The 54,612-nt window shown below is 68.6% G+C and carries 56 protein-coding genes (1 of these 56 only partly in view); 24 read left to right on the forward strand and 32 right to left on the reverse strand.

Going from position 1 to position 54,612, the window contains the following annotated elements:
- Complete coding sequence (locus ACLKOY_RS14680) at positions 1-951, reverse strand: manganese catalase family protein (RefSeq protein WP_436454315.1); 951 nt, start codon at positions 949-951, stop codon at positions 1-3.
- Between the two features lie 269 nt (positions 952-1,220).
- Between ACLKOY_RS14680 and ACLKOY_RS14685 the strand changes: the two genes are divergently transcribed.
- Both ACLKOY_RS14685 and ACLKOY_RS14690 read left to right on the forward strand, forming a co-directional pair.
- On the forward strand, positions 1,221-2,324 hold the full coding sequence (locus ACLKOY_RS14685) for a fatty acid desaturase family protein (protein WP_436454379.1): 1,104 nt from the start codon (positions 1,221-1,223) through the stop codon (positions 2,322-2,324).
- Between the two features lie 83 nt (positions 2,325-2,407).
- Positions 2,408-3,592, forward strand: a complete 1,185-nt coding sequence (locus ACLKOY_RS14690) for an alcohol dehydrogenase catalytic domain-containing protein (RefSeq protein WP_436454316.1) — start codon at positions 2,408-2,410, stop codon at positions 3,590-3,592.
- Between the two features lie 74 nt (positions 3,593-3,666).
- Here the strand turns inward: ACLKOY_RS14690 and ACLKOY_RS14695 are convergent, their stop codons facing one another.
- Positions 3,667-4,104 carry an SRPBCC family protein gene (locus tag ACLKOY_RS14695; RefSeq protein WP_436454317.1) on the reverse strand — a complete coding sequence of 146 codons (438 nt, stop codon included), beginning with the start codon at positions 4,102-4,104 and terminating at the stop codon, positions 3,667-3,669.
- A gap of 158 nt (positions 4,105-4,262) precedes the next feature.
- Between ACLKOY_RS14695 and ACLKOY_RS14700 the strand changes: the two genes are divergently transcribed.
- Both ACLKOY_RS14700 and ACLKOY_RS14705 read left to right on the forward strand, forming a co-directional pair.
- Positions 4,263-5,606, forward strand: a complete 1,344-nt coding sequence (locus ACLKOY_RS14700) for a cytochrome P450 (RefSeq protein ID WP_436454318.1) — start codon at positions 4,263-4,265, stop codon at positions 5,604-5,606.
- A gap of 55 nt (positions 5,607-5,661) precedes the next feature.
- Entirely contained in the window at positions 5,662-6,945 is a 1,284-nt protein-coding gene (locus tag ACLKOY_RS14705) for a hypothetical protein (protein ID WP_436454319.1), read from the forward strand.
- A gap of 350 nt (positions 6,946-7,295) precedes the next feature.
- Here the strand turns inward: ACLKOY_RS14705 and ACLKOY_RS14710 are convergent, their stop codons facing one another.
- The 7 genes from ACLKOY_RS14710 to ACLKOY_RS14740 all read right to left on the reverse strand — a co-directional run bounded on the left by ACLKOY_RS14710 (position 7,296) and on the right by ACLKOY_RS14740 (position 12,968).
- Positions 7,296-7,859 carry a hypothetical protein gene (locus ACLKOY_RS14710; RefSeq protein WP_436454320.1) on the reverse strand — a complete coding sequence of 188 codons (564 nt, stop codon included), beginning with the start codon at positions 7,857-7,859 and terminating at the stop codon, positions 7,296-7,298.
- The gene (locus ACLKOY_RS14715) at positions 7,856-8,566 is read right to left on the reverse strand and encodes a hypothetical protein (RefSeq protein WP_436454321.1); all 711 of its coding nucleotides are present in this window, start codon (positions 8,564-8,566) and stop codon (positions 7,856-7,858) included. The genes ACLKOY_RS14710 and ACLKOY_RS14715 overlap by 4 nt, the downstream gene beginning before the upstream one ends.
- A gap of 39 nt (positions 8,567-8,605) precedes the next feature.
- On the reverse strand, positions 8,606-9,385 hold the full coding sequence (locus ACLKOY_RS14720) for an endo alpha-1,4 polygalactosaminidase (protein WP_436454322.1): 780 nt from the start codon (positions 9,383-9,385) through the stop codon (positions 8,606-8,608).
- A 32-nt stretch (positions 9,386-9,417) separates the two neighbouring features.
- Positions 9,418-10,113 carry a DUF899 domain-containing protein gene (locus ACLKOY_RS14725; RefSeq protein ID WP_436454323.1) on the reverse strand — a complete coding sequence of 232 codons (696 nt, stop codon included), beginning with the start codon at positions 10,111-10,113 and terminating at the stop codon, positions 9,418-9,420.
- A 61-nt stretch (positions 10,114-10,174) separates the two neighbouring features.
- Positions 10,175-11,581: an MFS transporter gene (locus ACLKOY_RS14730; protein ID WP_436454324.1), complete on the reverse strand. Its 1,407-nt coding sequence runs from the start codon at positions 11,579-11,581 to the stop codon at positions 10,175-10,177.
- Positions 11,582-11,619: 38 nt separating this feature from the next.
- Positions 11,620-12,690: a carboxylate-amine ligase gene (locus ACLKOY_RS14735; RefSeq protein WP_436454325.1), complete on the reverse strand. Its 1,071-nt coding sequence runs from the start codon at positions 12,688-12,690 to the stop codon at positions 11,620-11,622.
- A gap of 11 nt (positions 12,691-12,701) precedes the next feature.
- Entirely contained in the window at positions 12,702-12,968 is a 267-nt protein-coding gene (locus ACLKOY_RS14740; RefSeq protein WP_140038018.1) for a DUF7218 family protein, read from the reverse strand.
- Between the two features lie 124 nt (positions 12,969-13,092).
- Here ACLKOY_RS14740 and ACLKOY_RS14745 point away from each other — a divergent pair, with 124 nt between their 5' ends.
- Complete coding sequence (locus ACLKOY_RS14745) at positions 13,093-13,257, forward strand: hypothetical protein (protein ID WP_164481676.1); 165 nt, start codon at positions 13,093-13,095, stop codon at positions 13,255-13,257.
- A gap of 45 nt (positions 13,258-13,302) precedes the next feature.
- Here ACLKOY_RS14745 and ACLKOY_RS14750 read toward each other — a convergent pair whose 3' ends face one another.
- Entirely contained in the window at positions 13,303-13,509 is a 207-nt protein-coding gene (locus ACLKOY_RS14750; protein WP_436454326.1) for a CsbD family protein, read from the reverse strand.
- Positions 13,510-13,713: 204 nt separating this feature from the next.
- On the opposite strand from ACLKOY_RS14750, the gene ACLKOY_RS14755 reads away from it, so the two are divergent.
- Positions 13,714-14,115, forward strand: a complete 402-nt coding sequence (locus ACLKOY_RS14755; RefSeq protein ID WP_436454327.1) for a hypothetical protein — start codon at positions 13,714-13,716, stop codon at positions 14,113-14,115.
- A gap of 61 nt (positions 14,116-14,176) precedes the next feature.
- Here ACLKOY_RS14755 and ACLKOY_RS14760 read toward each other — a convergent pair whose 3' ends face one another.
- Positions 14,177-14,524, reverse strand: a complete 348-nt coding sequence (locus tag ACLKOY_RS14760; protein WP_436454328.1) for a hypothetical protein — start codon at positions 14,522-14,524, stop codon at positions 14,177-14,179.
- Positions 14,525-14,838: 314 nt separating this feature from the next.
- On the opposite strand from ACLKOY_RS14760, the gene ACLKOY_RS14765 reads away from it, so the two are divergent.
- Positions 14,839-15,324, forward strand: a complete 486-nt coding sequence (locus ACLKOY_RS14765; protein WP_436454329.1) for an FBP domain-containing protein — start codon at positions 14,839-14,841, stop codon at positions 15,322-15,324.
- Positions 15,325-15,327: 3 nt separating this feature from the next.
- Here ACLKOY_RS14765 and ACLKOY_RS14770 read toward each other — a convergent pair whose 3' ends face one another.
- Genes ACLKOY_RS14770 through ACLKOY_RS14785 form a run of 4 tightly spaced genes read right to left on the reverse strand, consistent with a single transcriptional unit; the run spans position 15,328 to position 20,857 of the window.
- A complete protein-coding gene (locus ACLKOY_RS14770; protein WP_436454330.1) occupies positions 15,328-17,631 on the reverse strand; it encodes a beta-glucosidase family protein in 2,304 nt (767 codons plus the stop codon).
- Between the two features lie 49 nt (positions 17,632-17,680).
- Positions 17,681-18,562, reverse strand: coding sequence for a carbohydrate ABC transporter permease (locus ACLKOY_RS14775; protein WP_140038013.1), 882 nt, complete (start codon positions 18,560-18,562; stop codon positions 17,681-17,683).
- Positions 18,559-19,584: a carbohydrate ABC transporter permease gene (locus ACLKOY_RS14780; RefSeq protein ID WP_436454331.1), complete on the reverse strand. Its 1,026-nt coding sequence runs from the start codon at positions 19,582-19,584 to the stop codon at positions 18,559-18,561. Before ACLKOY_RS14780 ends, ACLKOY_RS14775 begins: the two co-directional genes overlap by 4 nt.
- Positions 19,565-20,857 carry an extracellular solute-binding protein gene (locus ACLKOY_RS14785; protein ID WP_363574451.1) on the reverse strand — a complete coding sequence of 431 codons (1,293 nt, stop codon included), beginning with the start codon at positions 20,855-20,857 and terminating at the stop codon, positions 19,565-19,567. Before ACLKOY_RS14785 ends, ACLKOY_RS14780 begins: the two co-directional genes overlap by 20 nt.
- A 163-nt stretch (positions 20,858-21,020) precedes the next feature.
- On the opposite strand from ACLKOY_RS14785, the gene ACLKOY_RS14790 reads away from it, so the two are divergent.
- The gene (locus ACLKOY_RS14790) at positions 21,021-22,019 is read left to right on the forward strand and encodes a LacI family DNA-binding transcriptional regulator (protein ID WP_363574453.1); all 999 of its coding nucleotides are present in this window, start codon (positions 21,021-21,023) and stop codon (positions 22,017-22,019) included.
- Here the strand turns inward: ACLKOY_RS14790 and ACLKOY_RS14795 are convergent.
- Genes ACLKOY_RS14795 through ACLKOY_RS14825 form a run of 7 tightly spaced genes read right to left on the reverse strand, consistent with a single transcriptional unit; the run spans position 21,997 to position 29,139 of the window.
- Positions 21,997-22,842, reverse strand: coding sequence for a PaaX family transcriptional regulator (locus ACLKOY_RS14795; protein ID WP_436454332.1), 846 nt, complete (start codon positions 22,840-22,842; stop codon positions 21,997-21,999). The two genes, ACLKOY_RS14790 and ACLKOY_RS14795, sit on opposite strands and share 23 nt — an antisense overlap.
- The gene (locus tag ACLKOY_RS14800) at positions 22,832-24,085 is read right to left on the reverse strand and encodes a kynureninase (RefSeq protein WP_436454333.1); all 1,254 of its coding nucleotides are present in this window, start codon (positions 24,083-24,085) and stop codon (positions 22,832-22,834) included. Before ACLKOY_RS14800 ends, ACLKOY_RS14795 begins: the two co-directional genes overlap by 11 nt.
- 1 nt (position 24,086) lies before the next feature.
- Entirely contained in the window at positions 24,087-25,214 is a 1,128-nt protein-coding gene (locus ACLKOY_RS14805; protein ID WP_436454334.1) for an amidohydrolase family protein, read from the reverse strand.
- Positions 25,214-26,068 carry a tryptophan 2,3-dioxygenase gene (locus tag ACLKOY_RS14810; RefSeq protein ID WP_436454335.1) on the reverse strand — a complete coding sequence of 285 codons (855 nt, stop codon included), beginning with the start codon at positions 26,066-26,068 and terminating at the stop codon, positions 25,214-25,216. The genes ACLKOY_RS14805 and ACLKOY_RS14810 overlap by 1 nt, the downstream gene beginning before the upstream one ends.
- 54 nt (positions 26,069-26,122) lie before the next feature.
- Complete coding sequence (locus ACLKOY_RS14815; protein WP_436454336.1) at positions 26,123-26,356, reverse strand: hypothetical protein; 234 nt, start codon at positions 26,354-26,356, stop codon at positions 26,123-26,125.
- A gap of 30 nt (positions 26,357-26,386) precedes the next feature.
- Positions 26,387-28,102 (reverse strand): amidase, encoded by a 1,716-nt coding sequence (locus ACLKOY_RS14820; protein WP_436454337.1) that lies wholly within the window; start codon positions 28,100-28,102, stop codon positions 26,387-26,389.
- A complete protein-coding gene (locus tag ACLKOY_RS14825; protein WP_436454338.1) occupies positions 28,099-29,139 on the reverse strand; it encodes an agmatine deiminase family protein in 1,041 nt (346 codons plus the stop codon). Before ACLKOY_RS14825 ends, ACLKOY_RS14820 begins: the two co-directional genes overlap by 4 nt.
- Before the next feature lie 92 nt (positions 29,140-29,231).
- On the opposite strand from ACLKOY_RS14825, the gene ACLKOY_RS14830 reads away from it, so the two are divergent.
- Both ACLKOY_RS14830 and ACLKOY_RS14835 read left to right on the forward strand, forming a co-directional pair.
- Positions 29,232-29,888, forward strand: a complete 657-nt coding sequence (locus ACLKOY_RS14830) for a TetR/AcrR family transcriptional regulator (protein ID WP_436454339.1) — start codon at positions 29,232-29,234, stop codon at positions 29,886-29,888.
- A gap of 9 nt (positions 29,889-29,897) precedes the next feature.
- Positions 29,898-31,271, forward strand: a complete 1,374-nt coding sequence (locus tag ACLKOY_RS14835) for a pyridoxal phosphate-dependent decarboxylase family protein (protein WP_436454340.1) — start codon at positions 29,898-29,900, stop codon at positions 31,269-31,271.
- 28 nt (positions 31,272-31,299) lie between these two features.
- Here ACLKOY_RS14835 and ACLKOY_RS14840 read toward each other — a convergent pair whose 3' ends face one another.
- Both ACLKOY_RS14840 and ACLKOY_RS14845 read right to left on the reverse strand, forming a co-directional pair.
- Positions 31,300-32,355, reverse strand: coding sequence for an alpha/beta hydrolase (locus ACLKOY_RS14840; protein ID WP_436454341.1), 1,056 nt, complete (start codon positions 32,353-32,355; stop codon positions 31,300-31,302).
- 122 nt (positions 32,356-32,477) lie between these two features.
- Entirely contained in the window at positions 32,478-33,005 is a 528-nt protein-coding gene (locus tag ACLKOY_RS14845) for a TetR/AcrR family transcriptional regulator (protein ID WP_436454342.1), read from the reverse strand.
- A 79-nt stretch (positions 33,006-33,084) separates the two neighbouring features.
- Here ACLKOY_RS14845 and ACLKOY_RS14850 point away from each other — a divergent pair, with 79 nt between their 5' ends.
- Positions 33,085-33,795 (forward strand): MBL fold metallo-hydrolase, encoded by a 711-nt coding sequence (locus tag ACLKOY_RS14850; RefSeq protein ID WP_436454343.1) that lies wholly within the window; start codon positions 33,085-33,087, stop codon positions 33,793-33,795.
- On the opposite strand, the gene ACLKOY_RS14855 is transcribed toward ACLKOY_RS14850, so the two are convergent.
- The 3 genes from ACLKOY_RS14855 to ACLKOY_RS14865 are packed head-to-tail and all read right to left on the reverse strand — an operon-like array spanning position 33,792 to position 37,116.
- On the reverse strand, positions 33,792-34,343 hold the full coding sequence (locus ACLKOY_RS14855; protein ID WP_436454344.1) for a cysteine hydrolase family protein: 552 nt from the start codon (positions 34,341-34,343) through the stop codon (positions 33,792-33,794). The two genes, ACLKOY_RS14850 and ACLKOY_RS14855, sit on opposite strands and share 4 nt — an antisense overlap.
- On the reverse strand, positions 34,340-35,785 hold the full coding sequence (locus tag ACLKOY_RS14860) for a purine-cytosine permease family protein (protein ID WP_436454345.1): 1,446 nt from the start codon (positions 35,783-35,785) through the stop codon (positions 34,340-34,342). The genes ACLKOY_RS14855 and ACLKOY_RS14860 overlap by 4 nt, the downstream gene beginning before the upstream one ends.
- 47 nt (positions 35,786-35,832) lie before the next feature.
- A complete protein-coding gene (locus ACLKOY_RS14865; protein ID WP_436454346.1) occupies positions 35,833-37,116 on the reverse strand; it encodes a M18 family aminopeptidase in 1,284 nt (427 codons plus the stop codon).
- Between the two features lie 263 nt (positions 37,117-37,379).
- Between ACLKOY_RS14865 and ACLKOY_RS14870 the strand changes: the two genes are divergently transcribed.
- The 4 genes from ACLKOY_RS14870 (at position 37,380) to ACLKOY_RS14885 (ending at position 40,919) form a co-directional block, all read left to right on the forward strand.
- Entirely contained in the window at positions 37,380-38,243 is an 864-nt protein-coding gene (locus ACLKOY_RS14870) for an EamA family transporter (RefSeq protein ID WP_436454347.1), read from the forward strand.
- A gap of 25 nt (positions 38,244-38,268) precedes the next feature.
- Positions 38,269-38,442 (forward strand): hypothetical protein, encoded by a 174-nt coding sequence (locus ACLKOY_RS14875; protein WP_436454348.1) that lies wholly within the window; start codon positions 38,269-38,271, stop codon positions 38,440-38,442.
- A gap of 82 nt (positions 38,443-38,524) precedes the next feature.
- Positions 38,525-38,914 carry a GNAT family N-acetyltransferase gene (locus ACLKOY_RS14880; RefSeq protein WP_436454349.1) on the forward strand — a complete coding sequence of 130 codons (390 nt, stop codon included), beginning with the start codon at positions 38,525-38,527 and terminating at the stop codon, positions 38,912-38,914.
- Between the two features lie 337 nt (positions 38,915-39,251).
- A complete protein-coding gene (locus tag ACLKOY_RS14885) occupies positions 39,252-40,919 on the forward strand; it encodes a DUF222 domain-containing protein (RefSeq protein ID WP_436454350.1) in 1,668 nt (555 codons plus the stop codon).
- 142 nt (positions 40,920-41,061) lie between these two features.
- Here ACLKOY_RS14885 and ACLKOY_RS14890 read toward each other — a convergent pair whose 3' ends face one another.
- Positions 41,062-41,715 carry a response regulator gene (locus ACLKOY_RS14890; RefSeq protein WP_258184287.1) on the reverse strand — a complete coding sequence of 218 codons (654 nt, stop codon included), beginning with the start codon at positions 41,713-41,715 and terminating at the stop codon, positions 41,062-41,064.
- A 226-nt stretch (positions 41,716-41,941) separates the two neighbouring features.
- Here ACLKOY_RS14890 and ACLKOY_RS14895 point away from each other — a divergent pair, with 226 nt between their 5' ends.
- Positions 41,942-43,084: a sensor histidine kinase gene (locus ACLKOY_RS14895; protein ID WP_436454351.1), complete on the forward strand. Its 1,143-nt coding sequence runs from the start codon at positions 41,942-41,944 to the stop codon at positions 43,082-43,084.
- A gap of 334 nt (positions 43,085-43,418) precedes the next feature.
- Here ACLKOY_RS14895 and ACLKOY_RS14900 read toward each other — a convergent pair whose 3' ends face one another.
- Positions 43,419-44,162, reverse strand: a complete 744-nt coding sequence (locus tag ACLKOY_RS14900; protein ID WP_436454352.1) for a GntR family transcriptional regulator — start codon at positions 44,160-44,162, stop codon at positions 43,419-43,421.
- A 170-nt stretch (positions 44,163-44,332) separates the two neighbouring features.
- On the opposite strand from ACLKOY_RS14900, the gene ACLKOY_RS14905 reads away from it, so the two are divergent.
- From ACLKOY_RS14905 to ACLKOY_RS14930, 6 genes are all read left to right on the forward strand, one after another.
- Positions 44,333-45,262 carry a phosphate/phosphite/phosphonate ABC transporter substrate-binding protein gene (locus ACLKOY_RS14905; protein ID WP_436454353.1) on the forward strand — a complete coding sequence of 310 codons (930 nt, stop codon included), beginning with the start codon at positions 44,333-44,335 and terminating at the stop codon, positions 45,260-45,262.
- Between the two features lie 208 nt (positions 45,263-45,470).
- Positions 45,471-46,316, forward strand: a complete 846-nt coding sequence (gene phnC / locus ACLKOY_RS14910; protein WP_436454354.1) for a phosphonate ABC transporter ATP-binding protein — start codon at positions 45,471-45,473, stop codon at positions 46,314-46,316.
- A complete protein-coding gene (phnE, locus tag ACLKOY_RS14915) occupies positions 46,313-48,049 on the forward strand; it encodes a phosphonate ABC transporter, permease protein PhnE (protein WP_436454355.1) in 1,737 nt (578 codons plus the stop codon). Before phnC ends, phnE begins: the two co-directional genes overlap by 4 nt.
- Positions 48,046-49,194: a TIGR03364 family FAD-dependent oxidoreductase gene (locus ACLKOY_RS14920; protein ID WP_436454356.1), complete on the forward strand. Its 1,149-nt coding sequence runs from the start codon at positions 48,046-48,048 to the stop codon at positions 49,192-49,194. Before phnE ends, ACLKOY_RS14920 begins: the two co-directional genes overlap by 4 nt.
- Positions 49,191-49,916: an HAD family hydrolase gene (locus ACLKOY_RS14925; protein WP_436454357.1), complete on the forward strand. Its 726-nt coding sequence runs from the start codon at positions 49,191-49,193 to the stop codon at positions 49,914-49,916. The genes ACLKOY_RS14920 and ACLKOY_RS14925 overlap by 4 nt, the downstream gene beginning before the upstream one ends.
- Before the next feature lie 9 nt (positions 49,917-49,925).
- Positions 49,926-51,014 (forward strand): alcohol dehydrogenase catalytic domain-containing protein, encoded by a 1,089-nt coding sequence (locus tag ACLKOY_RS14930; RefSeq protein WP_436454358.1) that lies wholly within the window; start codon positions 49,926-49,928, stop codon positions 51,012-51,014.
- Positions 51,015-51,084: 70 nt separating this feature from the next.
- On the opposite strand, the gene ACLKOY_RS14935 is transcribed toward ACLKOY_RS14930, so the two are convergent.
- A complete protein-coding gene (locus ACLKOY_RS14935) occupies positions 51,085-51,615 on the reverse strand; it encodes a CinA family protein (protein WP_436454359.1) in 531 nt (176 codons plus the stop codon).
- Complete coding sequence (locus ACLKOY_RS14940; protein WP_436454360.1) at positions 51,612-52,133, reverse strand: FHA domain-containing protein; 522 nt, start codon at positions 52,131-52,133, stop codon at positions 51,612-51,614. The genes ACLKOY_RS14935 and ACLKOY_RS14940 overlap by 4 nt, the downstream gene beginning before the upstream one ends.
- A gap of 243 nt (positions 52,134-52,376) precedes the next feature.
- Between ACLKOY_RS14940 and ACLKOY_RS14945 the strand changes: the two genes are divergently transcribed.
- The gene (locus ACLKOY_RS14945) at positions 52,377-53,261 is read left to right on the forward strand and encodes an SDR family oxidoreductase (RefSeq protein ID WP_436454361.1); all 885 of its coding nucleotides are present in this window, start codon (positions 52,377-52,379) and stop codon (positions 53,259-53,261) included.
- A gap of 44 nt (positions 53,262-53,305) precedes the next feature.
- Complete coding sequence (locus ACLKOY_RS14950) at positions 53,306-54,277, forward strand: EamA family transporter (RefSeq protein ID WP_436454362.1); 972 nt, start codon at positions 53,306-53,308, stop codon at positions 54,275-54,277.
- Positions 54,278-54,289: 12 nt separating this feature from the next.
- On the opposite strand, the gene ACLKOY_RS14955 is transcribed toward ACLKOY_RS14950, so the two are convergent.
- Positions 54,290-54,612: the end of a YidC/Oxa1 family membrane protein insertase gene (locus ACLKOY_RS14955; protein WP_436454363.1), read on the reverse strand. It continues 439 nt past the right edge of the window; 323 of the gene's 762 nt are visible here — the last part of the coding sequence; the start codon falls outside the window, past its right edge; its stop codon occupies positions 54,290-54,292.

Raw genomic sequence — 54,612 nt, forward strand, 5'->3', positions numbered from 1 at the left:
TCAGGACATGCGGCCGAAGGTGGCGTCGATGTCCGCCATCTCCATCGCGGCGGTCGCCTCGATCAGCGCCCGTAGCTCCTTGTCGGCACCCGGCGAGAACTCCTCGAGCCGCTCGGGAGAGATCGTCATCGGCACGCCGACGGGCGCCTGCTCGCTGGCATCCAGGGTGGTTCCGTCGTTCGACGGCGAGGCGCCCTGGAAGATCTTGCCCGCTTCGGACTGCGCGGTCAGATCGAACGAGTAGTTCTTGCTCTGCAAGCCGAGGTCGAGCAGCTTCTTTACCTCGGGGAACTGCTCGGCGTTGGTCTGGGGAATGGGCAGCGACGTGCGCCAGTTCACGCCGAGAGTCTCGAGTGCTTTCGCATACGCGTTCTCATGCGCCTGGTCGCGGACGATCAGGTACGAGATCGTGCTGCGGGCGGTCTTGTTGTCGGTCATCTCGTACAGCCGGCACTTCTGCAGGCGGCCCGTCGACTCGAGCATCAGGTTGTAGAGCAGATCGAGCACGAGGTTGCCCGAGTTGTAGACGTAGCTTCCCGACCACGGGTTGCCGACAGCATCGACGGGAAGAGCGCCCTGAGCTCCGACCAGGTAGTGGTGGATGTTGCTCGTGTCGAGTGCGATGTTCAGTGGCGTCGCGCCGCCCGCGCCGGGCTTGTCGACCGGATCGGTCGGTTTTCCCTGGTACTGCGGCGATCCGTCGAGCAGGCGCGAGATCGTCGTGCCGATCAGTTCGACGTGGCTGATCTCCTCGGTGCCGATGCCCTGGATCAGGTCCTTGTACGGCTTGCCGTCTGGCCCTCTGAAGTTGATGCTCTGGAAGAGGTACTGCATCATCGTGCGCATCTCGCCGAACTGTCCGCCGAGGCCCTCCTGCAGGGCGTTCGCGGCGGCGGGATCCGGCTCGTCCTGAGCGATCTCGTTGATGAACTCCTGAACGTGGAAATACATGTCGGCCTCCGTCGGTCGTCGCTGGGGTGTCGGGCCACTGTGCGCCTCCGGGGACGGATCGCCCCCTCCCTCGACGTGGCGACGCGATGGACGTACCATGCGGGTCGACAGGTCGCGACCGGTCCGACACCTGCACCGCGGAATTGTCAAGGCCCGCGGTGCGCGGACGCGACCGGCGTACCGTCAGCAGCAGAGCCCACAGGACGTGACGGTGGGCCGTAGCGGAGCTGTTCGTGTCGACAGCGGATGACTTCGGAGAAGAGGTCGTCATGGACGCCACCGGTCAGACCATCCGCACTCGTCCACGCGACACCGCGCGCGGCGGATCGAGCACCTTCACCGAGCTGGCGCAGCAGATCCGCGAACGTGGACTGCTGCGCCGTCGGTACGGCTACTACTGGACCAAGCTCATCGCCGCCCCGCTGGTCGTCGCGGTCAGCCTCGCGGCCTTCGTCTGGATCGGCGACACCTGGTGGCAGCTGTTCACCGCCGCCGCGCTCGCGATCGTCTTCACGCAGATCGCGTTCCTCGGCCATGACGCGGCGCATCGGCAGATCTTCGTGTCTGGGCGGTGGAACGACTGGACCAGCATCGTGCTGGGCGATCTGCTCGTGGGCATGAGCTACGGCTGGTGGCAGCACAAGCACACGCGCCATCATGCGAACCCGAACAAGCTCGGGGCCGACCCCGACATCGAGCTGCCGGTCATCGCCCTCACGCCCGAGACGGCCGCACGGCGGCACAGCGCGGCGGTCACCTGGCTGCAGGCGCACCAGGGGCTGCTGTTCTTCCCGATCCTGCTCCTCGAAGGTCTGTCGCTGCACGCATCCAGCGTGCGACGAGTGGTCACGCGGGGTCGACTCGAACGGCGATGGGCCGAGATCGTCTTCCTCAGCATCCGGATGATCGGATTCGTCACGCTGGTGTTCATCGTGCTGTCGCCCGGCATCGCGTTCGTGTTCCTCGCAGTGCAGCTGGGCCTGTTCGGGTTCTACATGGGGATCGCCTTCGCACCGAACCACAAGGGCATGCCGGTGGTTCCGAAGGACCTGAACCTGGACTTCCTCCGCCGTCAGGTGCTGATGAGCCGCAATGTGCGGGGGAGTCGCGTGATCGACGTCGTGATGGGCGGCCTGAACTACCAGGTCGAGCATCATCTGTTCCCGTCGATGCCCCGGCCGCACCTGCGCCGGGCAGCGCCGCTCGTCGCCGCCTACTGCGCGGCCCACGACGTGAAGTACACCCAGGTCGGGCTGTTCACGTCGTACTCGATCGTCGTGCGCTACATCAACAAGGTCGGACTCGGGGAGCGCGACGTGTTCTCCTGCCCGCTCGCCGACCAGCGCGACCATCTGATCGCGTCATCTCGCTGACGAACGCCGCGCTGTCAACCCTCTGTCGCATCGCCTCCGCACGACGGAGGGTGGCAGTCCGCATCCGATGAGGAGGACGCATCATGAAGGCACTCACCTGGCAAGGCACCCGCAACGTGACGGTCGAGGAGGTGCCCGATCCGGTCATCGAGCACGCGACGGATGCGATCATCCGGATCACCTCTTCGGCGATCTGCGGATCTGATCTGCACCTGTACGAACTGCTCGGCCCGTTCCTCGACAAGGGCGACATCCTCGGTCACGAGCCGATGGGCGTCGTCGTCGAGGTGGGCGGCGCCGTGCGTGATCTGGCTGTCGGCGATCGCGTCGTCGTGCCGTTCAACATCTCGTGCGGCCACTGCTTCTTCTGTCTGCGGGGCCTGCAGTCCCAGTGCGAGACGACGCAGGTGAAGGAGTACGGCAGCGGCGCCTCGCTGTTCGGCTACACGAAGCTCTACGGGCAGGTGCCCGGCGGTCAGGCCGAATACCTTCGGGTTCCGCTGGCCGACTACAACCACATCAAGGTCGCCTCCGACCTCCCTGACGAGCGGTACCTCTTCCTCAGCGACATCCTGCCGACCGCCTGGCAGGGCGTCGAGTACGCGAACGTGCCCGACGGCGGAACGCTCGCCGTCATGGGGCTCGGCCCGGTCGGCCAGTTCGTCGCCCGCGTCGGCGCGCACCGCGGTTATCGCGTGCTCGCGGTGGATCCCGTCGCCGAGCGACGCGAGATGGCCGCCCGACACGGGGCTGAGGTCTTCGACCTGACAGACGACGTCGTCGCAGAGCTGCGAGACCTCACGGACGGACGAGGGGCGGATGCCGTCGTCGACGCGGTCGGCATGGAGGCTCATGGCAACCCCGGGATCAAGCTCGTGCAGCGCGCCGTCGGCCTGCTGCCCGACCCCGCCGCCAGGCAGGTCTTCGACAAGGCCGGCATCGATCGCCTCGCCGCTCTGTATGCGTCGATCGACGTCGTGCGCCGCGGCGGCACGGTGTCTCTCAGCGGCGTCTATGCGGGTGATGCCGACATCATGCCCATGAAGACGCTGTTCGACAAGCAGATCAGCATCCGCATGGGTCAGTGCAACGTCAAGCGCTGGATCGACGACCTGATGCCGCTGGTCGAAGACCTCAGCGACCCGCTGGGTGTGATGGATCTGACGACCCACACCGCACCGCTCGAAGACGCCCCGGGGCTCTACGAGACCTTCCAGCGCAAGGACGACGGCTGCATCAAGGTCGTGCTCCAGCCCTCGCGCGTCTGACGGTGACCGCCGGCTGTGCAGCCCGTACTGCGCAGCCGGCTCACGTGTCTGTCAGCCCCGCTCAGGCTCCGGACTCAGCCGGCCTTTCCCTCGGCGAGGTAGCCCAGGCGGTGCAGCGTCTCGGAGTTGCGCCAGCGCAGCAGGGGAGCGGTGATGACACCGGGCAGCAGAGTCGCCGGGCCCTTCACCGGCTCCTCGTCGATCCGCACGATCGAGCCGTCGCCGTGCGAACGCACACGCAGCGTGACGCGGGCCTCGCCGATCGGCCAGCCCTTCGCACGCATCACCATACGGTGCGGCGGATCCCACTCCTCCACCACCGTGGTGTCGTCGAGCAGAGCGGGCCAGACACCCACCGAGTGGTGCAGCTCGGCGCCCGGCTGCGGCCACGTGTCATCGACGTCGCGCATGCGCGAGGCGCCGACGACCCACGCCGGGTAGAGCCAGGCGTCGGCCAGCACCCGGAACACGTCATCGGGGCGGCAGTCCATCGTGCGCACGTTCTTGGCCATGTCGGCTCCTTCTGTGGCGGTTGCCTTCATGCTCCTCCCTCCGCGGCGATCCACCGAGGGGGTTGACGGGCCGGGTACGGCGCCGATCGGCCGTAGCACAGACCCCGCATCGGCGCCTCCCCCTGGAACAGCGCGAGGGTCTCTGCGAACGTCGGGTCATGGCACTCATCGATCTTCCCGTCCGCGCCGCACGCAGACTCGGCGCTCTGGCGCACGACGACGCACCCACCCTGCTCACCCGCGGTTACGGCTTCGGCCCACGGATCTGGCGCCGGGTGCGACCGGGAGCCAGATCGGCGCCGATGCGTCTGCTGGGTGACGACACCGTGTTCGTGCGCGGCGTCGAGGGCGTCGAGCTGTTCTACGACGAGACCCGCATCGCGCGCTCCGGGGCCATGCCGGCCCTCGTGCAGGAGAGCCTGTTCGGTCACGGTTCCGTGCACAGCCTCGATGGCGACGCGCACAAGCACCGCAAGGCCACATTCATCGACGTCGCCTACGACGACGAGCAGGTCGAGCGGCTGACGCCGTGGCTCGAGCGCGAGTGGCAGAACGAGCGACAGGCGTGGCTCGACGGCGGCACACGCAGCGCCTACGACGCGGCCGTCGGCGCGCTGGGCCGCGCGATCATGGGGTGGGCGGGTGTGCCGGGCACACCCGCAGCCAAGACGCGGTGGGCAGCGCGTCTCGCGCAGATCGTCGACGGATCCGGGTCGCCGTACTCGCCGGAGTACGTGGCCGCTCTGGCGAACCGGTGGTGGTCGGACCGGCACTCCGCGCGGCTCATCGAAGCTGTGCGGCACGGAGCGCTCAGCGCCGAACCGGGCACCGCACTCGAGCAGTGGGCCCACCACCGCGATCAGGAGGGCGAGCTGCTGCCCGCCCGCGTCGCGGGCGTCGAGCTGCAGAACAGCACCCGCCCGATGATCGCGGTCGCGCGCTTCGTCGCGTTCGCCGCGAAGGCGCTCACCGAGCACCCGGAGTGGCGTGAGCGCATCGCCGCCGAGGCCGTCGAACGGGGATCACTCGTCGGCGGACCGCTGTCGATCATGTTCGCTCAGGAGATCCGACGGACGTCCCCGTTCGTGCCGATGCTCCCCGGGTGGGCGATCGCCGACGTCGAGCTCGACGGGCAGAAGGTGGATGCCGGCGGACGCGTCGTGCTCGACATCCTCGGCACCGACACCGACGAGCGCTTCTGGGCGCGTCCCGAGCGGTTCGACCCGGAGCGCTTCCGCGATGTCGGCGCAGACTACGAGGCGCTCGCCGCGTTCATCCCGCATGGCGGAGCAGACGTCGCGACCGGTCATCGGTGCCCCGGCGAGAAGCTCGCGATCGCGGGCCTCGCCGCAGCGATCACGGTGCTCAGCGATCCCGATCTGCGAATCCTCGACGAGGGCCTCGACGTCAACCGGCGTCGGCTCCCCACCAAGCCCCGCTCCGGTGGCAAGGTGCGGTCGGCGTCGGCACCCGCGTCGGGTGGGTGCCCCTTCCACCGGTAGTAGACGGCGCCGGGTCGGGGGTCGGCTCGGAGTGCAGACCGATACGGTAGGGCACATGTCACAGGCCCTCCGCACGTTCGGGCGCATCATCGCGCGGCACTGGCCTGCGCTCATGGCCTGGTATCTCGGGGGCGAGGCTCTGCACCGCGTGCTCATCGAGTTCGCCGGATTCGTCGGCGGGCACACCACGCTCGGGGGCTTGCTGCTGCTGCCGCTGGCGGTCGCCGCTCGCCTCGTCTCGTACGTCGCGATGTATCTCACGGTGCGGCCATCGCTGCCGCACAGCCGGAGGGAGGATGCCGGGGGCATCCGCGAGTTCGGCTCGGCCACCCTCGCGGCGATCCTGCCGTTCTTCGCGTTCTACACCGCGTGGGGTCTGCTCGACGCCGACCAGATCGAGTTCTTCCAGATCGCATTCGCCGTCGCGCTGTCCGAATCCGGGAACGATGCCACGCAGATCGGCGACCGCGGTGGAGTGATCTCGATCGGCGTGCTGCCCGTGACGGTGCTCGTGATCGCCCTCGCCGCTCGTGTGCTCCTCACCCGCTTCGCCGCCCGGTTGCCGCGCTGGACCATCATCCTCGCCACCTATGCCGAGGTGCTGTGGACCTTCATGCTCTTCACGCTCGTCGCGCGCTGGTGGACGAGCGTGCTCGACTGGTTCGCCGATCGCCAGGCGGTCGGCTGGCTGCGGGGCTTCGGCGACTGGTTCGCCGTGAACCTCGAGCCCATCGCCGCGGTCTGGGAGGGAACGACCTGGCTCGTCGGCATCCTCGTCGCCGCGCTCATCGTCCCCGCCGCCTGGATCACGGTCGCCGGCGTGATCTACGGCACGACCTTCGACTCGACGCCGGCGTTCTCGCGCTTCGGTGGGGGAGCGGCCCGAGGCGCCGTGATGAGTGTCGCGCGCACGCTCGTGATGCGACTCGAGGGTCTCTGGGCGGCCGTCACGGTGATCTGGCGGGGCGGGCCGCTGCTCTTCGGCGCGTACGCCCTGGCCTACGCGGCGTGGGCACTCGCAGAGCAGGCGGGAACCCGCGGGGTGCTGCTGCTCGTCGGCGGCCATGAACGGTGGTTCTGGGCCGGGGTCTTCCCGCTCATCACCGTCGCGATCGCGGCAGTGGCCGAGCCGCTGAGGGTGGCTATCGTCGCGACGGCGTACGACGGCGTCATCGGTCGCCCGCGCTCCGGCCTCGACACCCGCCCCTCAGGGGTCGATGCGGAACCGGGCGAGGTCGTTGTCGCTCCCCTCGATGTCGAGCAGGAAGGGGCCGTCGGCGTCGTCGGGAAGCAGGAAGGTCAGCAGGATGCGGTACGACCCCGGCTCGGCGACGCATGAGCTCTCGCCCTCGTCGTAGGACACGTCGAGGTCGTCGCGAGAGCTGAGCCAGGTCCGAGCCGAATCGATCTCGGTGAGCGTGGTCTGCCCGCACCGGTCGGCGGCGGACCCACCGGTCGACGCCAGCCGGACGCTGAGCGTCTGGGAGCCCTCCGGTGTCTCGAACTCATCCCACTCGGTGGGGCCGAGCGTGAGCGTCTGCCCCGCGATGTCGACCGTCTCCTCGGCCTCTATCACGCGATCGGTGGGCCGGATGCTGGGCAGGATGTCGAGCCACACCGTGGCACCGAGCATGGCCACGGCGGCGACCGCCAGAGCGATCAGCGCCCGCCGCTGCCTCCTCCACCACTTCACGGCGCGCTCAGTTCAGGGTCGTCGAGCTCGACGCTCGGCGTGCGGGGGAGATCATGGAGTTCGATCTTGATCGCGATCCGATCGTCGAGCTCGGGAGTGAGATAAGCGGAGGTGAGCCGCAGCTCTGCCTGACCGGACGTGACATCGGGCGGCAGCTCGAAGGCCAACATGCCGACCGTGTCGATACCGGCCCGCAGCGACTGCGTCCGCAACGACCCGCCCGGTCGTTCGCTCGCCTGGAACACGCGGTCGCCGACGGCCAGCGTCGCCAGATTTATGGCGGCGTCGACCTCGGTGCGTGCGGCCGACGCGATGACCGTCACGACGAGCCAGTTGCCGTCCGCGCTCCAGTCAGAGTCCGCACCCGGCACGACGACCTCATCAGCGAAGGTCGCATCGGTCGCCGCGGCGATCAGGGTGCGTGACTCGACGGAATCGCCGAAGGATCCGCTCATCTCGATCGGTCCGATCACGTCTTCGTCATTGGGGGTGACGGCGGTCACGGCACCGGCGGCGATCACCAGCGCGGCACCCAGCAACCAGGGGGTCCTGCGTCTCACGGTGCCTCCTGGGCGGTGACCGTGATGCGCGCGCTGAGTGCGGCAGGGTGCCAGGTGATGGCGCGTGACGTGATGAAGACCCTTCCGCGCGTCACCTCCACCTCGTGGACGTCGAGCGACACCACGCCATCGGAGTACGCATCAGCGGGTACGGTCCAGGCGAAGGTCACCTGGCTGGGAACGCCCGGCTGCAGGATCACCTGCCCCGATGAGCCGTCGGCGCGCCACACGTCGACAGAGTCGGTGGGAGTGACGCCCTTCAGCTCGAGGAGCGGGTCGTCGGTGTTGACGAGTCCTGCACTGACGCGGTCTGCGCCGGTGCCGTCACCGACCGCGATCGGCGCATCCGAGAGATTCTCCATTCGCGTGCTCATCACGAGGAACTTCTCGCCCGGCTCTGCCTCGAGCCCCTCCGACTCGATCTCGGTGGTGAACTCGGCGTCGTGCACGGTGATCGCATACATCGAGGTGCGCGCCTCATCGTCGGGGCCGAGCTCGGTCGGCGACGCCTCGGCGCGCGAGAGCCCGCCCACCGCCGCGACGACGATGACCAGGGCGACCAGTGCGGCAGCCGCCACCCAGATCCAGCGGGGGAGCGCTGCGACGGCGAGCGTCCACCGCGAGACGGCGGAGCGGACGATGTTGACGGCGGGCCGGGCGGCGGGCGCACCGGAAGGCGCGCCGTCGTGATCCCCCGTCTTGCTCACGAGGTCAGCCTAGCGAGGGCGCGTACCCGGACGGGAGAGTCAGCGGTCGCAGGTCTCGAACACGTACCCGTCGTCCGCTGGCGTGACCAGATCGCGGTCCCGCAGCACCATCGAGGCGGGGGCCTCGTCGTCGGCACACATCTCGGCGAACGGCCGCGGCAGCTCATCGGAGTACTCGATGTCGATCACGGCGTCGCCGTAGACATCGGTGAAGGCTCCGCACTCCTGATAGACCGAGCACTCCTCGACCACGGCGAAGTCGAACCCGGCGCGCTCGCGCAGCAGGGGTGCATCCTCGGCGGTGTTCTTCTGCCCGGCGGCGAGTCCGGAGTCGTGCGCGACATCGACGAGCAGCGCCGCCAGGGCGAGGTTGTCATCGAGGCTCAGCGCGCCGTCAGAGCGGGTGTACGAGTCGAGGTTGTCGAACTCCACCGCTTCGAATCCCGACTCGGCGCACCCCTCGATCCACGGGCCGATGATCTCGGCGATGCGCTCGCGGCGGTCGTCGGTCGAGGTGTCGAGCAGAGCCTCGTCGGGCCAGTCGGGGTCGAACACGGGCTCGCCGTCGCTCTGCAGCACAAGCTCTTCGGACCAGGTGTCGAGCTCGCCCGGCTGGGTCTGGAATCCGTTCACGTAGCAGATCGAGTACAGCCCCTCGGCGGGCTCATCCGAGCGGTCACGCCCCACGATGCCGACACCATCGGCGGGTGAGTAGGCTCCGCCGAGCTGGTAATCAGGGGTCTCACCTGCGGGTGGGGGCGAGAACGACGCAGGTGGGTCGGAGATGGTCGTGACGCAACCCGAGAGAGCGAGGATCAATGCGGTGGCGGTGAAGACCGCGGCTCCCCGCCTCAGCTGCCGGCCCCGTACAGTGCGGCGATCTCTTTCGAACCCATCCCCTGATCGTACGTGCCGTGCTGGGGCCAGCCGGCCGGGGAGTCCTCCCACTCCTCCTGCCGGCCGTAGGGGAGGAGGTCGACGAGCCCCTGCAGCTGACTCATGCGCTCGGTGCCGCGGCCGTTCGTGTGCCAGGTGCGATACACGGTGTCGCCGTCGCGGAGGAACACGTTCACGCCGAAGCCCTCGTTCGGACCGGCATCCATGTCGGCGCCGAACGTGCTGTCGGCGCTCGAATACCACGTCATGCGATTCCCGACCCGGTCGCGATAGGCCAGCGCCTCATGGATCGGGCCGTTCGTCACGATCACGAAGCGGGCGTCGTAGTACCGCTCGAGGAAGTCGAGCCGCGTGAACTGAGAGGTGAAGCCGGTGCACCCGGGGCACTGCCACTCGTTGCCGTCGGTCCACATGTGGTTGTAGACGATGAGCTGTCGATGCTCGCCGAAGATCTCCGGCAGCCGCACCGGCCCGTCGGCCCCGACGAGCGTATAGTCGGGCAGCTCGACCATCGGCATCCGTCGTCGCTGTGCCGCGATCGCATCGAGCTCTCGCGTCGCCGCCTTCTCTCGCACGCGCAGCGCATCGAGCTCGCGGCGCCACGTGTCGGCGTCGACGACGGGCGGAAGGGGCGTCTGGGTCGTGCTCACGGTGGACCTCCGGATGCTCGGGAAGACGGTGCACCCAGTGTGCGCGCGCCCACCGACATCGTCAACCGATCGGCGAGGGGGCGTCGTCCGCCGCCGGCGTCTCGACCTCTTCGGCCGGATTGCGACGGATGCCGATCCACGATACGACCCCGCCGAGCACGAGCAGCGCGGCCGTGACCCAGGCCGCGTTGTGGAAGCCTGCGAGGTCGAGCGTGCCGCCGATGATGGTCGACAGCATCGCGACGACGAGGAGTCCGGCGACGCGAGAGACCGCATTGTTCACCGCAGAGGCGATGCCCGAGCGCGACTCGTCGATGGCGCCGAGGATCGCCGAGGTGAGCGGCGCCACGGTGAGGGACAGCCCCAGGCCCAGCACGATCATGGCCGGGAGCACCTGCCACCAGTAGTCGAAGTCCTCGCTGACGATGAGCAGCATGAGTGCGCCGACCGCCATGATGAGCGGGCCGACCGTCATGAAGATGCGCGGCCCGAATCGACCGGCCCACGAACCCGCGCGCGAGCTGAGCAGGATCATCAGGATCGTCATCGGCAGACTCGCGAGCCCCGCCGCCGTGGCACTCAGACCGGCGCCCTGCTGCAGATACACGCCTACGACGAAGCCGTTCAGTGACAGCGCGGCGTAGACGAAGAGCGTCGCGAGGTTGCCCCACGCGAAGTCCCGCACCCGGAACAGCGACAGAGGCATCAGGGGAGAGGACGACCGCTGCTGCCGCACGAGGAACCACGCGAACAGGGCCGCGCCGATGATGCCGGGCATCCAGATCGCGGGGGACTGCCACCCGAGGTTGGGCTGCTCGATCAGCGCGAACACGACCGCGCCGAGACCGATCGCGCACAGGGCTCCGCTGAGCCAGTCGACGCGGACTCTGCTCGGGTGCTCCTGCAGTTTCAGGCGGGAGAGCAGCACGAGGGTGACGGCGATCGGCACGACGTTGATGAGGAAGACGAATCGCCACGACAGGAAGTCGACGAAGAGTCCGCCGAGCAGCGGGCCGACCAGCTGCGCGGCGGTGGTGAACGCCGTCCAGATGCCGATCGCCCGTGACTGCACGTCGGCGCGCATGGTCGCCGTGATCAGCGCGAGCGAGCTCGGCACGAGCAGGGCACCCGCAGCGCCCTGCGCCGCTCGAGCGATGATCAGGATGAGGGGATCAGGTGCGGCGGCGACCGCGACGGATGCCACGCCGAAGGCGATGAGGCCGATGCGCATCACGAGCACCCGGCCGTAGGCGTCCGACAGCGAACCTGCGAGCAGGATCAGCGCGCTGAGGGTGATGAGGTACGCATCGACCACCCACTGCTGTGTGGTGATGCCGCCCCCGAGTTCATCGCTGATCGCAGGAAGCGCGACCGTCACGACGGTGCCGTCGAGGAAGGTCACGAAGGACGCGAGGACGGCGACGGAGATCACGAGCCGCTGCAGCGGCGCGAAGCGAGAGGATGCCACAGGCTGACACTACTGCCGCCCGGGGACATGAGGGGCGGTCAAGAGACGGCGGTGCTCGCGCGGTAGAGGTCGCGCAGACCCGCGCTGCCCCGCTCTGCGTAGGCCGCGCGCTGTCGCTGCGCACCCGTTCCGTCAGTTCTCGCACGTGTGATCCCGTCGATCACGAAGTCCTCGTCGCCGAGGTCGGCGAGAGCGGGGCGGAGCCTCTCGACCAGACCGTCGATGACGCTCCAGGCCGGTGCGACGTCGCCGGAGGAGGGGTCGATGAGGCGAGCACCTGGTCCGAACCGCGCCGCAGTCCAGAGCGAGGCATCGATCGCGTCCAGTCCCACGTCGGCGGTGTCGTCGAGCGCATCGCTCACCAGCAGCGCACGCGTCAGGGCGACCGCGAGCAGCGTGTCGTCGACCGACAGCTGCGCATCGAACACGCGCACCTCGACGGTGGGGAATCGCTCCGAGAGTCTCGCGGTCCAAGAAAGAGAGCTCGCGCTCGTGATGGCACCCAGTTGCACCAGTTCGGCGATGCGCGTGCGGTAGTCGTCGAAGTCACGGAAGTGCGGGGGGCTCCACGATGACGGCAGGCGGCGGATCAGGACGCTGCGCCAGCTGTCGAACCCGCTGTCGCGGCCGTGTGTGAACGGCGCGTTGCCCGTGATGGCGAGCAGTGCGGGGAGCCAGGCGCGCGTGCGATTGAGCACACGCACGCGCTCCTCCTCGTCGGGGACCTCGACGTGGATGTGGAGGCCGTTCACCTCGTGCTCACGGGTGATCTCGGCGAGTTGACCGGCCACGGCGTCGTAGTGGGCGGAGCGCGAGACGGCGAAGCGGTTCGGAGATATGAAGGGCGTCCCGGTCCCCGCGAACATGGCGTACTGCGCGCTCGCGTGCGATCCGAGAAGACCGCGCGTGCGACGAAGCTGCACCTCGGCATCCGCTCTCGTCAGGCACGGTTGCGTCGCCGTCTCGATCTGACAGGTCAGATACTCCGGAGTGACACCGGCACTCGCCTCGCTCAGGATCCGCTCTCGCGTCTCGGCGCTCATGGCCGCGGGCACGAGCGTCTGCTCATCGAGCAGGACGAACTCCTCCTCGACGCCGAACCGGGTCATGTACGCGAGCCCTAGTGGTCGCGCAGTGCCGAGATGAGCTCGGCCTTGCGCTTGCGGCTGTAACCGGTGAGGCCGATCTCCTTGGCGCGGGCGCGCAGTTCCTCGACGGTCCACTCCTCGTAGTCGCCGTGTTCGCCGCCTCGGCGCCCGACAGCGCTTCGGCCGTCGCGGGCGGCGGCGTTGGAGATGCGGGCGGCTTTCTCTTTCGAGGCGCCGTCGTCGCGGAGCTCTTCGTAGAGCTCCGGATCCTTCAACGAGTTGTTCCTGCGTCCTGGCATGACAGATGGTCCTTTCGCACGACGGGAAGCTCCGAGTCAAGCCCCTCAGGGCATGGGATGAAGCGGTCTAGGTTGGGTGACCGTAGATGGGTGCCTCCCCCGCGCCCCGAGAAGGGAAAGACCGATGAACATCCTGCTGATCATCATCATCGTCGTCGCCATCATTCTGGCGATCACCGGCGGGCTCGTGCAGTCCCTGCAGTTCCTCCTGTGGGTCGGCCTGGTACTGCTGGCCATCGCGGTCATCGCCTGGTTGATCCGAGCGATCTCCGGCAACCGCACCCGCTGATCCGCGCAGTGAGGCCCGCTCAGGCGGGCCTCACTACGTTCGCGATCAGTCCCTGGAGCTGTCGCGCAGGTTGTCGCCGACGTTCTTGGCGGCGTCCTTCACGTTCTCGCCGGCCTGCTTGGCCGAAGCCTTCGCCTGATCGCCGCGGCCCTCGGCCTCGAGCTTCTCGTTGTCGGTCGCCTTTCCGACACCTTCCTTGATCTTGCCGCCGGCCTTCTCAGCCGCGTTCTTGACGTCGTCTGCTCCACTCATGGTGCATGTCCTTTCATCCGTCGATCAATGGATGTCCACCGTCGCACGGGCCGAGAATCCTGCACACGGGATTGACAACGACGGACACTCGTGACAGCGTCTGCCGGCCATCGACGCAGACGCCGCAGACGACTAACCTGGCCCCAGGCGGGTGGTCCTGCCCGCTCTCACCTCGGCTGCGGTCGACGAAGGAAGCGGTGGAACATGGACTCGATGATGATGGGCGCCATGCGCTCGAACATGATGTCGATGCCCGACATGGCGACGATGGACATGTCTGTCCTGCAGGCCTGCATGGATGCGTGTTCGGCCTGCGAGCAGGCATGCACGGTGTGCTCGACCCAGATGATGGACTGCTCGCCGGCGTGCATGAACTGCGCCGACATGTGCAACACGATGATGCGGTCGATGATGCGGATGCAGGGCATGACCCCCGCGTCGATGATGGCCATGCTCGACGCCTGCATCGCCATGTGCCAGACGTGCATGGACGAGTGCATGCAGCACGCCGACCACAGCGAGGTCTGCAAGATGTGCGCTCAGGCCTGCAAGGACTGCATGGACGCGTGCATGGCCGTCAAGGACATGATGATGGCGACCGCCTGAGCGGCGCGGGTCACCCCGGTCGTCGAGCGAGGACGGCGAAGCCGCCCGAGACGAAACGCGCTCAGCCGACTGCGACGTTGAACTGCGTGCGGCCGACGGCCAGCACGCCGTAGCGCACGTGCACCGCGATCGGCGTGCCCACAGGAGCCTCGAGCGCCGCACCCGAGGCGTTCCACAGAGCGTGTGACGTTCCGTCGAGTGTGCGCACGAGCAGGTCTCCGGACGCGGCGTCGGCATGCTCGACGATCGCGTCGGCCCACTCGGCGGACGTCGCCGAGGCGATGCGCGCCTGGATCAGGTGCAGCGCGTGACCCGCCGCGAACGAGGAGCAGGCGAATCCGTGCCGGCACATGCACGCAGAACGCTCACGCACCGAGAGGGGCGAAAGGTGGTTCAGCGGCGTGGACACGGTGGTCTCCTTCGTGAGTGGACGTTCCGGCAAGAGTAGGTCGGCGTCGCGAGAGACGGAACCCGCGCCGACACGGTGTGAAACAAACGGGCGTAGACTCGCCGGGTGCTGTTGTCGAAGAGTGCTCTCCGGATCCCGGATAGAGCGCAGTGGGGAGCCGTGGGCGCGTTCAGCGCCACGGACAGAGGCTGACGATCGGCCGGAGGCGGAACATCCCGCCCCCGGAGCCGCGTCGTACCCGGCATCCACTCCGATGCCTTCTCCCACTCTCTTCCTCCGCCGCCGTCCGCGGCTCACACGAAAGCACCTCTCTCATGCGTCCCATCGACGAGCGCACCCTGCGCGCCTCCTTCATCAACGCCTCCCGCAAGGAGGTCTCCGACCTCACACTGCCCGCCGGCTTCGCCGACCTCGACTTCGAGAAGCTCGACTACCTCGGCTGGGTCGACCCCAAGCTGCCTCGCCGCTCGTACGTCGTCGCGTGGGTCGATGACGTCGTCACCGGAGTGTTCCTTCAGCGCGCCGAGCAGCGCGTGATCTCGCGAGCCCAGTGCTCGTGGTGCGAGGACGTCACCCTGCGCCACGACGTGCAGCTCTACGTCGCACGCAAGGCCGGTCCTGCCGGTCGCAAGGGCGACAGCATCGGCAACCTCGTCTGCGCAGAATTCGGATGCTCGCAGAACGTGCGGATGCTGCCGCCGCTGGCCTACGACGGCTACGACCGCGAACTCGCGCGCGAGCTGCGCATCGTCAAGCTGCAGGAGCACGTGAGCGCGTTCATCGCGGCGGTGCGGAGCTGACCCTCACACGATCTCGAGTCGCGCCACCGTCTCCTCGTCGTCGCAGGCGCCCCCGACCCACAGGCGGATGGCGCCGGGCTCGACCCGCTTGACGCCGTCGAGCCCCGTGAAGGCGAGCCGGTCGATCGGCACGTCGAACCCGACGAGCGCGTCTGCACCGGGCGCGAGCGTGACCCGCCGGAAGTCCAGCAGCTGGGCGAGCGGGCGGGTCACGCTCCCGACCTCGTCGTGCGCATACAGCTGCACGACATCCGTCGCCGCGACCGCGCCGGTGTTGCGCACCCGCACCGTCGCCCGGAAGGTCTCGCCCGCGGCGACCGACTCGGGAACCGTGAGTGCGTCGTGCGCGAAGGTCGTGTAGCTGAGGCCGAAGCCGAAGGGCCGCACCGGAGTCGAATCGGCACTCGTGACATCCGTGCGTCCGCCGAGCACGGGGTGCAGATACGAGTACGGCTGTGCCCCGGCCGACCGCGGCAGCGACACCGGCAGACGCCCGGACGGTGCGACGCGCCCGCTCAGCAGTCGCGCGAGAGCGGGACCGCCCTCCTCGCCGGGGAAGAACGTCTGCAGCACCGCTGCGGGGATCCCCGCAGACACTGCGTTCGCGGAGGCCGACGCGTCGACCGCTCCGAGCCCGGTCATGGTCCCTGCGGCACCTGCGCGAGCCGGCAGCGCCCAGTCGAGCACGTAGGGACGCCCGGTCATCGCGATCAGGATCACCGGAGTGCCGGTCGCGACGACAGCCTCGACCAGCTCTCGCTGGACGCCGGGGAGTTCGAGGTCGTCGACGTCGTTGCCTTCGCCGACCGTGCCTCGTCCGAAGAGGCCGGCGCGGTCGCCCACGACGACGATCGCGACATCGGCCGCAGTGGCGGCTTCGACCGCGGCGGGGATGCCGGAGCGGTCGGAGCCGTCGACCTCGCACCCGATCGTCGAGGTGATCTCGGCTGCAGGGAACTCGTGGCGCAGTGATGCGGTGACCGTCGGCAGATCGATGCCCGCGGGGGTGTCGGGGTGATGGGCGAGCACGTGGTTGACGAACGAGTAGCAGCCCATCAGCGCCTCGGCGCTGTCGGCGTTGGGACCGATCACCGCGATCCGCGAGGTCGTCGTCGGTGCGAGGGGGAGTGCGCCGTCGTTGCTCAGCAGCACGATCGACTCCTCGGCGAGGCGCCGAGCGAGCGTTCGGTGCTCGGCCGGGTCCAGGTCGACGGCGGTCGGCGGGGTGCTGAAGTCGGCATCCAGCAGTCCGAGCTCCTCCTTCTGCGCGAGCACTCGGCCCACCGCCCTGTCGAGGATCTCGGCGGGGAGTCGACCGTCGCGCACCTGCTCGGCGAGGGTGACGAAGGCATCGGGCGAGGGCAGCTCGACGTCGATTCCTGCGGTGAGCGCGAGCCGAGCGGCGTCGGCCGAGTCAGCGGCGGCCCGGTGCATGCTGTGCAGGAAGTCGACCGCGAAGTAGTCCGACACGACAACGCCGTCGAACCCCCAGCGATCGCGCAGGATGCCGGTGAGATAGCGCACATCGGCGGTGACGGGCACGCCGTCGATGTCGACGTAGGAGTTCATGACGCTGCGTGCACCGCCCTCGTGGATCGCCATCTCGAACGGCGGGAGCAGCACGTCCTCGATCTCACGCAGGCCTGCACTCACGGGCGCGTGGTTGCGTCCGGCCTTCGAGGCGGAGTATCCGATGAAGTGCTTCAGGGTCGCATGCACGCCCTCTGACTGCAGGCCGCGTACATACGCGGTGCCCACCCGGCCGACGACCAGGGGGTCTTCGGCGATGCACTCGTCGACCCGACCCCAGCGGGGGTCGCGGATGACGTCGAGCACCGGCGCCAGGCCCTGGTGGATGCCGAGCGACCGCATCGACGAGCCGATCGCCAGCCCGACCTCCTCGACGAGCTCGGGGTCGAAGGCCGCCCCCCACGCCAGGGGCGTCGGGAAGGTGGCCGCCTTCCATGCGGCGAGACCCGTCAGGCACTCCTCATGCACGAGCGCCGGAATGCCCAGTCGCGTCTGCTGCTGAAGTCGGCGCTGCTCGGTCCACAGCCAGGCCGCCCGCTCGACGGGGTCGACGGGTCGGGTGCCGTACACGCGGGTGAGGTGGCCGATGCCGTGCACGGAGGCGTCCTCGTAGCGCGTCGAGCTCTTCTTCTCGCCCGACATCGGGGCGACCACCTCGATGCCCTGGTCGACCCAGAAGCCGACGAGCTGCGCCTGCTTCTCTTCCAGGGTCATGCGGGCGAGGAGCGCCTCGACGCGGGGGGAGTGCGGCGCGGAGCCTGCGGGCTGCAACATCATGTTCTCTTTCTCGTTCTCGTCGACGTGGGGTGTCGCGACGGCGACCGCATCAGCCCTTGACTGCACCGGTCAGCCCTCCCACGATGCGCCGCTCGAACAGGCTGAAGAAGATCAGCGCCGGGATCATCGACAGCGATGTGAACGCGAGCACTTTCGCGGTGTCCACGGAGTATTGGGATGCGAACGACTGCACGCCGAGCGGCAGCGTGTACGCGGCTTGATCGTTGAGGATGAACAGCGGCAGCAGGTAGCCGTTCCAGCTGCCGATGAACGCCAGGATGCCGGTGGTGATGACTCCCGGGAGCGACAGCGGCAGCACCATCCGCCAGAAGAACCCGATGCGGCTGCAACCGTCGATGAACGCGGCCTCCTGGATCTCATCGGGGATGGCGCGCAGGAACGGCACGAGGATGATGATCGTCGTCGGCAGCGCGAACGCGATCTGGGGCAGGATCACTCCGCCGAGCGAGTTCATCAGTCCGAGACTGCGCACCACGATGTACAGCGGGGTGATCGCCACGGTCAGGGGGAACATCAGCCCGGCGGCGAAGAAGGCGTAGAGCACGCCTCGGCCGGCGAACCGGTACCTCGCGAGGACGTAGGCCGCCATCAGTCCCAGGGCGACCGTGCCGACGGTGGTCGCGAGAGCGACGATGGTCGAGTTGCCCACCAGTCGCCAGAACACGCTGCCGGTGAGCACGTCGAGGTAGTTCGACACCACCCACGGCTGCGGGAACCCGGACGGATCGGTCGTGATCTGCGCGTTCGTGCGGAACCCGCCGGTGATGATGTAGGCGATGGGCGCCAGCATCAGACCGACCGCGATCAGCGCGACGAAGTACACGGCGGGGTTGGCCCACGGCAGCCGGGGCTTCGCGGTGCGACCCGTGCGGGCCTTGCGCTGGGTGACGAGCACCGAGGTGGCGGTCATCGGACGGACTCCTTCTGTGTGGTGGCGTCTGCAGCCGCGTCGGTGTCGGCGCCGGCATCCTGCAGGGCGGCGTCCTGCCGAGCGCGCGAGCGGGAGTTCTTCTTCCTGCCCGAAGCGCCGGTGAGCGCGCCGTCCGTGTCTTTGCGCAGCACGGCGCGCTGATAGATGAGAGCCACCACGAGCGAGATGAGGAAGAGCACGACCGCGACCGCGTTGCCGTAGCCGTAGTTCCCGGCGTTGCGCCCCTCCGAGACCATGTAGGTCGCCATGGTCGAGGTGCCGGCGGTGGATGCGATGTACTGCCCCCAGATGATGTAGACGAGGTCGAACAGCTGCAGCGAGCCGATGATTGACAGGAACGCCCAGATGCGCAGGGTCGGCGCGAGCAGCGGCAGCGTGATCCGCCACTGGATCTGCCAGTAGGAGGCGCCGTCGATGGCCGCGGCCTCGTTCAGCTCCTCCGGAATGCCCTGCAGGCCGGCGAGGAACAGGATGACCGCGAAGCCCACGTACTTCCACGTGATGATCGCCATCAGCGTCCAGATCGCGATCCCGGGGTCCGACAGCCAGTCGGTTGCCAGGAACCCGAGACCCATGTTCGTCAGCATCGCGTTGAGCGCACCGTTGGTCTGCAGCATCAGGCTCCACCCCGTGCCCACGACGACCTCGGAGATCACGTAGGGCACGAAGATCAGCACGCGGATCAGCGACTGTCCTCGCATCTTGCGGTTCAGCAGCAGCGCCAGCACGATGGCGACCGGACCCTGGAGCACGAGAGAGAACACCAGGATGAAGCCGTTGTGCGCGAGCGCGTCGTGGAACAACGGATCCTGGAGGATCGTGAGGTAGTTCTTCAGCCCGACGAACTCGGTGGGCGGGCCGTAGCCCTGCCAGCTGAAGAAGCCGTAGTACGCCGCCATCAGCACCGGGAAGATGACGAAGGCGAGGAAGACGAGCAGGGCGGGCCCGGCCAGAAGCATCACTTCCAGCCGGGCACGCGTGTCACGCTTTCGCTGCGGCATCCTGCACAGCCTTGACCAGGTCCTCCGCGTCGCTGTTGCCCGCGAGCAGGTCGACCACCGCGACGTTCAGCGCGTTACCCACGTTCTGGCCGTAGACGGTGTCGAGCCACTGCGTCGCGTACGGAGCCGCGTTGTACGCCTCGAGGATGGTCTGCAGGTAGGGCTCGGTGACGGCCTCCTGCGCGACGGTGTTGACCGGCGGGGCGTTGAAGGCCTTGTAGTACGCGGTCTGCACGTCCGACGTGCCGATGTAGTTCAGGAAGTCGACGCAGGCGTCGGGTGCATCGACCGAGCACGAGTAGCCGTCGACGCCACCCATCATCGAACCGGGCTCGCCGTCTCCACCGTCGATCTCGGGGAAGGGGAACCAGCCGAGGTCGGCGAGCGGCTGCTGGTCAGGAGTGAGCGAGCCGATGACGCCGGGGTTCCACGCACCCATGAGCTCCATGGCGGCCTGGTGGTTCGCGATGAGCCCAGCAGAGCTGCCGGCGCCCTGCTGGGCAGGAGTCGTCAGGAAGCCCGAGTTGAAGGGCTCGGTCTCAGCGAACGACTGCAGGTCCTCACCCGCACGCACCCAGCACTCGTCGGTGAAGTCCATCTCGTCGGCGGCCTTGGCGAGTGTGTCGGAGCTGCACTCGCGCAGGGCGAACCAGTAGTACCAGTGCGCTGCGGGCCAGGCGTCCTTGGCGCCGAGGGCGATGGGGTCGATTCCGGCGCCCTTGAGGGCGACCGTGGCCGCCTCGAGCTCGTCGAGGGTCGTCGGGTTCTCGGTGATCCCCGCCTGGTCGAAGAGGTCTTGGCTGTAGAACAGGCCACCGGGCAGCACGGCGACGGGCATGGCGTAGATCTTGCCGTCGAGGCTGTTCGCCGAGTACGACGCATCGGGGATCTCTTCGGCTGCGGGGCCTGCGATCGCGTCGGTGAGGTCCTTCAGCTGGCCGGCCTTGACCATCGCGGCCATCTTGCCGCCGCCGCGCTGCAGGAAGATGTCGGGGGCGTCTCCCGAGTTGAGGGCGGTCTGCAGCTTGCCGTCGAGATCCTCGTTCTGGATCGACTGGATGTCGATCGTGACGCCCGGATTGTCGCTCTCGAAGTCGGCGACCGTCTGCTCCCAGAACTCCACTCCGGGGCCTGTCGTCGAGTTGTGCCAGAGGGTCATGCTGGTGTCGCCGCCGTCGGTGCCGGACGAGTCTGCGGTGCAGCCCGAGAGCGCGAGCGCTCCGACGGCCAGTGCTGCGACCGCGGAGGCGAGGGGGAGCCTTCTGCTGTTCATGTGATCGTTCTCCTCATCGAGTTGCGCGCCGCTTCGCTGCGGGGCGCCTGCGGACGCTCAGGTGAGACCGCAGTGGCATGAGTCTCCAGCCGCAGCAGGTGATCGTCAAACGTTTTCGAAAACAGTTTCCATCTATCTGGAAACCCGGCTACGCTGGCGTCTCATGGGGGCACGCACGACGATCCACGACGTCGCGAAAGCGGCTGGAGTGTCGGTGTCGACCGTCTCGAAGGCCGTGAACGGCCGATACGGGATCGCTGATGCCACAGTGCAGCGGGTCCTCGACGCCGTGAAGCAGCTCGGGTACGAGTCGAGCCTCGTCGCGAGCAGCATGAGGGCACGGCGCACGGGTGTGATCGGCGTGCTCCTGGCGGACTTCGAACCCTTCAGTGCGGAGATACTCAAAGGCGTCGGCTCGGCCGTGCACGACACCGCGTTCGATCTGCTCGCCTACAGCGGGTCTCATCTCGGCGCAGGCGACGGCTGGGAGCGGCGATCGCTGAGCAGGCTCTCGGGCACGCTGATCGACGCGGCGATCATGGTCACCCCGACGGTCGTCAGTGCCGGCACCGAGATCCCGGTGGTCGCGATCGATCCCCATACAGGCCGTGCTGACCTGCCCACGGTCGAATCCGACAGCTTCGGCGGCGCGCTCACCGCGACCAGACATCTGATCGAGCTCGGCCACCGCCGCATCGGCTTCCTCGCGGGCCGCCCCGACCTCAGATCCGCCGGGCTCCGAGACGCCGGCTACCGCAGGGCACTCTCCGACGCGGGGATCCCACTCGATCCGTCACTCGTCGGCATCGGCCGCTACGAGCTCGATGTGACCAGGGAGTCCGCCCGCATCATGCTGAGTGCCGAGTCGCGGCCGACGGCGATCTTCGCGGCGAACGACCTGTCGGCGATCGCGGTGATCGACGTCGCCCACGAGCTGGGTCTGCGGGTGCCGGACGATCTGTCGGTGATCGGGTTCGATGACGTGCCCGAGGCCACCAGACGGGCGCTGCCGCTCACGACGATCCAGCAGCCGATGCGCAGACTCGGCGCCGTCGCGGCCGACATGGTCTTCACGCTGCTCTCGGGGCAGGAGGTCGACGAGATGCACGTGATCCTGCCGACGCGGCTGGTGGTGCGGGCTACGACCGCGCCGCCCCGGTGACCTCCCGCACACGCTGCCACGCGGCATCCGACAGCTCGGTCGACAGCCTCTGGAACTCGGCGACGCTGCGCCTGCCCGGCCAGTCGGCCGGCAGCATCGAGGGCGGCAGGCCCGGATCGATGTAGGGCAGCACGCGCCAGCGGTCGATCAGCCGCACGTAGGCGGCGAACGGCGCGGCCGGAAGCGTGTCGAGCGACGACTGGAACTCGAGGTGCTCGGCGCGCAGGGCGTCGAGGTCCCACCAGTCCGCGGCTGCCTCGGGCAGCGTGCGCGCGGTCGTCGGTGCGCCGGCCTGGAACAGCGTCACCCAGTCTCTGGCGTCGAGGTCGTCGACGATCTCGAGCACCTCGCCCTGCAGATGCCCGGGGCAGATCCACAGGGCGGGGGATACGACGCCCGCCCCGATCCACTGCAGGCGGCGGCGAAGCTGGTGTCTCGTCGCCCGGGCGCTCTCGGGCATCGAGAACGAGATGAGGCACCACGTGTCGGCATCCGTCATCTCGCGCATCTCGAAGATGCGTCGGTCGCCCCGCTCGAGCATCGTGGCGGCATCCGGATTCAGCAGATAGCCGACCGCGTGCCGGCGCTCGGCGAGCAGCAGCCCCTTCTGTTTGAGGCGGGTGACGCCGGTGCGCGCCTGCGCCGTGGGAATCCCGAGATCGCCGGCGAGCGCGACCAGATCGGCCGCCGAGATCCAGCCGCCGAGCGGTCGCAGGTACAGCCCCACCAGGGTGCGCAGCAGGGATGCCGTGCTGCCGGGGCGCGCATCGATGTCGTCGAGCACGGGGCCCGTCTCGGGATGCTCGGCGAGCTCAGCGGTCATGCGACTCCAGGGCGTCGCGCACGGCGAGGATGCCGGTGAGCGTCTCGGCGTACGAGGTGCTGAGCGGCGAGAGTCCCAGGCGGATGCCGTCGGGGAAGCGGAAGTCGGGGATGATCCCGTCGGCCCACAGTCGCTGCGTCACGGCGCGGAAGTCGGGGTGGCCGATCGTGACGTGGCTTCCGCGGCGCTCGGCGTCGCGCGTGCTGAGCAGCCGCACGCCGAGGGGCGCCAGCACCTCGTCGTAGGCGCGCACGGCGAAGTCGGTGAGGGAGAGCGACTTCTCGCGGATCGCCTCGATCGACGCCTGCTCGATGAGGTCGAGCATCCCCTGCATCGCGAGCATCGAGGTGATCGGGGGAGTGCCGCTGAGCAGCTGCCGGATGTCGCCGGCCGGCGCGTACTGCGGACCCATCGCGAAGATGTCTGCGGCGCTCCACCAGCCCTGGATCGGCTGACGCAGGACACCCTGGTGCTCGCGCCGCAGGTACGCGAACGCGGGAGAGCCGGGCCCGCCGTTGAGGTACTTGTAGGTGCATCCCACCGCCATGTCGACGCCCCAGGCGTCGAGCTGCATCGGGATCACGCCGGCCGAGTGGCAGAGGTCCCACATCATGAGGGCGCCGACCTCGTGCACCGCGGTCGTGATGCCGGGCATGTCGGCGAGGGCGCCGGAGCGGTAGTCGACGTGGCTGAGCGAGACGAGAGCCGTGCGCTCGGACATGGCGGCGACCACGTCGGCGATCTGCACCCCGAGCACCGGATCGGGCTCGATCCACCGCACCGTCATGCCCGTCTCGGCGGCGACGCCCTCGGCCATGAACCGGTCGGTGGGGAAGTTGCCCGCCTCGATCACGAGCTCGGTGCGAGACGGGTCAGCGGTGGCGGCGGCGCGCATCAGCTTGTAGATCAGCACGCTGGTCGAGTCGGCCACGACGGTCTGGCCCGCGGTGGCACCGAGGGTGACGCGCCCGATGCGATCGCCGAGCTCCATCGGCAGCGCCATCCACTGCTCGTCCCACGAGCGGATCAGCCTCGTTCCCCAGTCGTCGCGCACGAATGCGGCGAGCTTCTCGGGAGTGTCCTTGAGTGGTCGACCGAGCGAGTTGCCGTCGAGGTATGCACCGACCCCCGGAGCCTCGGCGAACGCGTCGAGGTGGGCGTGCAGCGGGTCGGCGGCGTCGAGGGCGCCGGCGAGGTCGAGGAGCGAGCGTTCGATGGTCGCGGCGTCGCGGGTGTCGGTCATGTCAAGCCTTCAGATCGGCGCTGGTCAGCGGGCGGGCGAGTGTCGGATCGGCGTCGGTGCCGGGGAGTCTCAGGAGCACGGATGCGGGGTCGAGAGGGTTCTGCGGGGCGAGCGTGCGGAGCAGGTCGACGCCGTCGATCCCGGCGTCGCGGAGGGCGGCGAGCTCGGCCGGGTTCAGTCCGACGGGCGTCGGGCCGTTGCCCATGTCGGTGCCGTAGAGCACGGAGCCGCCGGCCGCGTGGAAGCGGCGCACGTTGTCGACGGTCGTGGTCCTTTCCGCGCTGTCGGCGTCATGGATCGCGAGCGTCGAGATCCACGAGAGGGATGCCGCCTGGGCGGCGATCTCGGCATCGTCGAGGCGCGCGGTGAACGGTGCGTGGGCGAGGCAGGTGGCGCCGAGGCGGGCTGCGCGTTGCGCTTCTCCCGCGCCTTCGGCGTGGGCGACGACAGGGAGGCCGCGTGCGGCGGCGGTCTCGACGATCGCGCGCAAGACGTCGTCGTCGAAGACGGGCCCTGCGGTGGCGTTGCTCGCGACCTTGATGCAGGATGCTCCGGCATCCGCCATCTCTGCGACACCCTCTGTGGCTGCCTCGGTGTCTGCGATCTCGCGGAAGGACCCCTCTGGGGCCCAGTCGCGGTCGCTCGGATAGCCGCCGACGGGTGTGAGGAACACACCGGCGAACTCGACCGAGACGGGGTGTGAGGTCCGGTGCGGAGTCTCGTGCGGGGTCGGTATCTCGTGCGGGGTCAAAAACGCATCGGAAACCGTCGATTCGGATGCGTTTGTGACCCCGCGAGGATCTGCGGGTGCATTTTTGGCCCCGCTCGAGTTCGCGGTTGCTTTCTCAGCCCCGCGCAGGGCAGCGGAAAGCGTGGCGACAACCGTCGGGTTCGCACCGAGGTCGATCACGCGGCCGAGCGTCGACCCGCGCAGCAGCTCGTGATCGACGAGCTGCAGGTGCACGTGGTGGTCGGTGAAGCCGCCGATGATCACTCCGTCGAGCCTCGGCAGATCGGTCCGGGGCGGATCGGATGCCGGCGACTCGTCGCGCAGCAGCATCCGCTCGCCGATGAACTCGACGATGCCGTCGCGCCATCCTTCGCCGTCGAAGAAGGTCGCCGCGTGCATCAGCCGCCGATCTCGGTGCGCACGGTGTAGAGCTCGGGGAAGAACGTCAGGTCGAGGGCGCGCTGCAGGAAGCCGACTCCGCTCGAGCCGCCGGTGCCGACCTTCATTCCGATCGTGCGCGCGACGGTCTTCAGGTGACGGAAGCGCCAGAACTGGAAGTTGTCCTCGAGATCGACGAGGTCTTCGCAGGCCTCGTAGAGGTCCCAGTGCTGCTGGTGGTTCTGGTAGATCTCGCGGATCGCGGGCACGAGTTCTGGCGTCTCGCGGTAGGGGAGTCGCACGTCGCGGTCGAGGATCTCGGCCGGGATCGGCAGGCCGCGGCGCGCGGCGTAGCGCAGGAACTCGTCGTAGAGCGTGGGCTTGTGCCACTCGGCGGTGAGCAGCGCGAGGTTGGCAGGGTGGTCGGCGAAGACGCTGAGCATCTTCTCGTTCTTGTTGCCGAGGGCGAACTCGACGGCGCGGTACTGCACCGACTGGAAGCCAGACGAGTTGCCCAGCGCTCCGCGGAACTGCGCGTACTCGGTGGGTGTGAGGGTCGCGAGGATCCCCCACTGCTGCGTCATCACGTCTTGGATGCGCTTGACCCGCGCGACCCGCTTCAGCGCCTCGCGCAGGTCATCGCTCGCGAGCAGCTCTCGGGCCGACGACAGCTCGTGCAGCAGCTGCTTGAGCCAGAGCTCGGTGGTCTGGTGCTGGATGATGAACAGCAGCTCATCGTGGTGCTCGGGGACGCTGACCGGATTCTGCGCGGTGAGCAGCTGATCGAGCGACAGGTACGACCCGTACGTCATGCGTCCCGACAGATCGGTGACGATGCCGGCCTCGAGCTCGCGCTCGTTGTTGTCGGTGCTCATGGGTCGCTTCCTGTCGTGGCGGACAGGCCAAACATATAACAATCGTGGCGAGCGTCACAATGGTGAAATGTTGGGCTGGTGCTTCCTGACGTAGGCACGCTCTCGCCGCTCTCGCCGCTCTCGCCGCTCTCGTCGGCCTCGCCGACTGGCGAGGATCCCGTCGATGATGATCCGGATCGCGACATTGATCCCGATCGGGATCAGGAGAACGAGGACTATGCCGACGGCGATGAGCCCTACCCAGAACGGCAGAACGAACAGCGCGAATGGGATCACCCCGTTGTCCATGCGCTCAGCGTAACCCCGGGGCCAGGTTTCTCAGAGCCTCGGCGTGCGCGGGGGAGCAGTGCGGCGCTCGCCCGGTGCGCCGATCGCCTCGAACCCGGCGGCGAGACGCAGCAGCGCCGCGTCGTCGTAGGCGCGGCCTGCGAATGTCAGCCCGATCGGCATGCCGATGTCGGCCATGAGCCCCATCGGCACCGTCACGGTCGGGATGCCGAGGTGGCGCACGGTCAGGTTGCCGTTCGCGATCCAGGTGCCGTTGCGCCAGCCGAGGTCGGCGGAGGCCTCGTTCACGTCCATGTCGGCGGGCCCCACATCCGCGACGGCCGGGAACACGACCGCGTCGAGCTCGTGCTCGTCCATCCACTCCTCGAGGTCGATCCGTCGGGTCTCCTCGAGTCCGCGCAGGCCGTCGGCGAGCTCGGGCATGTCCTCGAATCCGACGCCGGGGTTGTCGCGCACCCAGTCGGGGTACTCGGCGATGTCGTCGTCGAAGCCGGTGTAGCGGTCGGGGAGTGCACCCTCCGGGTGCGGGAAGATCGTCGCCCCATCGACGACGGCGAGGGTGTTCAATCGTGGGTCGCCGTTCGCCTGCAGGAAGTCCTCCCACCCCCACGCCGACAGGTCGACGATCTCGCGGTGCAGATACTCCGGCGACACGAGACCGCGCGTCGCGATGGTGGGTGCGCCCGGTCTGTCGCCCTCATAGTTCGTCACCACGGGAAAGTCGACCTCGACGACGGTCGCCCCTGCGGCCTCGAGGTCGCGACGAGCCGCCTCCCAGCGCGCGATCACCGAGGCGCGGGTCTCGATGCGCTGCCCCGTGGGCCCGCCGATGCCCGGGTCGGCGGCGGTGCCGGCATCCGGATCCGCGTTGATGTACATGCGGGGGATGCCGATGCGGATGCCCCGCAGAGCAGTCGCCGCGTCTGCGGCCAGGGCGTCGTACGACTCGGGGCGCACCTCGGAAGAGAGCGGCAGCGTCACCCACGGCTGCGCGCGCCAGAAGTCACCACGCTTCTCGGCATCGTCGGCGACGATCACGTCGAGCACCTCGAGCAGGTCGGCCATGGTGCGCGCGTGCGGAACGACGACGTCCATGGTCGGCACCAGGGGCCAGTTGCCGCGGGTCGAGATCACGCCCCGCGACGGCGTGTAGGCGCAGAGGGCGTTGTTCGTGGCCGGGCCGCGTCCACTCGACCAGGTCTCCTCGCCCAGACCGAAGGCTCCGAAGCTCGCCGCCGTCGCGGTGCCGGATCCGTTCGACGACCCCGAGGCGAAGGGCGCGGTGAGGAAGTCGGCGTTGTAGGGGCTCTCGGCGCGGCCGTAAACACCTCGCTGCATGCCGCCGTTGGCCATCGGAGGCATGTTCGTGAGGCCGAGGCAGATCGCTCCCCCCGCACGGAGGCGCTCGATCGTGAACGCATCGCGCTGTGCGAAGAGGTCGGCGAACGCGGGACTGCCGGCGGCGGCGGTGAGTCCGCGCACCAGGTAGCTGTCCTTCGCCGTGTACGGGATGCCGTCGAGAGTGCCCAGGGTCTCGCCGCGTGCGCGTCGCGCATCCGATGCCGCTGCCTCTGCGAGCGCCTCGGGGTTGCGGACGACGACGGCGTTCAGCGCCGTCTCGGTCTCGGGGCCGTCGTAGGCGTCGATGCGCGCGAGATACGCGTCGACGAGCTCGACGGCGGTCACGGCTCCGGTCTCGAGCGCTCGCCGCAGTTCGGCGATGGAGGCCTCGACCACGTCGATCATGCGGGCACCCCCACGCTCGGCTGCTGCTGCGTGATGCAGTGGATGCCGCCGCCGCGGTCGAACAGCGGGCGCGCATCGACCGTGACCACACGGCGCCCCGGGTAGACATCGGCGAGGATCGACCGTGCCGTGGCGTCGGCCTGCTCCTCGCCGAAGCCGCACGCGACCACGCCGTCGTTCGTGACCAGGTGGTTGACGTAGCTCCAGTCGACGAAGCCCTCATCGTCGCGCAGGGTCGCAGGCGCGGGCAGGTCGACGATCTCGAAACGGCGACCGGCCGCATCCGTCTGCTGCGCGAGGTGCTCGCGCAGTTCGCGTGTCACGGCGTGGTCGGGGTGCTCGGGGTTCTGCTGCTCGTGCAGCAGCAGCCGACCGGGGGAGACGAGCGTCGCGACGATGTCGACGTGCCCGTTCGTGCCGAAGTCGTCGTAGTCGCGGGTGAGGCCCCGCGGCAGCCACACCGCCTTCGTGGCGCCCAGCGTGCGGGCCATCTCGGCCTCGACGCGCGCCCTGTCGGCGTAGGGGTTGCGGCGGGGGTCGAGCTGCACGGTGTCGGTGAGCAGCACGGTGCCCTCGCCGTCGACGTGGATTCCGCCGCCCTCGTTGACGAGGGTCGAACTCACGAGCTCGGCGCCGACGGCCCCGGCGATGATGCGCGCGTGCTGCGCCGCCTTCTGCCACTGCGCCCAGGCCGGCGCGCCCCAGCCGTTGAAGATCCAGTCGACCGCGCCGAGCACACCGGGCCGCTCGTCGTCGATCACGAAGGTCGGGCCGGAGTCGCGCATCCAGAACTCGTCGACCGGAGCCTCGACGATGTCGATGCTGCTGCTGAGCATGCGCCGAGCGCGGGCGACCTCGGCAGGGTCGACGACCATCGACACCGGCTCGAACTCGGCGACCGCGTGGGCGACAGCCGTCCAGGTGTCATAGCCCTCGTCGCGCTCGGACGCCGTCTCGCCCAGCGTCGGGCCCTCGGCGGGGAACGCCATCCAGGTGCGGTCGTGCGGTGCGGTCTCGGCGGGCATGTGCCAGGCCATGATTGTCTCCCTCGCTGCTGATCGCGACCTCGGGGATGAGGAGTCGTGATCCCTATTGAACACGTGATCAACGAGTGATACGGTAGCCCGTGATGAAGAGCACGTCAAGAGCCGCCGCGCCCCGCCGACTGCCGCCCGAGGAGCGCGAACGCTCGATCGTCGACGGCGCCGTCGCGCTCGCCGCGGAGAGCGGCCTCGAAGCCCTCACCGTGCGCGCCGTCGCGGCCAGGGTCGGCGTCACGCCGGCTCTCGTCGCGCACTACCGGCCCGTGATGGAGTCGTTCGTCGCCGAGGTCTTCACCACGATCGTCGCGGCCGAGCGAGACGAGGTCATCGCCTCGTACGACTCGAGCGTCGATCTGCGCACCAACCTGCTGCGGCTCATCGAGACGCTGCTCGACGACTCGCGCGACGACGTCGCGATGGTGTGGGTGCAGTCGTGGGCGCTCGGAGCCCGCAACGAGGCGCTCGGCATCAGGGTGCGCGCCGAGATGGATCTCTGGCACAGTGCCCTCGAAGACCTCATCGCCCGCGCGGTCGCCGAAGACCCGGTGCTGAGAGAAGGCCCGCTGCGGGTCGACCCGGACTCGTCGGCGTGGATGCTGCTTGCCATGGTCGACGGCATGAGCGCCCACTCGCTCGTGCACTGGGCGCCGCGCGATCGAGCCGATCTCGCTCGCCGAACCCTCTCCGCAGTGCTCGACGTTCCGATCGTCGAGCCCGCACAGCCCGCAGAAACCCTCAGGTAAGGACAGCTCATGGGAGCAGAACGCATGCACGCGGCCTCGGCCGAATCGACGGCGATCGTCGACGCGGTGCTCGACTACTCGCGCCGCCGGATGCTGGCGGCCGATGTGCCGCTCGACAAGCCCCAGTCGCCGGCCGAGCTCGATCGTCTGGTCGGAACCACGATCACCGACGCCGGTCTCGGTTCGCATCGCGCGCTCAGCGTCTTCGAGCACATCCTCGCCCCCGCCTGCCTGACGACGAGCCACCCGTCTTATCTGTCGTTCATCCCGACCGCCCCGACGATCGCCTCGATCGCGTTCGACCTCGTGGTCTCGGCATCCGGCCTCTACGGAGGCAGCTGGCTCGAGGGCGCGGGCGCCGTGCACGCCGAGAACGAGGTGCTGTCCTTCCTGGCCTCCGAGTTCGGCCTCCCCGACACCGCCGGTGGAGTGTTCGTTCAGGGCGGCACGATCGGCAACCTGTCGGCGCTCGTCGCCGCTCGCGAGGCGGCGAAGGCGAAGCTGCTCGAGGCGGGCAAGGAGCTCCCTCGCCGGTGGAAGATCGTGTGCAGCGTCGAGGCGCACTCGTCGAACAAGTCGGCGGCGAAGGTCATGGATGCCGACGTGCTGCTCGTGCCCGCGGGTGACGACGGCATGCTGCGGGCGGATGCCGTGCGTGCGGCGCTCGCGGAGCACGGCGACGAGATCTGCGCGGTGGTCGCCACCGGCGGCTCGACCAACTTCGGCATCGTCGACGACATCGCCGGCATCGCCGCGCTGAAAGACGAGTTCGACTTCTGGCTGCACATCGACGGCGCCTACGGGCTCACCGCGATGCTCGCCCCTGAGGCCCGCGGCATCTTCGCGGGGGTCGAGCGCGCCGACTCGGTGATCGTCGATCCGCACAAGTGGCTGTTCGCCCCCTTCGACTGCTGCGCGCTCATCTACCGCGACCCCGATGCGGGGCGCCGAGCGCACACGCAGCACGCCGAATACCTCGACACCCTCACCGACGCCGGTGACTTCAGCCCGTCGGACTATTCGATCCAGCTCACTCGACGCCCGCGGGGGCTGCCGCTGTGGTTCTCGCTCGCGACCTACGGCGTGACCGCCTACCGCGAGGCCGTGAGTGCGACGCTCGCTCTGACCCAGAGGATCGCCGCCGAGATCGCCGCCCGCACCGAGCTCAGGCTCGTGCGCGACCCGCAGCTCTCGGTCGTCGTGTTCGAACGCGAGGGATGGGAGCGCGGCGACTACGACCGCTGGTCAGACGAGCTGCTCGACTCGCAGCGCGCGTTCGTGGTGCCGAGCTCGCACGCGGGGCGCCCGAACACCCGCTTCGCGATCCTCAACCCGCTCACGACGTTCGACGACCTGGTCGGCATCCTCGACACGATGAAGTAGATCGCCGCGCCGCGCCGCGCCGCGACCCTCAGCGCGTGGTGTTCGCGTTCAGGAAGTCGATCGTCTGCTGCAGCGCCGTCTGGGCGTCGGGCATGTCGAGATGGAACTGATACTCGTGCGGCAGGGCCGGCTCGTGCGACGCCGGCCAGAACAGGGTCGTGACGTCGACTCCCAGCTCGTCGAGTCGCTTGGCCATCGGGATCGACTGCAGCCAGGTCAGCCCATCGCCGTTCCCACCCGAGATGTAGGTCGTCGGGAAGTCCTCTGTCACCCAGTCGATCGTCGACATCGTCGAGCCGGTCGAGCCCTCCGCCCAGGTCTTGGTTCCCGCATACGCCCACATCGACGTCTTGAGACCCCAGCCGGCGACGCCGTCGAGTGACGCGAGCGCCGCGAGGTCGTACACACCGCAGTTCAGCACGGTCGCCACCACCTGCTCGGCCCTCAGTGCCGGGGTGATGTCCATCATCTCGGCGTAGTCGGGGCTCGTCATCAGCGTCGCCATCTGACTGGCCAGCTGTCCGCCGGCGGAGTCGCCGGCGAGCACGATCTGGTTCGGATCCACGTTCAGCTCATCGGCGTGCGCGTCGATGTAGGAGAGCGCATTGTTGAGCTGGTGCACCGCGAGCGGATACACGCCCTCGGGCCCGATCGTGTAGTTGAGCGCGATGGTGGTGTAGCCCTCGGCCGCGAGGATGCGCATGTAGGGGTCGACGTTCTCCTTCGACCCCGAGATCCAGGCGCCGCCGTGGATCCAGACGACCGTCGGCAGCGGCCCGGTGGCGGATGCCGGCGTGAAGACGTCCATCGTGGTGTCGGCGCCGCTGTCGGCGTAGGCGACGTCGAGCTGCTCGGTGAGCTTCGCCTCGGTGACGTGCTTCTCCATCTCGGCGGCGGTCTCGTCGCCGCCCTTCGTGAACACCGAGCGGATGAGCATGGCCGAGGGCCATGGGGTGAGCGCGCCGATGATCGCCACCACGGCGGCGACGAGGAGCACCAGCCCCACCGCCACCTTCGTGCGGTGCCACGGCCGTCGAGCCCTCTTCGGGCGGACGGACTCGTCTTCGTGCGCGCTCGTGGTCATGGAAACCCCTCTCCGCGCATCATCTTGGCAGTATTCCGGTCGATCTCGACGGATCGGCGCAGGCGTCGGCACCGGCATGCGCAACGCCGTCGGCACCGGCATCCGCCCGCCCGCACGTGTGATCAGGCAGCAGTGAGCCCGGCGATGATGCGACCCATCGCGTAGTCGAACGCCTCGTCGACGTCGCCGCCGAGCCGGAACATGCCGGCGAGCTCCATCTGCAGGAACCCGGTCGCCCAGGCGGTGAAGAGGCGGGCGGCGTCGAGCGCATGCTCAGGTCCTACGAGTTCGGCGCAGGAGCGCAGCACCGGAGCGGACGTCCGATGGAGGGCGTCTTCGGGCGCGGACGCCGTGAACAACAGGCGGAACGCCTGGGGGTGCTCGTGTGCGAAGGCGCGGTACGCGACTGCGAGGAGGGGGAGCTCGTCACCCGCGGTGTCGAGTCGGCTGGTCAGCGCATCGGCGGAGGCCTCCGCGACCGCCGACAGTAGGGCGTCTCGATCACGGATCCGCTTGTAGAGAGAGGGTGCCCGCACGCCCACGCGCTCGGCGACAGCCTGCATCGTCAGCCCTGCGGGGCCGGCTGTTTCGAGGATGTCGCGGCCGGCGTCGACGATGGCCGCCAAGGAGGTTCGTTCGGGGGTCGGCATCTGGCTCCTTCATGGCTATTGACAATAGCTATGATAGCTACGTAATGTAGCCATCATAGACCACCACGAAAGGACGACCATGAAGCTCGCACCGCACCTGCATCGACTCGGCAACGACGTCGTCGCGTCATATCTGGTCGACCTGCCGGAGGGGATCACGCTCGTCGACGCGGGTCTGCCCGGTCACTGGAACGATCTGCAGCGAAAGCTGACCGAGCTCGGCCGACCGCTCTCCGACATCCGCGGTCTGGTCCTCACCCACGGCGACGGCGACCACATCGGCTTCGCCGAGCGACTGCGCAGTGAAGCTGATGTGCCGGTCTTCGTCCACAGTGCCGATGCGCATCGGGTGCGCACGGGTGAGAAGCCGAAGACCCCGATGGGGCCGGCACGCATCGGTCCGATGCTGGGATTCTTCGCCTACAGCCTGCGCAAGAACGCACTGCGCACGCGGCACGTGTCCGAGGTCGTGACCGTCGCCGACGGCCAGGTGCTCGACCTCCCCGGATCCCCGGTCGTCATCGGGATGCCGGGGCACTCGCCCGGCAGCATCGCGGTGCACATCCCCGCGGCGGATGCGGTCTTCGTCGGCGACGCGCTCACCACGCGCCATGTGCTGACGGGGCGCGTGGGCCCGCAGCCCGCGCCGTTCACGGACGAGCCTGAGGAGGCCACCGCGTCTCTCGACCGACTGGCCGCTCTGTCGGCATCCTGGGTGCTACCAGGCCACGGAGCACCCTGGCGCGGGTCGCCCGCCGACATCGCGGCGGCTGTGCGCGCTGCCGGCTAGCGCTCCGCCAGCACCGCCGCGGTATCGCTGATCGTGATCTGCGGCGGGTAGAGACCCATGATCCGCATCGCGGCCTCGTGGTTCTCGGCGGTCGATCCCGCGCAGGCGTCGGCGGCGATCGTGACGTGCGCCCCGGCATCCGCTGCGGCGAGGGCTGTCGAGATGACGCAGCAGTCTGTCGCGACTCCCGCCAGCACGACGTGCGCTCCCTTGCCGGTGATCGCCTCCATCGCGGCGCCCCACTTGCCGAACGTCGGCAGATCGAGGGTCGGATGCGGCGACAGGCCGACGGCCTGCGGTACGAGGTCGAACAGCGGGTCCTCTGGTGGCTGGTCTGCGAACGGCCACGCGGTGAAGTAGGCGCCCCACGAGGTCGAGCGGTCGGCGGTCGGCATCCAGCGCGTCACGATCACACGGTCGCCGAACGACTCGGCGAGCGCGCTGATGCGGGGCATCGCGTCGTCGAAGAACGGCGACGCCCAGGCCGAGTCGGGTGAGGCGAAGATCGTCTGCGGGTCGATCACGACCAGCCAGGACTCCCTGCTCACGCAGCTGCCTCCTGCGCGCGGATGCGTCCGGCGCGAGCGAACCAGGTGAAGACGAACGACAGCACCAGGGCGAAGAACACTCCGAGGTTCGCGTAGGCCCAGTCTCCGTCGACTCCCCCGACCAGGCCGAGCAGATAGCCCTGCCAGTTGTTCCACGGGGCGGCATCGGCGAAGCCGTTGAGCACGAAGCCCCAGCCGATCACGCTCGCGACCACCATGGTGCCGATCGAGATCCAATCCCAGGCGCCGTAGCGGCCGCGGCTGTCGAACAGCGCCTCATCGTCGTAGTCCTTCCTGCGCCGGAGAATGTCGGCGATCAGGATGCCGGCCCACGAGGCCAGCGGCACGCCGAGTGTGATGAGGAAGCTCTGGAACGGGCCGAGGAAGTCGGTGGCGAAGAACACCACGTAGATCGTGCCGATCGTGAGGATCACGCCGTCGATCGCCGCGGCGGAGGGGCGGGGGATGCGGATGCCGAGGCTGAGCAGCGTGAGGCCCGAGGAGTAGATGCCCAGCACGGCGCCCGAGACGAGCGCGAGCACCGCAGTGAGCAGGAAGGGCACGAGCACCCAGAGAGGCAGGAGGGTGGCGAGGGCGCCGATCGGGTCGGCGGCGATCGCCGCGCTGAGCTCGTCGTCCGACCCCGCGAGCAGCAGACCGAAGACGACCAGGATCACGGGCGCGATCGAGCCGCCGATCGTGTTCCACGCGACGATCGCACCATCGGATGCCGTGCGCTTCTGATATCGCGACCAGTCGGCGGCGATGTTGATCCATCCGAGCCCGAAGCCGGTCATGACCATCACGAGGGCGCCGACGACCTGGCCGAGGCCGCCGTCGGGGCGGGCCATGACGGCGGCGAGGTCGATGCTCGGCGCGGCGAGGACGATGTAGAGGATCGTCACGGCACCCGTGACCCAGGTCAGCACTGACTGCAGCTTCATGATCGTGTGATACCCGAGCACGGAGGCCACGACGATGAGTGCGGCGACGATCACGGTGGCCGTGATCTTCAGCGCGATGCTGTCGCCGTCACCGCCGAGCTGCGTGATGACGGTGGCTGTCGCGAGCACGGCCATGATCGCGAGGAAGGTCTCCCAGCCGATCGACGTCAGCCACGAGACGATGCCGGGCACCTTCTGCCCCTGCACACCGAAGGCGGCGCGGGAGAGCACCATGGTCGGCGCCGAACCGCGTTTGCCGGCGATCGCGATGAGTCCGCACAGCAGGAACGACACGACGATGCCGATGACCGACACGATCGTCGCCTGCCAGAACGAGATCCCGAAGCCGAGCACGAACGACCCGTACGACATGCCGAACACCGACACGTTGGCCGCGAACCACGGCCAGAACAGGTCGCGAGGCTTCGCCGTGCGCTCGGATTCGGGGATGATCTCGATGCCCGCGCGCTCGATGAGGCCAGGCTTGATGTCCGTCATGCCATCATCCTGGCACTGCGCAGGGCCGGCGGGGGCGTCAGCGACGATCAGCCGGCGAAGAACGCCCCCGCGACGCGGGCGAGGTCGTGCAGATCCGAGACTCCCGCGAGCTCACGGGCCGAGTGCATCGACAGGATCGGGATGCCGACGTCGACCGTGCGGATGCCGAGACGCGTCGCCGTGATCGGGCCGATCGTCGACCCGCAGCGCACGTTGTTGTTCGACACGAACTCCTGCGTGACCACGTCGGCGCTGTCGCACCAGTCGCGCCAGGCGGCGGAGCCGACGGCATCCGTCGCATACCGCTGGTTGGCGTTGAGCTTGAGGATCGGACCGGAGCCGAGCACCGGCTGCACCACCGGGTCGTGCTTGTGCACGTAGTTGGGGTGCACCGAATGGCCCACGTCGCTCGACAGGCACCACGACGCCGAGAGGGCGCGGCGGCGCTCGGAGGCGTCGGCGCCGAGCGCGTCGTACACGCGTCCGAGGATGTCTTCGAGGAAGGGACCTGCCGCGCCGGAGCGCGAGTTCGAGCCGAGCTCCTCGTGGTCGAAGGCCGCCAGGATCGCGATCGGTCCGGACGCCGACGTGTCGATCGACTCGAGTGCGACCACGCCGGCGTGCACCGAGGCGAGGTCGTCGAGACGGCCTGAGGCGAAGAACGCGCGATCCTTGCCGAACACCGCCCCGCGTGCCGTGTCGGCGATCACGACGTCGTACCCGCGGATGTCGGATGCCGTGACTCCGGCCGACCCTGCGAGCTCGGCGAGGATGTCCTCCTGCGTCGGGTCGCCGAGGCCCCAGACGGGCTGCGTCTGGAACTGCTTGTCGAGTGCGAGGCCCGTGTTCGCGTCGCGGTCGAGGTGGATCGCCAGCTGGGGGAGGCGCAGCAGCGCTCCCGTGTCGGCGAGCACCACCCGTCCGTCGGCGAGGGCGAGTCGGCCGGCGAGGCGCAGCTCGCGGTCGAGCCAGGAGTTCAGCAGCGGTCCGCCGTACACCTCCACGGCTGCCTGCAGCCAGCCCTTCGACCCGGTGGTCGGCTGCGGCTTGAGCTTGAAGCCGGGGGAGTCGGTGTGAGCGCCGAGCACGTGCGCGGGTGTGGTGGCGGTGGCATCCGCCGGCACCGTCCAGGCGATCGCGGCGCCGTCGCGCACGACGACGTAGCGTCCGCCGGGGGTCACCTCCCAGGCCTCTTCCTCTTCGAGGCGCGCGAACCCGGCATCCTCGAGTCGCCTGGCCACCTCGGCGGCGGCGTGATAGCTCGAGGGCGAGGCGTCGACGAAGTCGGCGAGATCCTCGGCGTGGGCGAGAGCGTCCGGGGTGACGGGCATGGGGGACCTTCCTGAAGGGGCGGTCCTTCGATCGTAATCGGGTTCGCCTGACGGCGATTCCGTCGGGTGCCGGGCTGGTGCCGTTCACCTCCCGGTCACTCACGGCAGGTACTGTCGCTCTCGATAGCGCCTAGGGTTCCGGGGTTCGTCCCGTCTGGTCCGAGCGGCGCCACGGTGTCCCTCCGCAGGGGCGCCGTCATCTGACAGGACAAAAGCCCGGAGGACCCTGTTCGTCGCGCCCGCGATGCACGGAAGGGTCTCTGTTGTCTGCTCTCGCCTTCGCCCTCGTCATCGCCGCAGCCGTCACGCATGCCGCGTGGAACATCGTCGCCCATGGCGTGAGCCGGGCGGGCATGCCGTTCCTGTGGTGGGGAGCCGTCGGGGGAACCGTCGTCTGGATCGGCGTCGTCCCGTTCACCGGCGGCCTCGGCACCGACGACGTGCTCGCGTTCCTGTTGGGCGTCGGAGTCTCGGGGGTGCTCCACGTCGCCTACATGGCGGTGCTCCAGCGCGGATACCGTGAGGGCAATCTCTCCACCGTCTACGCCACCGCCCGGGGAACCGGACCGTTCCTCTCGGTGATCGTCGCCATCCTGCTGTTCGGTGAGCGGCCCTCCGCCCTCGCCCTGGTGGGCGTCGCCGCGATCATCGCCGGGGTCGTGGCGATCGGGCTCGTCGATCGAGGACGCGCCGAACGGTCTCGACGCCTCGATCCGGGCCTCGTGTTCGGTCTCCTCACCGGGGTCGCGATCGCGGTCTACACGATCTGGGATGCCAACGCGGTGCGCACCTGGAACCTCTCGCCCGTCGCCTTCATGGTCGGGACGATGCTGCTCGAGATCCCGTTCTACTCCTTCGGTGTTCGCGGCCGATGGGCGGCAGTCCGCACCCTCGGACGCACGCAGTGGCGACGTATCGTGGCCTTCAGCATCCTGTCGCCGCTGTCGTACATCCTGGTGCTCACGGCCATCCAGATCGCTCCGGTGGCCCTGGTCGCACCGTTGCGCGAGGTGAGCGTCGTGCTGGTCAGCCTCTTCGGGGTGTTCGCCCTCAAGGAGAGCCGGCCAGGATGGCGTCTGGCCGCGTCCGCGGTCGTCGCCGGTGGGATCGTGCTGCTCGCGCTGTAGCTGCGGGCGGCGAGCATGCTGTGCAGTGCTGCTGCTGCTGCTGCTGCTGCTGCTGGTGCTGGTGCTGATGCTGGTGCTGGTGCTGCGCAGTGTTCGTGTGCGGGTGCTGGTGCTGGTGCTGGTCCTGCGCGGTGGTGCTGGTGCTGGTCCTGCGCGGTGTTCGTGGTACGGATGCTGTGCGCGGTGGGTGTCGGTCTGAGAGTGCTGCTCCTGATGGTTGTATGGATCCTGTGTCAGCGGGATGGAGTCTTCGAGCGAGCAGCACTTCGGACGCCGTCTGGATGGCGGAGCTGAGAGCGGTCGTGATGCGACCTGACCTCGAGCGGCTCGGCCGATATGACCCGGTGCGCGTGCGGCAGCGCTTCCTCGATGCGTTCGTTCCCGAGAACACCCGCGTGATCGTCGTCGACGGCAAAGACGTCGGTCTGGTGGCGGTGAGGCGCGAAACGGACGCTCTCTGGATCGAGCACTTCTATCTCGCGCCGGAATCTCAGGGCCGCGGGATAGGAGCAGCCGTGCTCGCCCACCTGCTCTCCGAGAGCGACGGCACGCGGCCGTTCCGGCTCAACGTGCTGCAGGCCAGCGCGGCACGGCGACTGTACGAGCGGCACGGCTTCGTTCTGGAGAGCGAAGACGCCGTCGACGTCTTCATGAAGGCAGAACTCGCCTGACGGTGATGCCTTCCTCTGGTGCTGCCGACCTCTGGTCACGGCGCCGCCTGGCGACGTATGTTCCTTCTCGATCTCCCCTTCTCTTTCTCTCCTTTCTCCGTCTCCGTTCCCTGCTCTCGCTCTTCTTCGTCGTTCTCCGTTCCCTGCTCTCGCTCTTCTTCGTCGTTCTCCGTGCCCTGTTCTCTCGCTCTTCATCTCCCCGCTTTTCCTGCTCGTCCTCCCCGGACGGGCGCCCTGTTCCGCGCTGTATCGGTAGATCGGAATATGGCGTTGATCTGGGGTGAATCGGGGCAGTTTTGCTCCTCGAATGTCGGTGGCGGTGGGTTGGATGAGAGGTATGAACAGCACCGCAGAGCTTCTGGATCGGGTCATCGCCGACCTCGATTCGGTGTTGTCCGACGACGCGTTGACGGGGCTGTCGGATGCGGAGCGGGTGAGCGTTCTGGTGGCCGCGGGGTCGGCGTTTCGGCGGGTGGAGGCGGTGGTCGTCGAGACTGTAGCGACGGGGGAGATGGGTGATTTCCCGCATGCGGCGGGCTGCCGGGGTGAGAACGAGCTGTTGCAGCGGACGATGCTCGTCGATCCGCGGGGTGCGACCCGGGTGGGGAAGGTCATCGACCGGGTGCGGCGGGATGTGAGTCTGGTGTCGGGGGAGCGGCTTCCCGCCCGGTGGCCGGAGTTGCGGACGGCGCTGCTGGACGGGGTTGTCGGGGTCGATGGGTTCCTTGCCGCGACCGGCCCGATCGAGCGGGTGTGGGATCGGCTCACGGTCGACCAGCGGTTGGCGGCCGATGTGGCGTTGGCGGGGTGCGCCCGCGGGCACGGTCTCGAGGTCGATTCCGACCCGGACGCAGGCCCGGATGCCGACCCGGATGCGGCGGGTCCGTCGCCGACGACGGAGGATCTGCGAGCTCTTGCGGAGGATCTCGCGTCGATGTTCGACCCCGATGGGCAAGAACCCAAAGACGAGGACGCGAAGCGGCGTCGGGGCATCACGATCGGCCGCCTCAAGGACGGTGTGCATGCGATCCGCGGGTATCTGACCCCGGAGGTCGCGGCCCAGTTTCAGTTGATCATGGACGCGCTCCTCAACCCCAAGGGTGACGGCCCACCCATGCCCGGGGTGTTCTTCACCCCCAGCGGCGGCACGGAATCCGGCGCTGATGCCGGCGCAGACGCGGGTGCGGGTGCTGACGATGACTCGCATGGTGTCCCTGAGAGGTTCGGCGCGGATGCCGGGCCGAATAGAGCCCCGTACGCCGCTCCCGAAGCAGACGCAGACGCCGGCTCGGACGGGAGAGTGGACCCGTTCAATACGGACGAGCGGAGCGTGATCGATGACCGCACCGCGGCCCAGAAACGCCATGATGCGCTCGCAGCTGCGCTGACGATTGCGGCCCGACACAAGGACGTGCCCACGTTGGGTGGGGCATCACCGGTGCTCGTCGTCACCGTCGACGCGAAAGAACTCGCCCATGGGTCGGCCTTCGGTGCAGGTGCAGGTGCAGGCGCCGCGGATGCGTGTGCGGGTGCCGCCGCCGGTAACGGTGGGTGGGCGACGATCCCCGGATCCGGCGCCCACGTCCCCGTCTCGGTGGCCGCGCAGGTCGCGTGCTCGGGAGCGATCCAGCGTGTCCTCATGGATGAGGGCCGCATCATCGGCATCACGACCACCGACCGGGTGTTCACGGTGCACCAACGCCGGGCGATCATCGCCCGCGACAAGGAGTGCCTGATCCCCGGATGCCATGTGCCGGCGTCGTGGTGTGAGATCCACCACGTCACCGAACACGCCAGGGGCGGGCCTACTCACACGGATAACGGTGTGCCGTTGTGCTGGTGGCATCACCGATCCCTCGGCACCTCCGGGTGGGAGATCCGCATGAACGACGGGCTTCCACAGGTGCGGGGACCGGCATGGTGGGACCCCGAACAGCGCTGGCGCACCCCACGACTCAGCCTCCCCGCCGACCTGCCCCAGGCGCACCTCGCCCGAGCGGGTTGACGTGCCACTTGGTCTTGGTTGTGTCGCGCCCCCGGAGACCGTTCAGACTGCAGCGAACGCGAGCTCGGCGGGACGTGATCTCAGCGCACCCGCATTCAGCGCAGCCCGCATTCGGAGGAACGCGGTCTCAGCGAATCCGGTCTCAGCGGAAGTCGACGAGGCCGGCGTGCGCTGCCGTGACCAGGATCTGCACTCGATCGCGAACGTGCCACTTCGACATGATGCGGCCCAGATGCGCTTTCACCGTTCCCTCTGACACGATCAGTGTGCGAGCGATCTCCGCATTCGACATTCCCTGGGCCAGACGCTGCAGCACCTCCTGCTCGCGATCGGTGAGCGCCTCGAGCGAGTCGTCTCCACCGACCGGCTCCGTGTCGCGCACGTGCTTGATCAGCAGCGAGGCGATGCGCGGGGACAGTGAGCTCGCTCCGCTGTAGACCTCCCGCACACCCTCGAGAATGCTCGCAGCGCTGGAATCCTTCAGCAGATACCCCGATGCACCCGCACTGAGCATAGGGAGCACGGTGTCACTGCCGTCGAGCGTGGTGACGGCCAAGATCTTCACCTCGGGCCATCGCTCACTGATGACAGCAGTCGCCTCGATCCCATTCATCTCGGGCATCTGCACGTCCATCATCACGACATCAGGATGCTCGCGCCCCACCACCTCGATGCCCTCGAGCCCGGACTCCGCCTCAGCGACCACGGTGATCTCGGGGTCTCGTGAAACGAAGTGAGAGAGCGCTGAGCGCACCAGGGGATCGTCATCGACGATCACGACGCGGATTTGGGACATGGACGAAGCCTAACCGGGGTGGACCTGCGGCGCGATCTCCTAGACCTTTGGCTATCGAGGTCTAGACGTGCGGCAGATGTGGTGCGAGAAGATCACCGAGAAGATGAGTACATCGCTAGTCAAAAGTGCAATAAAGGAGGTGAATCTCTATGTCTTTCTGGAACCAGGTTGGACTCTTTTTCGGCTTCTACCGTTAATCTATATGGCGGAAAGGAGATACTGAAGTATGGCTTCAAGTCTTCCGGCGGGTGAACGCGCAGACGTCACTCGACTCGGAAAGGGCGAGAAGCTCAGCACGATCGAACGGATCGCCGTACTGGCGGTCGTCGGAACGATCGTCACCTTCGACATCGTCGGACTGTTCCTTCCTCCGGGATTGGATCCTCTGACGGCGGCACTCGGGATCGCATCCACCGCGGTCTTGGCCCTGTATCTCTGGTCGCCACTGATCGCGACATACGCCCTCGGCGTGGTGTTCGCACTCTCCTTCATCCCCGGCATCGAAGCCCAGGTGCTCACGACCGCCGCTTTCGCGGCAGGCTTGATCGTGCGTCTGGGATGGACCTCCTTGGTCCTGTCCTATGCCGGAGTTTTCCTCCTCGCATCCGCACTGGTCGTCACTGGCGACTCGAGGGATGCCTTCAATATCGCGATCTTCCTGGTCGGCGCCGCAGTATCCGGTGCCGTCGGCTTCGCACTTCGCATCGCGTTCGCCCGAGGGCGGACGCTCGAGGTGCAGCTGGCTGAGAAGGCCGAGCAGGAACGGCAGGCAGTACTCGCTGAGCGACGTTGGATCGCCGGCGAGTTGCACGACAGCATCGCGCACCACCTCACGGTGGTGGCGCTGCACGTGCAGATGCTCGACGACGATCGCACCAGCAGCGAATCGCAGGAGGCGATCCGCATCGCCGCACGCAAGGCGATGACCGATCTCCGCTTCGTGATCGACCTCGCAGACGACGGACCCCGGTCCGAGGGCATGCCCTCGGGTGATCTGGCGGCGTCCGTCGACGAAGCCCAGCAGGAGTTCGAATCCGCGGGTCACGCCGTGATCGTCGACGGCGACCCCTCTGACGAGCGCATCCCACGCGCGGCCGAGATCATCCTCGCGCGCATCTTGCGTGAGTCGGCCACCAACGTCCTCAAGTACGCAGGCGAGGGCGAAGTCCTGATCCGATTCGACATCGATGACGACTCCGCAAAGCTGACGGTGAGCAGCCCTCTCTCTGTCACGCCGCGTCGCGAGCTCTCGTCGAGCCGCACCGGCGTCGGGCGCATGGCCGAGCGCGTCCTCGGCGCCAGCGGTGAGTTCAGTGCCGGAGAAGCAGACGGACGCTGGGTCGTGTCAGCCCTGCTGCCGATCGTCTGACCGAACCGGTATTCCGGCATCTCGGCGACAAGATTCGGCCGGATTCCCAACTGGTATACCGGTACTCTGGAAGCAGAACCGCGGAATTCCGCGGGTTTTGGCTAAATGAGTAGACGAAAGTCCAGGGTAGGTCTCGACTATAGACCGTGTTCCATGGTGTAGCCGGGAGCATACATTGGGCATACCCCAGAAATAGCGCATCCCCAGCGCTGTGATCGCGAGCGCGATCTCTGGAATCTGATCCCCAGCGCGCTCGCGATCGGCTTCTTCCCTCCGAGGGTTCTTCCCTCCGAGGATTCTCCCCGTCGAGGAATCGACGTCGACAGGCTGGCTCCTAGCCGCCCACCGCGCGCATGTAGTGCCCGTCCGTCGAGATCCCGGACGCTGCGACCGTGAACCGCACCACCTCGCTGAGGTAGCGATCCTCGGACGCCTCGAAGATGCGTCCGCTCGCGTCGCGAGAGATCCGGCTGAGCCGAAGGATCGGCGTCCCCTGTGGCACCCGCAGCAGAGCGGCATCCTGATCATCGGCCGCGACCGCGTCGATCTGGTGCTCGAGTCCGACGATCGGGTGCCCGACCGACCCCAGGTACTCGGTGATCGAGATCGCGTCGGTGTCGACGTCGAGCAGTCGGCGCCCCACGGCTTCGGTGTAGAACAGGCGCTCGAGCATCGTCGGCCGACCGTCGAGCAGGCGGAGCCGCACGACGCCGACGATCGTGTCATCGGGGGAGACGCCGAGAAGCTCGGCGCGGTCGCCTGCCCGGCGAAGGCTCAGCTCCTGCGTCTGCGCGCCGGGAGTCACGCCGAGCTCGCGGGCCCAGCGCGTGAACGGCACCGACATGTCGACGGCCTGACTCGCCTTGCGGGAGACGACGCGAGCGGGGCGGCCGCGTCCGGTCTCGATCAGGCCCTCGCTGCGCAGAGCCGCCAGGGCGTTGCGGATGGGGCCGCGAGACGTGTGCCAGCGTTCGGCGAGCTCCGACTCGGTGGGCACGTCGTCGCCGGGGCGCAGAGCGCCCGCCGCGATCTGGGCGCGCAGGTCGTCTGCGATCTGGGTGTATACAGCTTCGGCCACATAGGCATACTACTTGGTGGCCTCGAAGGGGGGTGCCACGTTCTGTCGATGTTCATCCGGGGAACAACCGGGTGAACGGACCTTGAACTCTTGCAAGTTAGGTATATATCTCGACCGTTGTCCTGTCAGAGTTGCTCGTGGATCACCCCCTCCCACTCTGAAAGGTCCTCATGAAGCTCCGCGCTCTCCCCGTACTCGCCGGTGCCGCGATCCTCGCGCTCGGTCTGGCGGCCTGTTCAGGCTCGGCTGATGCAACCGACGCGTCCGGCGCCGACGCATCGTCGACCACGAGCGGCTTCGCAGTCGACGAGAACACGCTCGTCTTCGGCGTCGTGCCCGACTCGGTCGACACCGAGACGAACTACCAGCCGCTCATGGACTACATCGCCGAGATCACCGGCAAGTCGGTCGAGTACCACGAGTCCACCGACTACGCGGCACTCATCGAAGCCTCCGTCGCCGGAAAGGTCGACGTGGCCTCGTTCTCGGGTTTCACCTACGTCACCGCCACGAACAACGGTGCGAAGCTCACCCCGATCTCGTCGATCGTGACCGAAGAGGGCCAGGAGCCCGGTTACTACTCGCAGGCGATCGTGCCCGCCGACAGCGACATCTCGAGCATCGAGGACTTCAAGGGAAAGAAGGTCTGCTTCGTCGATCCGTCCTCGACCTCGGGCTACCTCTTCCCCTCGTACAACCTGCTCGAGGCGGGCATCGACCCGAAGACCGACATCACCCCGGTCTTCGCGGGCAAGCACGACGTCAGCGTGCAGAAGGTCGGCGAGGGCGTCGAGTGCGAGGTCGGCTTCGCCGAGGACTCCGAGGTGGCGAAGTCGGATGCCGTGAAGGTCATCGACGAGACCATGGTGCCCGGTGCTCCGCTCGTCTACGCGTCGGCGCTGCCCGACGACGTCGCCAAGGAACTCGTCGACGGCCTCTCCGAGATCACGATCGACGACATCATCGCCGCCGGCATCGACAGCGCTGACAGCGACTCCTTCCGCAGCGTGTTCTTCGCCACGAAGCCGGTCGACGACGCGTACTACGACCTCATCCGCGACATCTGCAAGGAGACCGAAGCGGAGCAGTGCCAGGGCTGACGCCCGGTCGCTGACCCGCAGTCGGCCGAGCGCCCTTCGTCTCATCGCCTCGCTCCACGCGAGCACCGAGACGAAGGGCGCTCACCCGCAGACGTCACACCCCACCAGCACCCCAAGCACGCAAGCCCCAGCACGACCAGCTCCCCCGAGCACACCCCCCGAGACTCGACCAGCCCCGAGCACGACGCGAAGACACTGGAGAACTGACATGAACACGGCATCCGATGCCCTCATCCGCCTGAACGGCGTGACGAAGACCTTCGGCTCGACGACGGCGCTCAAGAATGCGTCGCTGCAGGTGTCGCGTGGCGAGATCGTCGTGCTGCTCGGACTCTCCGGCTCGGGCAAGTCCACACTCCTGCGCCATCTCGACGGGCTCGAGGTCCCTACGTCCGGCGACATCGAGGTGCTCGGATCCCAGGTGCCGACGCTCAAGGGCAAGGCGCTGCGCCGCCTCCGTAGTCGGGTGGGATTCATCTTCCAGCAGTTCGAGCTCGTGCCCTCGCTCACCGTGCTCGAGAACGTGCTCACCGGATCGCTGTCGGAGATCCGCGGACCGCGACTCGGGCTCTGGGGCTATTCGAAAGCGGCGAAGCTGCGCGCCCTCGAGCACCTCGACCGAGTCGGACTCCTCGACCGCGCCTACCAGCGCAGCGACACCCTCTCGGGCGGTCAGCAGCAGCGCGTCGCCATCGCCCGCGCTCTGATGCAGAAGCCCGACATCCTGCTCGCCGACGAACCCGTCGCCTCGCTCGACCCGGAGTCGAGCGATCAGGTGATGGCGCTGATTCGCGAGATCGCCGCAGACGAGGGCCTCACCGTCGTCTGCAGCCTGCATCAGGTCGACCTCGCGATCTCGTGGGCCGACCGCATCGTCGGTCTGCGCCACGGCGAGATCGTGCTCGACACACCGACCGGCGACCTGACCAAGGCCGAGGTCATGGAGATCTACGGTCGCGTCGCCACGACCACCGCAGAGATCCGTGCCGTGCAGCACGAGCTCACCGAGATCACGGTCGACATCGCCGACATCGACAAGGCCCGGGTCTCGTGAGCGTGCTCTCGGACGCACCCGCGGCGCCCGCGACTCCCGGATACTCCACCGTCTCCGATCGCGCCCCGCGGCGACCGATCTCGGCCGAGCGCATCGCCGCCGGACTCACCCTGGTGGCTCTCCTCGTGCTCGGCATCCTCGCGGTCGAAGAGGTCGGCATCTCGATCCCGGCGATGGTGCAGAGCTGGGGCAACGCCGAGAACTTCATGGCCCGTGTCGGCGGACTCTCGTTTCCCGAGCCCGCCGATCTCGCGTGGCTGATCGCGCTCACCGTGGGGCTCGTGCTCGTCGGCACGCTGCTCGCCGCAGTGCTCTCGGTGCCGATCGCCTACCTCGCTGCCTCCAACACGACCCCTGGCAACGGCTGGCGGGCCGCGGCCCGGTTCGTGGGAGTCCTCACCCGTGCATTGCCGGACGTCGTGCTCGCCATGGCTTTCGTGCTCATGTTCTCGCTCGGCACGCTTCCCGGCATCCTGGCCATCGGCATCCACTCGATCGGCATGATCTCGAAGATGTTCGCCGACGCGATCGAGCAGATCGACGAGGGGCCCCGCCTCGCGATCCGCGCAGCCGGCGGATCGAAGATGCAGGAGTTCGCCTCGGGCATCCTTCCCCAGGTGCTGCCGAGCTGGGTCGCGACGGTGCTGCACCGCAACGACATCAACCTGCGCGGCAGTGTGGTGCTCGGCTACGTGGGCGTGGCGGGCCTCGGGCTCGAGATGTCGTACGCGTTCAAATCGCTGAACTACGGCAAGGGACTCGGCATCGCGCTGGTCATCTTCATCCTGTGCGTCGTGATGGAGATCGTCTCGAGTCTGGTGCGCGGGGCGATGCTCGGCCAGCAGCGGCAGACCCGGTCGTGGATCGACCGCATCATCCACCCGCGACTCAGCGGCTCGGAGAACACGAGCACGACAGCACGCCCCGCATGGGCAGCCAGCCCTCAGACCGCGGTGCGGCGGCCGTGGACGGCGGAGCGCGTGCGCAACACGAGCGGCGTCGTCGTCGCGGTGCTCGTCGTGATCGGCAGCGTCGTCGTCAGTCAGATCAACTGGCTCGACTTCTTCACCTTCTGGGGCAAGCTCCCCGAGGTCGCCGCGAAGTTCTGGCCGCCGTCCTTCGGCAGCTACGAGGCGTCGGCGATGATCGCCGCCATGCGCGACACGATCGCCATCGCACTCGCCGCGACCGTGCTCACCCTGCTGCCGTCGCTGATCCTCGGTTCGCTCGCGGCGAGCAACGTCGCACCCGGCCCGGGCGCACGCGGCGTCGCCCGGTTCCTGCTCGTCGGCATCCGCGGCATCCCCGAGCTGATCCTCGCGATCGTGCTCGTGGTGATCACCGGGCTCGGCGCGCAGGCGGGAGTCATCGCCCTCGCGGTCGGCGGCATCGGCCTGCTCGGCAAGCTGATCGCCGACTCTCTCGAAGAGGTCGACCGCGGACCCGAGCGCGCGCTCCGCGCCGTCGGCGCCACCCGTCTGCAGACCTACACGTCGGCGACCGTGCCGCAGGGCATGCAGGCGCTCGTCGGGCACAGCTTCTACATGCTCGACACGAACATCCGTGCGGCGACGATCCTCGGCATCGTCGGCGGAGGAGGCGTGGGCTACTACCTGCTCAACGCCAGTCAGGGCTCTCGCTACGAGACGGTGACCGCGATCGTGCTGATGATCCTCGTCACGGTGCTCGTCGTCGAAGGACTCGCGATGTGGATGCGGAAGGTGTTCCGATGAACCGCGACACCAGAGCGAACCACAGCGCGGACCTCGTCGTCGTGGGCTCGGGCATCATCGGGCTCGGCGCGGCCTATGCCGCGGTTCGACGCGGCCTGACGGTGATCGTCGTCGACAGGGCGGATGCGCCGGTCGGTGCGACGATCCGCAACTTCGGGCATCTCTGCATCGGTGCGCAGACCGGCGATGCGCGCCGCTACGCCGACCTCTCCCGTGACCTGTGGCTGCGCCTCGCTCACGATGCGGGCTTCTGGCTGCGTGAATCCGGCACGCTGGTCGCCGCTCGTCACGCAGACGAGATCGCCGTGCTCGAGCAGGCGGCAACCGACGGCGGCATCCGGATGCTGGAGACAGACGAGCTGCTGCGTCTCGCCCCGCTGCGTGCGGAGGCGCTCGTCGGCGGCGCGCACATCGAGACCGACCTGCAGACCGATCCGCGCACCGCCGCAGCAACGATCGTCCGTCACCTCGCCGCGCACGGGGTCGACTTCCGCTTCCGCACCGCGGTGACGTCGGTCACGGGACGACGCGTCGAGACGACGAGAGGCGCCATCACGGCCGGCGCTGTCGTCGTCGCGGCCAATCACGACGTCGACCAGCTGCTGCCCGAGGTGGCCGAGCGCGCCGGCGTGGAGCGGTGTGCGCTCGACATGATGCGCGCGGCGGTGACGTTCCGGCATCCGCTCGCGGCCCCGCTGCTGACCGGCTGGTCGCTCGTGCGGTACGGACGCTTCGCCGACGGTGCCGCGACCGGTGCCCTCCGGGAGCGCCTGCACTCGGAGCGCCCCGATCTCGCGGCACTCGACCTGAATCAGATGTACACGCAGCTGCCCGACGGCACGCTCATCATCGGCGACTCGCACGCCACATCGAGCGCACCGGAGCCGTTCCAGCCGGAGGCGGCGTTCACCGCGTTCCTCGCCGAGGCGGAGGCGCTGTTCGACATGCCGGCACCGCGGGTGCTGGAGCGCTGGCAGGGTGTCTATGCCAAGGCGCCGCACGACTTCCTCATCGACAGGGTCGAGGAGGGGGTGCTAGTGCTCGCCGCGACCACCGGCATCGGAATGACCACGGGTCTGGGGCTCGCCGAAGAGAATGTCACCGCCGCCTTCGGGTGGGCACCTGCAATGGAAGGAACCTCATGACCACTCACCTCTCCGCACCTCCGGCACTCGAACTCGTCGTGCTCGACATGGCAGGCACGACCGTGCTCGACGACGGGGTCGTCGAGCAGGCGTTCCAGCGCGCCGCCGAGCGCACCGGCGTCGCCGATCGGATGCCATGGGACGACGCGCTCGCCCACGTGCGCGCGACCATGGGGCAGTCGAAGATCGAGGTCTTCACCCATCTCGCGGGCGGCGACCGGGCGGCAGCCGAACAGGCGACGGCGGCGTTCGAGGGCGCCTACGCCGAGATCGTGGCCGAGCAGGGGGTCACCGAGATCCCCGGGGCTGCGGACGCGATCCAGAGCCTGAAGGATGCCGGTCTGACCGTCGTGCTCACGACGGGGTTCGCGCCGGTCACCCGCGATGCGCTGATCGACGGTCTCGGATGGAACGACCTCGTCGACCTGGCGCTCTCGCCGGTCGATGCGGGGCGGGGCCGCCCTGCTCCCGACCTCGTGCTCACGGCGCTGCTGCGCACTCAGACCTCGTCGGTCGCGTCGATCGCCGTCGCGGGAGACACCGTCAGCGATGTCGAATCAGGACGCCGTGCCGGTGCCGGCTTCGTGGCCGGCGTGCTCACGGGTGCCCACGACTCGAGTGCTCTCGAGCTCGCCGGCGCCGATGTCGTGCTCCCGGACGTGACGCGTCTTCGCAGCGCCCTCGCCGAGCGCGGGCTGCTTCCGCTCGTGCCCACCGCCTGAGGGGCCGACATGGGAACCGTGCTGATCCGACCCCCCGGCCATCGCCGCGACGTCGCCCTGCGCCCCGCAGCCACCGCGATGGTGTGGATCGGCGAAGGCCACCCGCACGAGACCATCGCGGTGCCCGGTGTCGCTCTCGGCGAGAACGACGTGCTGGTCGCGGTCGAGATGTCGACCATCTGCGGGTCCGACGTGCACACCGTGCAGGGGCGGCGATCGGCGCCTGTGCCGCTGGTGCTCGGCCATGAGAGCGTCGGGCGTGTGATCGCCATGGGCGACGCCGGGGCGCTCGCCGTCGACGGCACATCCGTGCGCATCGGCGACCGGGTGGTCTGGTCGGTCACGATCTCCTGCGGCGCCTGCGACCGGTGCGCCCAGGGCGTGCCGCAGAAGTGCCGCACGCTGGGCAAGTACGGCCACGACCGCATAGGCGTGCACGGCGACCTCACCGGGGCCTTCGGCACGCACGTCCAGGTGCGCGCGGGCACCGCGATCGTGCGGGTGCCCGAGTCGCTGCCGGCCTCGGTGCTCGCGCCGGCATCGTGCGCGACCGCGACCGCCTGGGCCGCTGTCGCCAGAGCAGCGCGCGACCACGACCTCGAGGGCGCAGCCGTGCGCATCCACGGAGCGGGACTCGTCGGACTCTCCGCCGCCGCGATCGCCGTGGAGCAGGGCGCGACGGTCGAGGTGCTCGACCCCGTGCCCGCACGACTCGCGCTGGCCGCACGTTTCGGCGCCGGCCGCATCGACCGCGATCCGGACATCGTGATCGAGGCCTCGGGGCATGCTGTGTCCGAGGCCATCGCCGGCGTCGGCACCGGGGGAACGGTCGTGCTCGTCGGAAGCGTCTTCCCCGCAGAGCCCGTACCTTTCGACGCCGAGAGCATCGTGCGTCGACTCGTGACCGTCACCGGCGTGCACAACTACACCGGAACCGAACTGGCCGAGGCCGTCGGATTCCTCGCCGGACGAGGGCGCGCCTACCCGTTCGCGGATGCGGTCGGCGAGGTGCGGCAGCTCGCAGCCATCGACGAGGCGATCGCCGCGGCATCCGCTCCCGGTGCGCCGCTGCGCATCGGACTTGTGCCGGGACGCTGAACCCGGCGCTGAACCCGGCCCTGAACTCAGGGCTGAACTCAGCGGGGATCCGACGGAGGGCGGAGGGCTCTCAGTCGGTTCGCTCGTCCTGCACGGACGACGACGTCCCTGAGCGACGGGGGCCTGCGGGCCTGATGCCCTCGGCGTGGAAGGCGAGCAGCCGCATCGCGGTGTCGACCGTCTCGTCGAGGACCTCCTGCGGATCGCCGGTGAGCGCCAGCATCCGATGACCGACTCCGTCGCCCGTCGCCCACCCGAGGAAGACGGTGCCGGGATCGTGCCCGCCTTCGGGCTCGGGGCCTCCGACGCCGGTGGTCGAGATGCAGACGTCGGCGTCGAACAGCTGTCGCGCGCTCTCGGCGAGGTGCTCGGCGCACTCGGCCGAGCACGGATCGGTTCCCGGTGGGAGACCGAGCAGGTTCTCTTTGACGTCGGTGAGATAGGCGACGATGCCGCCGGCGAACCAGTCGCCGGCATTGTCGCCCGCGCCGATCGCGCTCGCCAGACGACCCGAGGTCAGCGATTCGACGACGCAGATGCGCAGCTCGCGCTCAGCGGCGACCTCGCTCAGTCGATCCAGCGACGACTGCTCTGCGATCACTTCTCGTCAGCGGAGTCGGCGTGGGTCGGTGCGTCCGACTCGATGTTCGCCTCGTCGGAGTAGTCGGGCCGCGGCGGCTGCAGCGGCTGGTCGGAGTACTCGCCACCGAGGCGTCCGCCGAAGGGGCGACCGTGGTCGGCGAACTCGTCGCGTGCGTAGACGAGCTCCCACTCTCCGACAGTGAAGCGCGCACCTGTGCGCAGCGTCTGGGAACGGTCACCCGGGTGCGTGGCGGTGGCGTCGGGGTTGCTGTTCATCTCGCCCTCGCCGTGCAGCTCGAGCACGTACTCGTCGCGGTCGTCGTGCGTGATCGTCGCATGCACGGGGTCGGCACCCTCGAGCCGCAGCTCGCTGTCGGCGGCCGAGCCGATGCGCACCACGTCGACCTCGAGGGCGAACTCCGTGCGCTCTCCGTCGCGGGTGACCCGCAGCCGGGGGTTGCCCTCGCCGAACTCGGCGTGGGTAGTCGTGGGGGTGTAGCCCTCGTCGGAACGGTCGTCGATGTGTCGTGCGTTCATGGTGGGTCTCCTCGCAGTCCCTGTCAGGATATGCGACCGAGGATTCGCTCGCAGGGGGTTGACTTCGGCCGCGGTCTTCACCCGTTCCCCGATCTTCCGGTCCCCGATCCTCGCTGCCCCGATCGTCGATCGAGGCGCAGGTTGTCAACCCCCTGCCGAGGGCGTCGAGAGGCCGCGATTCTCGATTGACGCCCGACTCGCGCCACCAACGGTGGTCGCCCGTCGCGAGGAAGAGGAGACACCATGGCAGACAGCACGCCCGACCCCCGCAGCCAGCACCGCCAGGAGGAGTTCCCCGCTCAGCAGCAGGACCAGCCGGGGCTGACCGATCAGATGCGCCCTGTGCCCGACCACGGTGAGAAGTCGTATGTGGGACACGCGCGGCTCGAGGGCCGTCGAGCCCTGATCACGGGCGGCGACTCGGGAATCGGCCGGGCCGTCGCGATCGCCTTCGCCCGCGAGGGAGCCGACGTGGCGATCGTGCACATGCCCGAGGAGCAGTCGGATGCCGATGCGACGATCGAACTCGTCCGCGCCGAGGGCAGGCAAGGGCTGAGCCTCGCGGGAGATCTGCGCGACGAGGCCTTCGCGACGGAGGTGGTCTCCGAGACGAGGAGCAGCCTCGGCGGATTGGACATCCTGGTGCTGAACGCCGCCTACCAGCACGACATCGACGGCTTTGAGAACCTCGAGACCGACAGGCTGCGCCGCGTGTTCGAGACGAACCTGTTCGGTCTGCTGTACTCGGCCAGGGCCGCGTACCCGCATCTGGAGCCGGGCGCGAGCATCATCGTGACGTCGTCCGTGCAGGCCTTCGAGCCGTCGCCCAACCTCATCGACTACGCGATGACGAAGGCCGCGCAGGTCGCGTTCGTGAAGGCGCTCGCCGAGGAGGCGGGCGAGCGCGGCATCCGTGTGAACGCCGTGGCCCCGGGGCCCATCTGGACGCCGCTGATCCCGGCCACCGGGTGGAGCGACGAGCGGGTGAAGACCTTCGGCTCCGACACGCCTCTCGGCCGGGCGGGACAGCCGGCCGAGCTCGCCGGCGCGTACGTGTACCTCGCCTCTGCCGAGTCGTCGTTCACGTCGGGGGCAGTGCTCGCGGTCACCGGAGGCAAGCACCTCTGACCGCCCGAGTTCACCGGGATCTCCGCCGGCCGTAGGCTTGCGGGGTGAAGCAGTCCGCGTCGTCCCGCCCGCTCGTGGGCGTCGCACTCGTCATCTGCTCCTGCCTGTCGTTGCCGTTCGGCGCGGCCGTCGCGGCCCAGCTGTTCCCGGTGCTCGGTCCGTGGGGCGTGACGTCGCTGCGCGTCGCGATCGCGGCGCTGCTGCTCGTCGTCATCGTTCGCCCGCGGCCGGTGCGCTGGACGAGGGCGCAGTGGCTCGCCGCCGTGCTGTTCGGAGTCGCGCTCGCGGCGATGAACGGCTTCTTCTACGCGGCCATCGACCGCATCCCGCTCGGGCCGGCCGTCGCGATCGAGTTCCTCGGCCCGCTGGTGCTGGCGGCCGTCCTGACCAGGCGCCTGGCCGATGCCGCCTGGGTGGGCGTCGCGCTGCTCGGCATGGTGCTCCTCGGCGTCGACGGACTGATCGGCGCCGAGCCGCTCGACCCCCTCGGCGTCGTCTTCATCCTGATAGCAGCGGCTTTCTGGGCCATGTACATCCGCATGAGCGCGCGAGTCGGTGCGATCATCCCCGGCACCAGCGGCCTTGCGGTCGGACTCGTCGTGGCTGCAGTGCTGCTGATCCCGGTCGGGGTGCCGGCGGCCGTCACCGTCGCGGGCGACATGCAGCTGCTGCTGCTCGCCGCCGTCACCGCCGTGCTGTCGTCGGTGATCCCCTACAGCTTCGAGCTCGCAGCGCTCCGTCGCCTGCCGCAGCGTGTGTTCGGCGTGCTGCTGAGCCTCGAGCCCGCGTTCGCGACGCTCGCCGGATGGCTGATCCTCGGCCAGTCGGCGACTCCGCTGAGGATGCTCGCGATCGCACTCGTCGTCGCGGCGAGCGTGGGCACGACTCTGGGGGTGCGGCGTCAGCGGCGTCGCGACGAGGCCGCAGCCGGGCGGCACGATGATGCCGTACCCGACGACGCGGACCGCGACGACGAGCCCGGGCCCTTCACGGCCCCGATCCCGCTGCCCGACTGATCACCCGAACCGTCAGCCCGTGACCGCAGCCGGCACGGGCAGGGGATAGCGTCGCCGCAGCAGCATGCGCTGCACCAGCGTCCAGACGACGGTGACCGTCAGGTAGAGCGCGGCCGCGAGGGGCACGAACACGGCGAACACGGCTGTCAGGTAGTGCAGAGCGCTCGTCACCCTCAGCATGGTGGGCGAGTTCAGCGGCGAGTCGTCGTCGACCGCGGCCGGTCGGAACACCCGCCGCGTGATCTCTGCCACCGCGATCATCACGGCGATCAGGGCACCGAACACCAGCAGCGTCTCAGGCGTCGCCGTGCCGCCGAAGACGGCCGAGACGAGGC

This window comes from Microbacterium sp. K2 (assembly GCF_051365005.1).
Lineage (GTDB): Bacteria > Actinomycetota > Actinomycetes > Actinomycetales > Microbacteriaceae > Microbacterium > Microbacterium foliorum_B.

Bases quoted from the DNA above. Each gene is read 5' to 3' on its own strand.
- ACLKOY_RS14800 (WP_436454333.1), bottom strand. From the start codon at position 24,085: ATGACCGACACCCGCGACGCCGCGACCATCGAACGCTCGCTCCTCGAC.
- ACLKOY_RS14845 (WP_436454342.1), bottom strand. From the start codon at position 33,005: ATGCCGACCCCCGAACGAACCTCCTTGGCGGCCATCGTCGACGCCGGC.
- ACLKOY_RS14825 (WP_436454338.1), bottom strand. From the start codon at position 29,139: ATGGCCTGGCACATGCCCGCCGAGACCGCACCGCACGACCGCACCTGG.
- ACLKOY_RS14745 (WP_164481676.1), top strand. From the start codon at position 13,093: ATGAACATCCTGCTGATCATCATCATCGTCGTCGCCATCATTCTGGCG.
- ACLKOY_RS14940 (WP_436454360.1), bottom strand. From the start codon at position 52,133: ATGAACGCACGACACATCGACGACCGTTCCGACGAGGGCTACACCCCC.
- ACLKOY_RS14680 (WP_436454315.1), bottom strand. From the start codon at position 951: ATGTATTTCCACGTTCAGGAGTTCATCAACGAGATCGCTCAGGACGAG.
- ACLKOY_RS14835 (WP_436454340.1), top strand. From the start codon at position 29,898: ATGGGAGCAGAACGCATGCACGCGGCCTCGGCCGAATCGACGGCGATC.
- ACLKOY_RS14890 (WP_258184287.1), bottom strand. From the start codon at position 41,715: ATGTCCCAAATCCGCGTCGTGATCGTCGATGACGATCCCCTGGTGCGC.
- ACLKOY_RS14840 (WP_436454341.1), bottom strand. From the start codon at position 32,355: ATGACCACGAGCGCGCACGAAGACGAGTCCGTCCGCCCGAAGAGGGCT.
- ACLKOY_RS14805 (WP_436454334.1), bottom strand. From the start codon at position 25,214: ATGCACGCGGCGACCTTCTTCGACGGCGAAGGATGGCGCGACGGCATC.
- phnC (WP_436454354.1), top strand. From the start codon at position 45,471: ATGAACACGGCATCCGATGCCCTCATCCGCCTGAACGGCGTGACGAAG.
- ACLKOY_RS14850 (WP_436454343.1), top strand. From the start codon at position 33,085: ATGAAGCTCGCACCGCACCTGCATCGACTCGGCAACGACGTCGTCGCG.
- ACLKOY_RS14815 (WP_436454336.1), bottom strand. From the start codon at position 26,356: ATGGACAACGGGGTGATCCCATTCGCGCTGTTCGTTCTGCCGTTCTGG.
- ACLKOY_RS14685 (WP_436454379.1), top strand. From the start codon at position 1,221: ATGGACGCCACCGGTCAGACCATCCGCACTCGTCCACGCGACACCGCG.
- ACLKOY_RS14750 (WP_436454326.1), bottom strand. From the start codon at position 13,509: ATGAGTGGAGCAGACGACGTCAAGAACGCGGCTGAGAAGGCCGGCGGC.
- ACLKOY_RS14820 (WP_436454337.1), bottom strand. From the start codon at position 28,102: ATGATCGACGTGGTCGAGGCCTCCATCGCCGAACTGCGGCGAGCGCTC.
- ACLKOY_RS14690 (WP_436454316.1), top strand. From the start codon at position 2,408: ATGAAGGCACTCACCTGGCAAGGCACCCGCAACGTGACGGTCGAGGAG.
- ACLKOY_RS14880 (WP_436454349.1), top strand. From the start codon at position 38,525: ATGGCGGAGCTGAGAGCGGTCGTGATGCGACCTGACCTCGAGCGGCTC.
- ACLKOY_RS14885 (WP_436454350.1), top strand. From the start codon at position 39,252: ATGAACAGCACCGCAGAGCTTCTGGATCGGGTCATCGCCGACCTCGAT.
- ACLKOY_RS14755 (WP_436454327.1), top strand. From the start codon at position 13,714: ATGGACTCGATGATGATGGGCGCCATGCGCTCGAACATGATGTCGATG.
- ACLKOY_RS14765 (WP_436454329.1), top strand. From the start codon at position 14,839: ATGCGTCCCATCGACGAGCGCACCCTGCGCGCCTCCTTCATCAACGCC.
- ACLKOY_RS14780 (WP_436454331.1), bottom strand. From the start codon at position 19,584: ATGCCGCAGCGAAAGCGTGACACGCGTGCCCGGCTGGAAGTGATGCTT.
- ACLKOY_RS14930 (WP_436454358.1), top strand. From the start codon at position 49,926: ATGGGAACCGTGCTGATCCGACCCCCCGGCCATCGCCGCGACGTCGCC.
- ACLKOY_RS14895 (WP_436454351.1), top strand. From the start codon at position 41,942: ATGGCTTCAAGTCTTCCGGCGGGTGAACGCGCAGACGTCACTCGACTC.
- ACLKOY_RS14735 (WP_436454325.1), bottom strand. From the start codon at position 12,690: ATGACCCGGTTCGGCGTCGAGGAGGAGTTCGTCCTGCTCGATGAGCAG.
- ACLKOY_RS14775 (WP_140038013.1), bottom strand. From the start codon at position 18,562: ATGACCGCCACCTCGGTGCTCGTCACCCAGCGCAAGGCCCGCACGGGT.
- ACLKOY_RS14905 (WP_436454353.1), top strand. From the start codon at position 44,333: ATGAAGCTCCGCGCTCTCCCCGTACTCGCCGGTGCCGCGATCCTCGCG.
- ACLKOY_RS14705 (WP_436454319.1), top strand. From the start codon at position 5,662: ATGTCACAGGCCCTCCGCACGTTCGGGCGCATCATCGCGCGGCACTGG.
- ACLKOY_RS14795 (WP_436454332.1), bottom strand. From the start codon at position 22,842: ATGACCGCTGAGCTCGCCGAGCATCCCGAGACGGGCCCCGTGCTCGAC.
- ACLKOY_RS14925 (WP_436454357.1), top strand. From the start codon at position 49,191: ATGACCACTCACCTCTCCGCACCTCCGGCACTCGAACTCGTCGTGCTC.
- ACLKOY_RS14945 (WP_436454361.1), top strand. From the start codon at position 52,377: ATGGCAGACAGCACGCCCGACCCCCGCAGCCAGCACCGCCAGGAGGAG.
- ACLKOY_RS14740 (WP_140038018.1), bottom strand. From the start codon at position 12,968: ATGCCAGGACGCAGGAACAACTCGTTGAAGGATCCGGAGCTCTACGAA.
- ACLKOY_RS14785 (WP_363574451.1), bottom strand. From the start codon at position 20,857: ATGAACAGCAGAAGGCTCCCCCTCGCCTCCGCGGTCGCAGCACTGGCC.
- ACLKOY_RS14695 (WP_436454317.1), bottom strand. From the start codon at position 4,104: ATGGCCAAGAACGTGCGCACGATGGACTGCCGCCCCGATGACGTGTTC.
- ACLKOY_RS14770 (WP_436454330.1), bottom strand. From the start codon at position 17,631: ATGATGTTGCAGCCCGCAGGCTCCGCGCCGCACTCCCCCCGCGTCGAG.
- ACLKOY_RS14860 (WP_436454345.1), bottom strand. From the start codon at position 35,785: ATGACGGACATCAAGCCTGGCCTCATCGAGCGCGCGGGCATCGAGATC.
- ACLKOY_RS14920 (WP_436454356.1), top strand. From the start codon at position 48,046: ATGAACCGCGACACCAGAGCGAACCACAGCGCGGACCTCGTCGTCGTG.
- ACLKOY_RS14700 (WP_436454318.1), top strand. From the start codon at position 4,263: ATGGCACTCATCGATCTTCCCGTCCGCGCCGCACGCAGACTCGGCGCT.
- ACLKOY_RS14810 (WP_436454335.1), bottom strand. From the start codon at position 26,068: ATGAGCACCGACAACAACGAGCGCGAGCTCGAGGCCGGCATCGTCACC.
- ACLKOY_RS14865 (WP_436454346.1), bottom strand. From the start codon at position 37,116: ATGCCCGTCACCCCGGACGCTCTCGCCCACGCCGAGGATCTCGCCGAC.
- ACLKOY_RS14790 (WP_363574453.1), top strand. From the start codon at position 21,021: ATGGGGGCACGCACGACGATCCACGACGTCGCGAAAGCGGCTGGAGTG.
- ACLKOY_RS14830 (WP_436454339.1), top strand. From the start codon at position 29,232: ATGAAGAGCACGTCAAGAGCCGCCGCGCCCCGCCGACTGCCGCCCGAG.